Annotated in this window: 48 protein-coding genes and 5 tRNA genes (2 of these 53 cut by a window edge); 17 read left to right on the top strand and 36 right to left on the bottom strand. The window is 71.4% G+C overall.

Annotated elements, in window-relative coordinates:
- Positions 1-71, bottom strand: the 5' end (the start) of a protein-coding gene (locus EV562_RS27185) for a lysophospholipid acyltransferase family protein (protein ID WP_133889499.1). It extends 718 nt beyond the left edge of the window; the window shows 71 of its 789 coding nt (coding positions 1-71); it begins with the start codon at positions 69-71; the stop codon falls past the left edge of the window.
- A gap of 143 nt (positions 72-214) precedes the next feature.
- On the opposite strand from EV562_RS27185, the gene cofC reads away from it, so the two are divergent.
- Together cofC and EV562_RS27195 are read left to right on the top strand one after the other, a co-directional pair.
- Complete coding sequence (gene cofC, locus EV562_RS27190) at positions 215-853, top strand: 2-phospho-L-lactate guanylyltransferase (protein WP_133889500.1); 639 nt, start codon at positions 215-217, stop codon at positions 851-853.
- 9 nt (positions 854-862) lie between these two features.
- The gene (locus EV562_RS27195) at positions 863-1084 is read left to right on the top strand and encodes a hypothetical protein (RefSeq protein WP_133889501.1); all 222 of its coding nucleotides are present in this window, start codon (positions 863-865) and stop codon (positions 1082-1084) included.
- A gap of 111 nt (positions 1085-1195) precedes the next feature.
- Here EV562_RS27195 and EV562_RS27200 read toward each other — a convergent pair whose 3' ends face one another.
- From EV562_RS27200 to leuC, 4 genes are all read right to left on the bottom strand, one after another.
- Entirely contained in the window at positions 1196-1852 is a 657-nt protein-coding gene (locus EV562_RS27200) for an HU family DNA-binding protein (RefSeq protein WP_133889502.1), read from the bottom strand.
- A 137-nt stretch (positions 1853-1989) separates the two neighbouring features.
- Complete coding sequence (locus tag EV562_RS27205) at positions 1990-2220, bottom strand: hypothetical protein (protein ID WP_133889503.1); 231 nt, start codon at positions 2218-2220, stop codon at positions 1990-1992.
- 286 nt (positions 2221-2506) lie between these two features.
- On the bottom strand, positions 2507-3100 hold the full coding sequence (leuD, locus tag EV562_RS27210; protein ID WP_133889504.1) for a 3-isopropylmalate dehydratase small subunit: 594 nt from the start codon (positions 3098-3100) through the stop codon (positions 2507-2509).
- Between the two features lie 5 nt (positions 3101-3105).
- Positions 3106-4536 (bottom strand): 3-isopropylmalate dehydratase large subunit, encoded by a 1431-nt coding sequence (gene leuC / locus EV562_RS27215; protein ID WP_133889505.1) that lies wholly within the window; start codon positions 4534-4536, stop codon positions 3106-3108.
- 197 nt (positions 4537-4733) lie between these two features.
- On the opposite strand from leuC, the gene ndgR reads away from it, so the two are divergent.
- Entirely contained in the window at positions 4734-5450 is a 717-nt protein-coding gene (gene ndgR / locus EV562_RS27220) for an IclR family transcriptional regulator NdgR (protein ID WP_011030305.1), read from the top strand.
- 270 nt (positions 5451-5720) lie between these two features.
- On the opposite strand, the gene EV562_RS27225 is transcribed toward ndgR, so the two are convergent.
- The 9 genes from EV562_RS27225 to EV562_RS27265 form a co-directional block, all read right to left on the bottom strand.
- Positions 5721-5793, bottom strand: a tRNA-Glu gene (locus EV562_RS27225).
- Between the two features lie 44 nt (positions 5794-5837).
- A tRNA-Gln gene (locus tag EV562_RS27230) sits at positions 5838-5909 on the bottom strand.
- 20 nt (positions 5910-5929) lie between these two features.
- Positions 5930-6002 (bottom strand) — tRNA-Glu (locus tag EV562_RS27235).
- A 62-nt stretch (positions 6003-6064) separates the two neighbouring features.
- Positions 6065-6137: transfer RNA gene (locus EV562_RS27240), tRNA-Glu, on the bottom strand.
- A gap of 21 nt (positions 6138-6158) precedes the next feature.
- Positions 6159-6230 (bottom strand) — tRNA-Gln (locus EV562_RS27245).
- Positions 6231-6321: 91 nt separating this feature from the next.
- On the bottom strand, positions 6322-7056 hold the full coding sequence (locus EV562_RS27250; protein WP_133889506.1) for an HAD family hydrolase: 735 nt from the start codon (positions 7054-7056) through the stop codon (positions 6322-6324).
- Positions 7057-7156: 100 nt separating this feature from the next.
- On the bottom strand, positions 7157-8641 hold the full coding sequence (gene gltX, locus EV562_RS27255) for a glutamate--tRNA ligase (protein WP_133889507.1): 1485 nt from the start codon (positions 8639-8641) through the stop codon (positions 7157-7159).
- Positions 8634-9419 carry a fumarylacetoacetate hydrolase family protein gene (locus EV562_RS27260; protein ID WP_133889508.1) on the bottom strand — a complete coding sequence of 262 codons (786 nt, stop codon included), beginning with the start codon at positions 9417-9419 and terminating at the stop codon, positions 8634-8636. The genes gltX and EV562_RS27260 overlap by 8 nt, the downstream gene beginning before the upstream one ends.
- A 104-nt stretch (positions 9420-9523) precedes the next feature.
- Positions 9524-9712 (bottom strand): hypothetical protein, encoded by a 189-nt coding sequence (locus tag EV562_RS27265; RefSeq protein ID WP_166662004.1) that lies wholly within the window; start codon positions 9710-9712, stop codon positions 9524-9526.
- A gap of 602 nt (positions 9713-10314) precedes the next feature.
- Here EV562_RS27265 and EV562_RS27270 point away from each other — a divergent pair.
- The 8 genes from EV562_RS27270 to EV562_RS27305 all read left to right on the top strand — a co-directional run bounded on the left by EV562_RS27270 (position 10315) and on the right by EV562_RS27305 (position 21132).
- Positions 10315-14274 carry a nitrate- and nitrite sensing domain-containing protein gene (locus tag EV562_RS27270; RefSeq protein WP_133889509.1) on the top strand — a complete coding sequence of 1320 codons (3960 nt, stop codon included), beginning with the start codon at positions 10315-10317 and terminating at the stop codon, positions 14272-14274.
- 9 nt (positions 14275-14283) lie between these two features.
- Positions 14284-14697, top strand: coding sequence for a roadblock/LC7 domain-containing protein (locus EV562_RS27275; RefSeq protein ID WP_003973453.1), 414 nt, complete (start codon positions 14284-14286; stop codon positions 14695-14697).
- Positions 14698-14808: 111 nt separating this feature from the next.
- Positions 14809-15207 carry a DUF742 domain-containing protein gene (locus EV562_RS27280; RefSeq protein WP_003973454.1) on the top strand — a complete coding sequence of 133 codons (399 nt, stop codon included), beginning with the start codon at positions 14809-14811 and terminating at the stop codon, positions 15205-15207.
- Entirely contained in the window at positions 15188-15763 is a 576-nt protein-coding gene (locus EV562_RS27285; RefSeq protein ID WP_003973455.1) for an ATP/GTP-binding protein, read from the top strand. The genes EV562_RS27280 and EV562_RS27285 overlap by 20 nt, the downstream gene beginning before the upstream one ends.
- A 401-nt stretch (positions 15764-16164) precedes the next feature.
- Positions 16165-19479, top strand: a complete 3315-nt coding sequence (locus tag EV562_RS27290; RefSeq protein WP_133889510.1) for a nitrate- and nitrite sensing domain-containing protein — start codon at positions 16165-16167, stop codon at positions 19477-19479.
- A 10-nt stretch (positions 19480-19489) separates the two neighbouring features.
- A complete protein-coding gene (locus EV562_RS27295; RefSeq protein WP_004983065.1) occupies positions 19490-19903 on the top strand; it encodes a roadblock/LC7 domain-containing protein in 414 nt (137 codons plus the stop codon).
- A 94-nt stretch (positions 19904-19997) separates the two neighbouring features.
- Complete coding sequence (locus tag EV562_RS27300) at positions 19998-20570, top strand: DUF742 domain-containing protein (protein WP_076976478.1); 573 nt, start codon at positions 19998-20000, stop codon at positions 20568-20570.
- Positions 20551-21132, top strand: a complete 582-nt coding sequence (locus EV562_RS27305) for an ATP/GTP-binding protein (RefSeq protein WP_009314218.1) — start codon at positions 20551-20553, stop codon at positions 21130-21132. Before EV562_RS27300 ends, EV562_RS27305 begins: the two co-directional genes overlap by 20 nt.
- A 246-nt stretch (positions 21133-21378) precedes the next feature.
- Here EV562_RS27305 and EV562_RS27310 read toward each other — a convergent pair whose 3' ends face one another.
- The 3 genes from EV562_RS27310 to EV562_RS27320 all read right to left on the bottom strand — a co-directional run bounded on the left by EV562_RS27310 (position 21379) and on the right by EV562_RS27320 (position 25662).
- Entirely contained in the window at positions 21379-21576 is a 198-nt protein-coding gene (locus EV562_RS27310; protein ID WP_133889511.1) for an acyl-CoA carboxylase epsilon subunit, read from the bottom strand.
- A 17-nt stretch (positions 21577-21593) separates the two neighbouring features.
- Positions 21594-23177, bottom strand: coding sequence for an acyl-CoA carboxylase subunit beta (locus EV562_RS27315; protein WP_133889512.1), 1584 nt, complete (start codon positions 23175-23177; stop codon positions 21594-21596).
- A gap of 154 nt (positions 23178-23331) precedes the next feature.
- On the bottom strand, positions 23332-25662 hold the full coding sequence (locus tag EV562_RS27320; protein WP_133889608.1) for a polysaccharide lyase 8 family protein: 2331 nt from the start codon (positions 25660-25662) through the stop codon (positions 23332-23334).
- Positions 25663-25812: 150 nt separating this feature from the next.
- Here EV562_RS27320 and EV562_RS27325 point away from each other — a divergent pair, with 150 nt between their 5' ends.
- A complete protein-coding gene (locus EV562_RS27325; RefSeq protein ID WP_133889513.1) occupies positions 25813-26370 on the top strand; it encodes a YceI family protein in 558 nt (185 codons plus the stop codon).
- A 263-nt stretch (positions 26371-26633) separates the two neighbouring features.
- Here the strand turns inward: EV562_RS27325 and EV562_RS27330 are convergent, their stop codons facing one another.
- A complete protein-coding gene (locus EV562_RS27330; protein ID WP_133889514.1) occupies positions 26634-27221 on the bottom strand; it encodes a TetR/AcrR family transcriptional regulator in 588 nt (195 codons plus the stop codon).
- A gap of 97 nt (positions 27222-27318) precedes the next feature.
- Between EV562_RS27330 and EV562_RS27335 the strand changes: the two genes are divergently transcribed.
- On the top strand, positions 27319-28263 hold the full coding sequence (locus tag EV562_RS27335) for a DMT family transporter (RefSeq protein WP_243860185.1): 945 nt from the start codon (positions 27319-27321) through the stop codon (positions 28261-28263).
- Between the two features lie 38 nt (positions 28264-28301).
- Here the strand turns inward: EV562_RS27335 and EV562_RS27340 are convergent, their stop codons facing one another.
- From EV562_RS27340 to ureA, 6 genes are all read right to left on the bottom strand, one after another.
- The gene (locus EV562_RS27340) at positions 28302-29657 is read right to left on the bottom strand and encodes a hypothetical protein (RefSeq protein WP_133889515.1); all 1356 of its coding nucleotides are present in this window, start codon (positions 29655-29657) and stop codon (positions 28302-28304) included.
- A 69-nt stretch (positions 29658-29726) separates the two neighbouring features.
- Positions 29727-31331: a citramalate synthase gene (gene cimA / locus EV562_RS27345; protein WP_133889516.1), complete on the bottom strand. Its 1605-nt coding sequence runs from the start codon at positions 31329-31331 to the stop codon at positions 29727-29729.
- A gap of 309 nt (positions 31332-31640) precedes the next feature.
- Complete coding sequence (locus EV562_RS27350) at positions 31641-32243, bottom strand: TetR/AcrR family transcriptional regulator (protein ID WP_133889517.1); 603 nt, start codon at positions 32241-32243, stop codon at positions 31641-31643.
- A 9-nt stretch (positions 32244-32252) separates the two neighbouring features.
- Complete coding sequence (locus EV562_RS27355) at positions 32253-33272, bottom strand: agmatine deiminase family protein (RefSeq protein WP_133889518.1); 1020 nt, start codon at positions 33270-33272, stop codon at positions 32253-32255.
- 18 nt (positions 33273-33290) lie between these two features.
- Complete coding sequence (locus EV562_RS27360; RefSeq protein ID WP_133889519.1) at positions 33291-35000, bottom strand: urease subunit alpha; 1710 nt, start codon at positions 34998-35000, stop codon at positions 33291-33293.
- A complete protein-coding gene (gene ureA, locus EV562_RS27365; RefSeq protein ID WP_133889520.1) occupies positions 34997-35695 on the bottom strand; it encodes an urease subunit gamma in 699 nt (232 codons plus the stop codon). Before ureA ends, EV562_RS27360 begins: the two co-directional genes overlap by 4 nt.
- Positions 35696-35857: 162 nt before the next feature.
- Between ureA and EV562_RS27370 the strand changes: the two genes are divergently transcribed.
- Positions 35858-37312 carry a cytosine permease gene (locus EV562_RS27370; protein ID WP_133889521.1) on the top strand — a complete coding sequence of 485 codons (1455 nt, stop codon included), beginning with the start codon at positions 35858-35860 and terminating at the stop codon, positions 37310-37312.
- Between the two features lie 79 nt (positions 37313-37391).
- Here EV562_RS27370 and EV562_RS27375 read toward each other — a convergent pair whose 3' ends face one another.
- The 5 genes from EV562_RS27375 to EV562_RS27395 form a co-directional block, all read right to left on the bottom strand.
- The gene (locus tag EV562_RS27375) at positions 37392-38480 is read right to left on the bottom strand and encodes a branched-chain amino acid aminotransferase (protein ID WP_133889522.1); all 1089 of its coding nucleotides are present in this window, start codon (positions 38478-38480) and stop codon (positions 37392-37394) included.
- Positions 38481-38742: 262 nt separating this feature from the next.
- The gene (locus tag EV562_RS27380) at positions 38743-39795 is read right to left on the bottom strand and encodes a 3-isopropylmalate dehydrogenase (protein WP_133889523.1); all 1053 of its coding nucleotides are present in this window, start codon (positions 39793-39795) and stop codon (positions 38743-38745) included.
- A gap of 70 nt (positions 39796-39865) precedes the next feature.
- Positions 39866-39997 carry a hypothetical protein gene (locus tag EV562_RS35910; RefSeq protein ID WP_133889524.1) on the bottom strand — a complete coding sequence of 44 codons (132 nt, stop codon included), beginning with the start codon at positions 39995-39997 and terminating at the stop codon, positions 39866-39868.
- Between the two features lie 307 nt (positions 39998-40304).
- Positions 40305-41945, bottom strand: a complete 1641-nt coding sequence (pruA, locus tag EV562_RS27390) for an L-glutamate gamma-semialdehyde dehydrogenase (RefSeq protein ID WP_133889525.1) — start codon at positions 41943-41945, stop codon at positions 40305-40307.
- 46 nt (positions 41946-41991) lie between these two features.
- Positions 41992-42918, bottom strand: coding sequence for a proline dehydrogenase family protein (locus EV562_RS27395; RefSeq protein ID WP_133889526.1), 927 nt, complete (start codon positions 42916-42918; stop codon positions 41992-41994).
- Between the two features lie 183 nt (positions 42919-43101).
- Here EV562_RS27395 and EV562_RS27400 point away from each other — a divergent pair, with 183 nt between their 5' ends.
- On the top strand, positions 43102-44322 hold the full coding sequence (locus EV562_RS27400) for a helix-turn-helix domain-containing protein (RefSeq protein WP_243860186.1): 1221 nt from the start codon (positions 43102-43104) through the stop codon (positions 44320-44322).
- Here the strand turns inward: EV562_RS27400 and EV562_RS27405 are convergent.
- On the bottom strand, positions 44303-44893 hold the full coding sequence (locus EV562_RS27405; RefSeq protein ID WP_133889528.1) for a TetR/AcrR family transcriptional regulator: 591 nt from the start codon (positions 44891-44893) through the stop codon (positions 44303-44305). The genes EV562_RS27400 and EV562_RS27405 overlap by 20 nt on opposite strands.
- 83 nt (positions 44894-44976) lie before the next feature.
- On the opposite strand from EV562_RS27405, the gene EV562_RS27410 reads away from it, so the two are divergent.
- Entirely contained in the window at positions 44977-46524 is a 1548-nt protein-coding gene (locus EV562_RS27410) for an MFS transporter (RefSeq protein ID WP_208298433.1), read from the top strand.
- A gap of 12 nt (positions 46525-46536) precedes the next feature.
- Here the strand turns inward: EV562_RS27410 and serA are convergent, their stop codons facing one another.
- The 6 genes from serA to EV562_RS27445 form a co-directional block, all read right to left on the bottom strand.
- Positions 46537-48126: a phosphoglycerate dehydrogenase gene (serA, locus tag EV562_RS27415; protein WP_133889530.1), complete on the bottom strand. Its 1590-nt coding sequence runs from the start codon at positions 48124-48126 to the stop codon at positions 46537-46539.
- A gap of 262 nt (positions 48127-48388) precedes the next feature.
- Positions 48389-49387 (bottom strand): ketol-acid reductoisomerase, encoded by a 999-nt coding sequence (gene ilvC, locus EV562_RS27420; RefSeq protein WP_133889531.1) that lies wholly within the window; start codon positions 49385-49387, stop codon positions 48389-48391.
- 118 nt (positions 49388-49505) lie between these two features.
- Positions 49506-50030, bottom strand: a complete 525-nt coding sequence (gene ilvN, locus EV562_RS27425; RefSeq protein ID WP_133889532.1) for an acetolactate synthase small subunit — start codon at positions 50028-50030, stop codon at positions 49506-49508.
- Between the two features lie 21 nt (positions 50031-50051).
- Positions 50052-51908, bottom strand: coding sequence for an acetolactate synthase large subunit (locus EV562_RS27430; protein WP_208298434.1), 1857 nt, complete (start codon positions 51906-51908; stop codon positions 50052-50054).
- 241 nt (positions 51909-52149) lie between these two features.
- Positions 52150-55272: an EAL domain-containing protein gene (locus EV562_RS27435; RefSeq protein WP_166662016.1), complete on the bottom strand. Its 3123-nt coding sequence runs from the start codon at positions 55270-55272 to the stop codon at positions 52150-52152.
- Between the two features lie 411 nt (positions 55273-55683).
- Entirely contained in the window at positions 55684-56625 is a 942-nt protein-coding gene (locus EV562_RS27445) for a 2-hydroxyacid dehydrogenase (RefSeq protein ID WP_133889535.1), read from the bottom strand.
- Positions 56626-56700: 75 nt separating this feature from the next.
- On the opposite strand from EV562_RS27445, the gene EV562_RS27450 reads away from it, so the two are divergent.
- Positions 56701-57671, top strand: partial view of an aldo/keto reductase gene (locus EV562_RS27450; RefSeq protein ID WP_133889536.1) — the 5' portion only. The gene runs 28 nt beyond the window's last position; only the first 971 of its 999 coding nucleotides appear in the window; the start codon lies at positions 56701-56703; its stop codon lies beyond the right edge, outside the window.

Here is a 57671-nt window from a genome sequence, read left to right on the forward strand (position 1 = left end):
AGAACCACCAGCGGCGGTTTGCAGATCACCGCGGCCAAGCGGTACCAGAAGCCGATTCTGCGGCGGGGCACACTGACACCTTTCCTCCAGGGCCTGGGGCCGGACAAGTGTCGCCCCGGGCCGCCCGTCTGTCGAGAACACCGTACGCCCCGAAGAGTGAACCGCCAGGTGTCACGGGTGACAATGACGGCGACGAGAGAAGGACGGAACGCTCGTGCAGTGGACCTTGGTCGTACCCGTGAAGACCCTCGCCCGGGCCAAGAGCAGGCTGGCTGACACCGCGCACGACGGGGTGCGGCCGGGGCTCGCGCTCGCGTTCGCACAGGACACCGTGGCAGCGGCGCTGGCCTGCCCGGCGGTCGCGGATGTGGCAGTCGTCACGGGCGACGCGCGGGCCGCGCGGGAGCTGGCGGCGCTCGGCGCGGGCATCGTCGCGGACGAACCCGACGGCGGCCTGAACGCCGCGCTGGCGCACGGAGCGTCCGTGGTACGGGCGCGCCGGCCCGACAGTCCGGTGGCCGCGCTCAACGCGGATCTCCCGGCACTGCGGCCGTCGGAATTGGCACGGGTGCTCGCCGCGGCCGGGCAATTCCCGCGCTCTTTCCTCCCGGACGCCGCCGGAATCGGCACCACCTTGCTGGCCGTGGCACCGGGGCGCGAATTGGCCCCGGCATTCGGTACGGATTCACGTTCCAGGCACCGGGCGTCCGGCGCGGTGGAACTGTGTCCGGAAGCGGTGGACTCCGTACGCCAGGACGTGGACACCGGCGGTGATCTGCGCTCCGCGCTGTCACTCGGGGTGGGGCCCCGTACGGCCGCGGTGGCGGCGCGGCTGCTGATCGCCGGGCAGTAGGCTTCCGGCATGCAGGCGACCGCGTACACGTACGACCCCGAAAGCCGCAGCGGGCAGGTGCTGCTCGACGACGGTACGCCCGTGCCCTTCGACGCGGCGGCGTTCGACGCGGGCGGTCTGAGGCTGCTGCGGCCCGGGCAGCGGGTGCGCATCGAGACCGAGGACGCGGGCGAGGCCGCGGGCGCCGGCGCGGGCCGCCGGATCACGCTGGTGACGCTGCAGACGTTCTGATCCACGGGGCGCGCCGCCCCGCACACGCCGCGGGCCGGACTCCGAGAGGGAGTCCGGCCCGGCGCGTGAGTGCCCTGTGCCCGTTCGCCTGCTGCTGCTCGTCGCTGCCTGCTACTTCTTGCGGGCGGTGGCCTTCTTGGCGGTGGTCTTGCGGGCCGTCGACTTCTTGGCCGGGGCCTTCTTGGCGGTCGCCTTCTTCGCGGGCGCCTTCTTGGCGGCGGTCTTCTTCGCCGCCGCCGTGGTGCTCTTGGCCGCGGACTTCTTGGCGGTGGTCTTCTTCGCCGTCGTCTTCGCCGCCCCGGTGGTCTTCTTCGCGGTGGTCTTCTTCGCCGCGGAGGCCGTCTTCTTGGCCGCGCCCGTGGCCTTCTTCGCGGCCCCCGTGGCCTTCTTCGCGGCGGCCTTCTTGCCCGCGGCCTTGGAGATGGTGGGCGGCGGGCCGGACAGGCTGCCCTTGGGGGCCTTCTTGACCGCGATGTCGTTCTTCGGGAGCTTCTTCGAGCCGCTCACCAGGTCCTTGAAGCCCTGGCCCGCGCGGAAGCGCGGCACCGAGGTCTTCTTGACCCGAACCCGCTCGCCCGTCTGGGGGTTGCGGGCGTAGCGGGCGGGACGGTCGACCTTCTCGAAAGAACCGAAGCCGGTGACCGAGACCCGGTCGCCCGCGACGACGGCACGGACGAGGGCGTCCAGGACCGCGTCGACAGCGTCGGCGGCCTGCTGCCGGCCGCCCAGCTTGTCGGCAATCGCTTCTACGAGCTGCGCCTTGTTCACGTCTTCCCCTTCGGAGACATCGCCAGAACGTATGTGTTCAAGCTTTTTCGCACGTTAGGCAGATATATACCGCAAATCAAACACGAAACGGGCTTATCACCCTTGTGCCGCAACGGATTCGGGCTCTCCCGGCCGGTTCAGCCTTCCTCTTCGGGGAATCGACCCGCGTCGAGGTCGTCGGTGAACCGATCCAGGCGCCGTGCCGCACCGGCGAGATCGTGTTTGGCCGCGGCCGTAATGACCAGCAGCTTCCGGGTCAGCGCCATCCGTACGCCCTCCGGGACTTGCAGTGCGCGCACTCTTGTGTGCGCTTCCTTGAGCCGGACCGCGACCGCCGTATAGAGCTCGAGTTGGCCGTCGTGTTCCATGCACAGATTGTGCCATCTGGGGCGAGTTGTCGCCTGCGCAGGGGGCAACTGCCGCCTCGAACGGCCTTCCCGGTGCACTCGGAAGTCGGTCCTCAGGACTGGGAGTACCCCGGCAACAACGCCTCTAACGTGGGAAGTTGTCCGTCGCGCCCGCCACGGGCGGCGTCGGGCGGATCCGGAAACGGCCGTACCCCCGATCGGGCTGATCGGGGGTACGGCGGGGATGTCGGGTGGCCGAAACTCGACCTTGCGGGAGCCCCGGAGAGACGCGCCGGGGGTCCGGGGGTCAGACCTGGAGGGTCTGCGGCTTGTGGGACGGACGCTTCGCCTCGTAGGCGGCGATGTCCGCCTCGTTCCGGAGGGTGATCGAGATGTCGTCCAGCCCGTTCAGCAGGCGCCAGCGGGAGTTCTCGTCCAGCTCGAAGGGCGCGGTGACGCCCTCGGCGCGGACCTCGCGGGCCTCCAGGTCGACGGTGATCTCGGCCTGCGGGTCCTTCTCCACCAGTTCCCACAGCGTGTCCACGGTCTTCTGGTCGAGGACCACCGTGAGCAGGCCGTTCTTCAGCGAGTTGCCCCGGAAGATGTCGGCGAAGCGGGAGGAGATCACGGTCTTGAAGCCGTAGTTCTGCAGCGCCCAGACGGCGTGCTCGCGGGAGGAGCCGGTGCCGAAGTCGGGGCCCGCGACCAGGACGGTGGCGCCCTCGCGCTCGGGCCGGTTGAGCACGAACTCGGGGTCCTTGCGCCAGGCCTCGAACAGCCCGTCCTCGAACCCGTCCCGGGTCACCTTCTTGAGCCAGTGGGCGGGGATGATCTGGTCGGTGTCGACGTTGCTGCGGCGCAGCGGGACGGCCCGGCCGGTGTGCTTGGTGAACGCTTCCATGACTCTCAGACTCCAGCGGGCGTGGGGACGTCGGCGTCGGACAGGTCGGCCGGGGAGGCCAGGTGACCCAGGACCGCCGTCGCGGCCGCGACCTGCGGCGACACCAGGTGGGTGCGGCCGCCCTTGCCCTGGCGTCCCTCGAAGTTGCGGTTGGAGGTGGACGCGGAGCGCTCACCCGGGGCCAGCTGGTCCGGGTTCATGCCCAGGCACATCGAGCAGCCCGCGTGCCGCCATTCGGCGCCAGCCTCCTTGAAGACCACGTCCAGACCCTCGGAGACGGCCTGCAGACCCACCCGCGCCGAACCCGGGACGACCAGCATGCGTACGCCGTCGGCGACTTTGCGGTCCCGGACGATCTCGGCGGCGGCGCGCAGGTCCTCGATGCGGCCGTTGGTGCAGGAGCCTACGAAGACGGTGTCCACCCTGATGGAGCGCAGCGGCTGACCGGCCTCCAACCCCATGTACTCCAGCGCCTTTTCGGCGGCGAAGCGCTCCGAGGCGTCTTCGTACGAAGCCGGGTCGGGGACGGCGGCGGAGAGCGGCGCGCCCTGGCCCGGGTTGGTGCCCCAGGTGACGAAGGGAGCCAGCTCGGCGGCCTCGATGACCACCTCGGCGTCGAACTCCGCGTCGTCGTCCGTGCGCAGCGTCCTCCAGTACGCGACCGCCGCGTCCCAGTCGGCGCCCTCGGGGGCGTGCGGGCGGCCCTGGAGGTAGGCGAAGGTGGTCTCGTCGGGGGCGATCATGCCCGCGCGGGCGCCGGCCTCGATCGACATGTTGCAGATGGTCATGCGGGCCTCCATCGAGAGCTTCTCGATGGCCTCGCCGCGGTACTCCAGGATGTAGCCCTGGCCGCCGCCGGTGCCGATCCGCGCGATGATCGCCAGGATCAGGTCCTTGGCCGTGACGCCGTCGGGCAGTTCGCCGTTGACGGTGATCGCCATGGTCTTCGGACGGGCCATCGGCAGCGTCTGGGTGGCCAGCACGTGCTCGACCTGGGAGGTGCCGATGCCGAACGCCAGCGCGCCGAAGGCGCCGTGCGTCGAGGTGTGCGAGTCGCCGCAGACCACGGTGGTGCCGGGCTGGGTCAGGCCCAGCTGGGGGCCGACGACGTGCACGACGCCCTGCTCGACGTCGCCCAGCGGGTGCAGCCGGACACCGAACTCCGCGCAGTTCTTGCGCAGCGTCTCCAGCTGGGCCCGGGAGACCGGGTCCGCGATGGGCTTGTCGATGTCGAGCGTCGGGGTGTTGTGGTCCTCGGTGGCGATGGTCAGGTCGAGCCGCCGCACCGGGCGGCCGCTCTTGCGGAGGCCGTCGAAGGCCTGCGGGCTGGTCACCTCGTGCAGCAGGTGCAGATCGATGAAGAGGAGGTCGGGCTCGCCCTCGGCGCGCCGGACGACGTGGTCGTCCCAGACCTTCTCCGCGAGTGTCCTACCCATCGCTTTCCCTTCGGTCGGCGACGAGGCGCCGACCCAACTAGAGATCTTGGGGAAGCGGTGCCCGCACCCCTGTGCTTCCGGGCAGCCGCCACCAGGCCCTCTCGTCACGGGCCGTTGTGACTTCCTGTCGTCCAGGGTGGCGCGTTCCATGGAAAATTGAACTTGCGTTTCACAGAGTGAGACGGGAGTATCGTGTCATGGACAACAGTAGCGGCGTCGGCGTTCTGGACAAGGCGGCCCTCGTCCTGAGCGCTCTGGAGTCCGGCCCGGCCACCCTCGCGGGGTTGGTCGGTGCGACCGGACTGGCACGACCCACGGCCCACCGCCTGGCCGTGGCGCTGGAACACCACCGCATGGTGGCGCGCGACATGCAGGGACGTTTCATTCTCGGCCCGCGCCTGGCCGAGCTGGCCGCTGCGGCCGGCGAGGACCGCCTGCTCGCCACGGCGGGCCCGGTCCTCACGCACCTGCGCGACGTCACCGGCGAGAGCGCGCAGCTCTACCGCCGCCAGGGCGACATGCGCATCTGCGTGGCCGCGGCCGAGCGCCTGTCGGGCCTGCGGGACACGGTCCCGGTCGGCTCCACGCTCACGATGAAGGCCGGTTCCTCGGCGCAGATCCTGATGGCCTGGGAGGAGCCCGAGCGTCTCCACCGCGGCCTCCAGGGGGCGCGCTTCACCGCCACGGCCCTCTCCGGTGTGCGGCGCCGCGGCTGGGCCCAGTCCATCGGCGAGCGCGAGCCGGGCGTCGCGTCCGTCTCCGCGCCGGTGCGCGGCCCGTCCAACCGCGTGGTGGCCGCCGTGTCCGTCTCCGGGCCCATCGAGCGCCTCACCCGGCACCCCGGCCGTATGCACGCGCAGGCGATCATCGACGCCGCCGGACGCCTCTCCGAGGCGCTGCGCCGCAACGGCTGACCGTCCCCGGACACTTCCGACCGACCGGTCACGGGCCCGCCTCAACGCCGCGGCGGGCCCGGCGCCGTTCTCGGACCCGCCGGGGGCCGCCGGGGGCCTCAGGGCGACCTCGACCTGCTCCGCCCCTCTCCTTGCACGGAGTTGACGACTCGCGCGGAGTCGACGACTCTCGCAGATTTGATCACGGAGGCGGGCCGGCGGGTCCCGGACTTCGTCGCGTGAACGCCGAAGGGGGCTCCCGCCTCAGCGGAAGCCCCCTCGGGACTCGTGTACCCCCGACCGGATTCGAACCGGCGCTACCGCCTTGAGAGGGCGGCGTGCTAGGCCGCTACACAACGGGGGCGTGGATCTTGCAGGCGTTCCGTACTGCATCGCCGCAGATCCGAGCTGGTCTACCAGGACTCGAACCTAGACTAACTGAACCAGAATCAGTCGTGCTGCCAATTACACCATAGACCAATGTGGTTTAGACCAGTTCGTACCCCCGACCGGATTCGAACCGGCGCTACCGCCTTGAGAGGGCGGCGTGCTAGGCCGCTACACAACGGGGGCCCTAGCGATCCTGCATCGAGAACAGTGGGAGCTACCCGAGCTGTCCTCGCGGGAAGGATCTGTACCCCCGACCGGATTCGAACCGGCGCTACCGCCTTGAGAGGGCGGCGTGCTAGGCCGCTACACAACGGGGGCTTTGCAGATAAGCTCTGCGAGCTGGCCTACCAGGACTCGAACCTAGACTAACTGAACCAGAATCAGTCGTGCTGCCAATTACACCATAGGCCACTGGAACGCAAGCCCCGGAGGGTTCTTGTTCTAGCGTTGCGCTTCCGGTTCCCGGCCCTCGGGCCCGCTCTCCGGCGGCGCAGGAAGAACATTACCCGAAGGTGGACGGGGCTCCAAAACGGGTATCGGCGCCGAGCAGCGCGGGAAGTTCGGAGAGCGAGGCGATACGGCGCGGTCCGGCCGGCGGGTCGACGGCCGCGTAGGAGCCGCCGCGGTCGATCCAGACGGAGAGCAGCCCCGCGTCGGCGGCGCCGCGCCCGTCGATCTCCGGGTGGTCGCCGACGTACGCGACCTCTGCCGGGGTGAGCCCGAGGGCGTCGCAGGCCGCGAGGAAGGCCCCGGCCTCCGGCTTGGAGACGCCCAGCTCGGCGGCGCACAGGATGGCCTCGAAGCGGTCGTGCACGCCGAGGACGCGCAGCTTGCGGTCCTGGACGGTGAGGCTGGAGTTGGAGAGCACGGCGTGCCGGTGGCTGTCGGCCAGGGCGTCCAGGACGGGCATCACGTCCGGGAAGAGGGACCAGGCGGCCTCGTAGTGCGTGACGTAGCGCTGGAACCACGCGTCGGCCTCGGCGTCCGTCAGCTCCGGGCGGCCCAGGAAGACCCGGGTGCGGTCGCGCCGCTGTGTGAGGAAGTCCACCTCGCCCGCCGCGAAGCGCGCCCATTGCCGGTCGGTGATCTCCCGCCAGCGCCCGAGGGCCTCCTCGGCCGACCCGTACCCGGCCAGCAGCCCCTCGGCGGCCAGGTGGGCGTGCATGCCCTCGCGGTCGGCGGTGGTGTAGTCGAAGAGGGTGTCGTCGACGTCCCAGACCACGGCGCGGATGCTCATGATCCGACGGTAACGCCGGGACGCCGGCCGTGTCCGCCGTACGCCCGAGGGGCGGCCCCGGGAAGTCCGGGAGCCGCCCCTCGGGCGCGGGTGCGGGCGGTTACGCCGCCAGCCGGGCCAGCGCCGCGTCGATCCGGGCCAGCGCCTTCTCCTTGCCCAGGACCTCGAGGGACTCGAAGAGGGGCAGGCCGACCGTGCGGCCGGTGACGGCGACGCGGACGGGGGCCTGGGCCTTGCCGAGCTTGAGGCCGTGGGCCTCGCCGGCGGCCAGGACGGCCTCCTTGAGCGACTCGGGGGACGACCAGTCGGCCGCGTCGAGCTTCTCGCGGGCCGTGGCCAGGAGGGCGTCCGAGCCCTCCTTCATCGCCTTGGCCCAGCTCGCCTCGTCGAGGACCGGCTCCGGCAGGAACAGGAAGTCGACGTTGTCGGTGATCTCGGAGAGAACCTTCAGGCGGGTCTGCGCGTGCGGCGCGATCGCCTGCCACTTGGCCTCGTCGAAGTCCTCGGGCGCCCAGGGGGCGGCGGGGGCCTTCAGCCAGGGGCGGCAACGCTCGGTGAAGTCCTTGGTCTCCAGCAGGCGGATGTGGTCGCCGTTGATCGCCTCGCACTTCTTCAGGTCGAAGCGCGCCGGGTTGGGCTGCACGTCGGAGACGTCGAAGGCGGCGACCATCTCCTCGATCGTGAAGATGTCCTGGTCCGCGGAGAGCGACCAGCCGAGGAGGGAGAGGTAGTTCAGCAGGCCCTCGGGGAGGAAGCCGCGCTCGCGGTAGAGGTTGAGGCTCGACTGCGGGTCGCGCTTGGAAAGCTTCTTGTTGCCCTCGCCCATGACGTACGGCAGGTGGCCGAAGGCGGGGATCTCCTTGGCGACGCCCAGCTCGATCAGCGCCTTGTACAGGGCGATCTGTCGCGGGGTGGAGGAGAGCAGGTCCTCGCCGCGCAGGACGTGGGTGATCTCCATCAGGGCGTCGTCGACCGGGTTCACCAGCGTGTAGAGCGGGGCGCCGTTGGCACGGACGATGCCGTAGTCCGGGACGTTCTCCGGGAGGTAGGTGATCTCGCCGCGGACCAGGTCCGTGAAGGTGATCGCCTCGTCGGGCATCCGGAAGCGGACGATCGGCTCGCGGCCCTGGGCCCGGTACTCCTCGACCCGCGCGGCGCTCAGGTCGCGGCAGTGGCCGTCGTAGCCGGACGGCTTGCCGGCGGCACGGGCGGCCTCGCGACGGCTGTCCAGCTCCTCCTGGGAGCAGTAGCAGTGGTAGGCGTGTCCGGCGTCGAGCAGCTTGCGGGCGACGTCCTTGTAGAGGTCCATGCGCTGCGACTGGCGGTACGGCGCGTGCGGGCCGCCGACCTCGGGGCCCTCGTCCCAGTCGAAGCCCAGCCAGCGCATCGAGTCGAGGAGCTGGTCGTACGACTCCTCGGAGTCGCGGGCCGCGTCGGTGTCCTCGATGCGGAAGACCAGCGTGCCCTGGTGGTGGCGCGCGAAGGCCCAGTTGAACAGGGCGGTGCGGACCAGGCCCACGTGGGGGTTGCCGGTGGGGGACGGACAGAATCGGACGCGTACGGGGGAGCCGGATGCGCTAGCCACGCTTGACAACCTTGTTGGTGAGAGTGCCGATGCCTTCGATGGTGACGGCGACCTCGTCGCCGACGTTGAGGGGGCCGACGCCGGCCGGGGTGCCCGTGAGGATCACGTCACCGGGAAGCAGCGTCATCGCCTCGGAGATGTTGACGATCAGATCCTCGATGGAGTGGATCATCTCGCTGGTACGGCCGAGCTGGCGCTGGCCGCCGTTGACCGTGAGCTGGATCGTCAGGTCGGACGCGGCCGCGATGTCGAGGTCCGTCTCCACCCAGGGGCCCAGCGGGCACGAGGAGTCGAAGCCCTTGGCCCTGGCCCACTGCTTCTCGCGGCGCTGCACGTCGCGGGCGGTGACGTCGTTGGCGCAGGTGTAGCCGAAGATCACGTCCTGGACGCGGTCGCGCGGGACCTCGCGGCACATGCGGCCGATGACGACGGCGAGTTCGGCCTCGTGGTGCAGTTCCTCGGAGAAGGAGGGGTACTGGATGGCGTCGCCGGGGCCGATCACCGAGGTGGACGGCTTGAAGAAGGCGAACGGGGCGTCGGGCACCTCGTTGCCGAGTTCACGGGCGTGCTCGGCGTAGTTGCGCCCGAAGGCGACGACCTTGTTGGGGAGTACCGGCGGCAGGAGCCGCACCTTGCTCAGGGGCACCTTGGTGCCGGAGAGCTCGAAGTCCGCGAACGGGATGCCCTTGATGATGTCGAGGACGAGCTGGTCCGGCTGGTCGCCCTCGACCGCGCCGAAGGCGACGTTGCCGTCGATGGAGAACCTGGCGATGCGCACGGGTTGCTTGGCCCCTTGACTGAGCTGGCTGGAGTCTGACGCTCCAGGCTAACGCGGGGGAAGAGGCCGAGGGGCCGCCGGGAGAAGGGCGGCCCTGTGTCGTACTACTCTGCGACCGACGCGGCGACCGGGGCTTCCATGAGGATCGTGCGGCGGGGGTTGGCGGTCTGGGTGGGGAGCTCGACGGCGTGCTCCGGCTGCTCCGGCGTCTGCAGGTCGCCGGTGCCCTCGAGGTGAGCCAGCGTGGTGCGGCGCGGGTTGGCGATCTTGTGGAACATCATCGTCGTCTTCACGGTTGAACGAGGCCCTGTCGTGTCCGGGCGCCCGAGGGCGTGGAAAAGCCCCTGCGAGGGCGCGGGTTGTCGGTTTTGCCTTCTCTGTAAAGCGTCAGGCTAAACATGTGATTCCCCGCCGACCGCGGGGGAGCCGGTCCCCAGCGTGTGAGTTTGCTCACTTATCAAGGGGCAAACAGGTCAATTGCGACGCCCTGGCGACTCCGACCAATCCGACATTGCCCACCCGAAGCCATCATTCCGCTGCTGATCATGTCGACTGGGACACCTCTTCCACCTCGGCGACTCGACCGCTTTCGTCCGGTTTGCGGGTGATCATCTTCTACGTCTGGTGACTCGGCCCTCACGTGGTGTCACGTATCTCACGGCCTGCCCCACGGGCCTTGTTGGAGATCCTGCACTGTGCTGGAATTCCACGGACCGCCGCAGGATCGAGCCGGCGCGCAGGGGGCGCACACCAGCGCCGAGCGGCGGCGAGAAGGGGGAACCAGCGCCGGTCACTCACGACCAACACAGGGGCGTATTCAGGGCGCCCCGATGACGCCGACACCGTGTCCGACCGTTCACGCGGAAGGGCGCCTGGTCCAGAGGTTGCGACGCTAGTGCAGGGACGTTTCAAGAGGGATGGCAGCGCTTCGGCGGAGCCGGAGCCGCAGGGCGGGACTGGCCCCAAGGCCGTCAGCTCCTCGCCCCAGCACGCCCAGAACCCGGGCCAGACCCAGCCCGGCGACGGCGGGGAGCGCGCCGGTCAGGCGGCGGGCTCGTCCGCTCCCGGCCAGCAGCCGCCCGCCCGGCCGACCGCCGGTTCGACCGGCCCCGGCCCGCGAATAGCCCTGCGCAACTGGCGGATCTCCACGCGTCTGGTCTCGCTGCTGGCGCTTCCGGTGGTCGCGGCCACCTCGCTGGGCGCCCTGCGTATCAACCAGTCGGTCGACGACATCCAGCAGCTCGAGAACATGAAGCTGCTGACCGAGATGACCAAGCAGGCCACCGAGCTGGCGCACGCCCTCCAGGAGGAGCGCGACCAGTCCGCCGGCCCCCTGGCCCACGGCTCGAAGTCCAGCGCCATCGCCGTCAAGGGCGACCGTGAGCAGACCGACCGGGCCCTGAAGAACTTCCTCGACAAGTCCGAGCAGATCGACGCGGCGAGCAAGGACGGCAAGCTCGTCGGCGTCCGGGACAGCCTCGTCGGCATCGCGAGCGACCTGAACGACCTGACCAAGATCCGCAGCACGGCGTACACGGCGAAGGACAACTCGACCCAGACGGTCGAGTCCTACCACCGCCTGATCACCCACCTGCTCGACCTCTCGCAGGACATGGCGGAGGCGACCAGCAACTCGGACATGATCCAGCGCACGCGCGCCCTGTCGGCCTTCTCCTCGGCCAAGGAGTACGCGTCCATCCAGCGCGCGGTCCTCGCCGCGGCGCTCCCCGCGAACACCACGGACAAGGGCGACCTCGCCGAGAACGACCGGCTGTACGCCCAGTCCGCGCTGCAGAGCCAGACGTCCGAGATCCGCAGCTTCAGCAGCATCTACGGCGACGGCGCGGAGGACCTGCTCAAGCCGATCACCGAGGGCAACCCGGTGATCGAGGCGTCCGACCAGTACGCGGGCCGCGCCCTCAGCAAGACCAACGGTCTGGGGAGCCTGAAGGTCCGGTCCTACCAGGACTGGCTGGACGACAGCTCCACCAAGATCCAGCAGATGAAGAACATCGAGCTGAAGCTGCTGGAGGACATGGAGCAGCAGGCCCGAGAGCTGCGCAACGAGTCCGAGCAAGAGGCCATCATCTCCGGTGTCCTCATCCTGCTCGTGCTCGGCGTCTCCCTGGTCGGCGCGTTCGTCGTGGCCCGGTCCATGATCCGCTCGCTGCGCCGCCTGGAGGACACCGCGACCAAGGTCGCCCAGGACCGCCTGCCCGAGCTGGTCAAGCAGCTCTCCGAGACCGACCCGCAGGACGTCGACACGTCGGTGGAGTCCGTCGGTGTGCACTCCCGGGACGAGATCGGCCGAGTGGCCGCGGCCTTCGACGACGTGCACCGCGAGGCGGTCCGCCTCGCCGCCGAGCAGGCCCTGCTGCGGGGCAACGTCAACGCGATGTTCACCAACCTCTCGCGCCGTTCCCAGGGCCTCATCCAGCGTCAGCTCTCGCTCATCTCCGAACTGGAGTCCCGCGAGGCCGACCCGGACCAGCTGTCCTCGCTGTTCAAGCTCGACCACCTCGCCACGCGCATGCGCCGTAACGGTGAGAACCTCCTCGTCCTCGCCGGTGAGGAGCCCGGCCGCCGCTGGACGCGTCCGGTGCCGCTGGTCGACGTGCTCCGTGCCGCCGCCTCCGAGGTGGAGCAGTACGAGCGCATCGAGCTGGCCTCGGTGCCGAGCACCGAGGTCGCCGGCCGTGTGGTCAACGACCTCGTGCACCTGCTCGCCGAGCTGCTCGAGAACGCGACCTCGTTCTCCTCGCCGCAGACCAAGGTCAAGGTCACCGGTCACGCGCTGCCCGACGGCCGCGTGCTGATCGAGATCCACGACACCGGCATCGGCCTGTCGCCCGAGGACCTGGCCGCGATCAACGAGCGGCTCGCCTCGCCGCCCACCGTGGACGTCTCCGTCTCCCGCCGCATGGGTCTGTTCGTGGTCGGCCGCCTCTCGCAGCGTCACGGCATCCGCATCCAGCTGCGTCCGTCCGACTCCGGCGGTACGACCGCGCTGGTCATGCTGCCCGTCGACGTCGCACAGGGCGGCCGCAAGCCGCAGCCCAAGCCGGGTCAGCCCGCCTCGGGCAACGGCGGTCCGGCCGCCGCCCAGGCCGCCGCCGGTGTCGCCGCGGCCCGCCGTGGCGGTCAGGGCGGCGGTGCCCTCGGTGGCGGTGGCGCCTTCGGCGGGGGCGGTGGCGGTGCCCTCGGCGCCGGCTCCCCCGGGGGACGGCTCGGTACCGGTCAGGGACCGCGGGCCGCACTCCCCGGACGCGACGCGGGCGGCCGTCCGGGTGCGCCGGGTGGCCCGCGCGGGCCCCAGGCCCCGGCGGCCCCGGGTCAGCAGAACCGCCCGGCTCCCGCCGGAGCCGGTGCCGGCGCCGGCGCCGGTCAGGCGCCCGGTGCCCCGCAGGGCCTGCAGGCCGCGGGCATGAACGCGCCGCAGGGCAACGCACCGGCGAACAACGCCCCGCAGGGCCAGGACATGTTCGGCGGCCCGCGCACCCCCGCGGCGCCCCCGCAGCGCGGCAGGCGCGGGACCAACGGCGACGCCGAGCAGGGCCGTCGTCCGCAGCTGCCGCCGCGCGGCGGTCCGCGGGCCGAGCTGCCCGGCGGCAACCCGCAGCCGCGGGTGCCCAGCTGGAGCGACGAGAACGCGCAGCCGCCCGTGTCGCGGGCCTCGCTGGACGCCCCGCGCGGACACGACGAGCCGGACAGCTCCCGCACCGACCGGACCCCGCGCCCCGACGACCGGCAGGGCCCGGGCTCGACCGCGGAGATGCCCGCGGTGCCCCGGTTCGGCGAGCCCCAGTCCCCCGCCGCCACGGCCGAGTTCGCCCGCCCCGACTTCGACGCCCCGGCACCCCGGCGCGGCGAGCCGCAGGAGACGGGCCGGTTCGCCCAGCCCGGCCAGAACCGGTTCGAGGGCCAGGCCCCGTACGAGAACCAGTACGGGCAGGGTCAGTACGACCAGGGTCAGGGCCAGTACGACCAGGGCCAGTACGACCAGGGCCGGTTCGGTGCGGACGCCCCGCACGACGACCGGTTCGCGCGGCCCGAGCCCGCCGCCCCGCAGCAGGGCGGCGGCCCCTTCGTCCGCTCGGACGTCTTCGGCGGGCAGCCCGCCCCGGCGGCGCCGAACGGCCCGTCCCCGGCCGACCGGTTCGCCGGTACCCAGGGCCACGACAACGGCTCGGCCGGGCAGCAGGACCTGCCGGCCCGTCAGAACCCGGCGGTCACCGGGCAGTTCGAGCGGCCCCACGTGGGCGGTGCGCAGGGCGGCAACGACTTCGGCGCTCCGCGTCCACCGGCCCCGCAGCGGCCGGCCGCGCAGGAGCCGGCGGGCCGGAACACGGGCGGCACTCCCCCGCAGCGACCCGAAGACGGTTGGGCCCTGCCCCCGGCCTCCGGTCCCGGTGACGGACGTACGCCGCTGTACGACACGCTGGAGACCAACTGGTTCCACGGGGACCGCGAGACGAGGGCGCCCCAGGCCGCCCCGGCCGCGACCCCGGAGCCGCAGGCCGCCCAGCCCCAGACCCCGGCGGCCCCCCAGCGGCCGGCCACCTCGGCCTGGCGCAGCTCGCCGAACGACGACCTCGTCCGGCAGGCGGAGCGCGTCAGGCAGCCGGCCGCGGGCGGGGTCACCACCTCCGGCCTCCCGCGCCGGGTCCCCCGGGCCAACCTCGTCCCGGGGACGGCTCAGCAGCAGTCGCACCAGAGCGGTCCGGCGGTTTCGCGTGCGCCCGACGACGTGCGCGGCCGGCTGACCAATCTCCGTCGGGGAATCGCACAGGGCCGTCAGGCCGGTACCAACCAGACCGGCAGCTACCCGCGGCCCACTCACCAGCAGGAGCGTTAGTTGAGCCCGATGAGCCAGGCGGCACAGAACCTCAACTGGTTGATCACGAATTTCGTGGACAACACCCCGGGGGTGTCCCACACCGTCGTCGTGTCCGCCGACGGACTCCTCCTGGCGATGTCGGAGGGCTTCCCTCGCGACCGCGCCGACCAGCTCGCGGCCGTGGCCTCGGGGCTGACCTCGCTGACCGCCGGGGCGTCCCGGATCTTCGAGGGCGGCAATGTGGCGCAGACGGTCGTGGAGATGGAGCGGGGATTCCTCTTCCTCATGTCCGTCTCGGACGGCTCGTCCCTGGCCGTTCTCGCGCACCCTGAGTGCGACATCGGCCTCGTCGGCTACGAGATGGCGCTCCTGGTCGACCGCGCGGGCGCGGTGCTCACACCGGACCTGCGCGCCGAACTACAAGGCAGTCTGCTCCACTGATCGGCCCCGGCACCACCCGTGTTACCAAATCACCGTCCGGCCGCCACAATCCCCCCACCGGCCTCGTCAGACGGCTTGACTGACCGACTTGCTGTCCCGCCCGGAGGATTCATGACCCCGCCCACCGCCTCTCATGATCCGTACGCGGAGCCGTACGAGGACGAGGGCGACCAGCCGCTGGTACGTCCTTATGCGATGACCGGCGGCCGGACCAGGCCGCGCTACCAGCTCGCCATCGAGGCGCTGATCAGCACGACGGCCGACCCGGCAGCGCTCATGGGACTGCTCCCCGAGCACCAGCGGATCTGCCATCTGTGCCGCGAGGTGAAATCGGTGGCCGAGGTGTCGGCCCTGCTGGCGATGCCGCTCGGTGTGGCCCGGATCCTGGTCGCGGACCTCGCGGAGGCCGGACTCGTCGCCATCCACCAGCCCGGCGGCGACGAGAACAACGGCGGTGCGCCTGACGTGACACTGCTCGAAAGGGTGCTCAGTGGACTTCGAAAGCTCTGACGGAGGGCGGGCGACCACCTCCGCGAAGATCGTGGTCGCCGGCGGCTTCGGCGTCGGCAAGACCACGTTCGTGGGAGCCGTCTCCGAGATCAACCCCCTGCGCACCGAGGCCGTGATGACCTCGGCGAGCGCCGGGATCGACGACCTCACGCACGCCGGGGACAAGACGACCACGACGGTCGCCATGGACTTCGGCCGCATCACGCTCGACCAGGACCTGATCCTGTACCTGTTCGGTACGCCGGGCCAGGACCGGTTCTGGTTCATGTGGGACGACCTGGTGCGCGGCGCCATCGGCGCGGTCGTGCTGTGCGACACCCGCCGGCTGGCCGACTGCTTCCCCGCGGTGGACTACTTCGAGAACAGCGGCCTGCCGTTCGTCGTCGCCCTCAACGGCTTCGACGGTCAGCAGCCGTACTCTCCGGACGAGGTACGCGAGGCGCTGCAGATCGGCCCGGACACTCCGATCATCACGACCGACGCCCGGCACCGCGCCGACGCCAAGTCCGCACTGATCACGCTGGTCGAGCACGCGCTGATGGCCCGCCTGCGGTAGGCCCGCCGACCGTCGCAGCCAAGTCGGCGGGTTTCTACGTCACTTGTAGTAGACGGATCGGAGCCGACTGTGTCCTTTGACACGGTCGGCTCCGCTGTTCATAACGTTTCGGCAGAGGAATCGGGTGGTGCCGACACGCGACGCGGTCAGCTGGTCTCACTGCGCGCACGAACGCCCCGTCTTTTGACGGGCCTCGCTCTTTATGACCGTTTTACGTGGGGCTTACATCACGTGTAACCCCCGCGTTCCACTGTTTGGAAGAGCGCTGGTCGCCGTGCTGGAATGCCAGAACTGCCCAATGGTCAAAGACGTACTCAGCAGTAGCGCGTACTTGATGACGACGGGGTTCTGAGACACAGCGGCACGACACAGGTGCCGACCGCCGAGAGGTTGTTGGTCGAGTGAGGCGAAGCAAGAGCAGTCCCGAGCCATCGGCCCGGGGCAACTTCACCCCGCCGCCGCGTGCAGCGGCGCCCGCCCCCACGCCCGCTGCGGAACCCAAGGCCGAGCCCGCGCCGAGCGGTGGCCGGTTCACGCCGCGCAACTGGCGGGTGCCCACCCGGCTGAACGCGATCCTGCTGATCCCCGTGCTGGTCGGCCTGGTCATGGGCGGCTTCCAGGTGAAGAGCTCGATCGACACCTGGCAGGACGCCCAGGACGCCGAGAACACCGCGCGCCTGGTGCGCGCCTCCCTCGGCTACGCCCACGCCCTCTACAACGAGCGCGACCTCACCGCGGCCCCGCTGCTGCAGGGCAAGGGCGACAAGGACGCCACCGTCATCCGGGCCCGCCAGGCCACCGACGAGGCGGCCGACGCCTTCGACCAGGCAGCCCAGAACATGCCCGCCAAGCCGGGCCTCGAACGCCGGCTGAAGGTGTTCCGCGAGCAGGAGCCCAAGCTCCAGACGCTGCGGGCGGCCGCGTACACCTCCAAGCTCAAGGGCGTGGAGACCGAGGAGGCCTACACCGGCGTCGCCCACCCCCTGATGGAGTTCGCCAACGAACTCGGTCTGGGCACCGGCAACATCACCTCCTACGGCCGTACCGTCTACGCGATCTCGCTGACGAAGGCCGCGCTCTCCCTGGAGCGCTCGATCGGCATGCACATGCTGGTCAAGCCGGGCCCTGAGCCCAGCCACCTGGCCAGCCAGCGCGTGGCGCTCTCCTCGTACGCCTACCTGGAGCGCATCGCGATCGAGGAGTACATCGGCGGCGGTACCGAGGCGGACGCGCAGAAGCTCGAGGACTCCGAGGCGAAGCTCAAGGAGGACGGCGCGGCCATGGCCAAGGAGGCCAAGGCCAAGGACCCGGACTACGTGGCGCCGCCGTCCAACCCGACGACGATGATCTCCGAGCTGGCCGGGCTGCAGTCCACGGACACCAGCGCGCGGGCCGAGCTGGCCCGGCAGGGCATCACGCCGGAGAACTGGTGGGCGGTCAACACCCTCAAGTTCGACGCGTACCAGAAGATCGAGTCGGACCTGGCCGACAAGGCGGTGTCCGAGGCCTCGGCGATCGCCGACGACGCCGAGCGCGACGCCTACATCACGGGTGCCGCGGTCGTGATCGCGCTGCTCGCCGCGTTCATCCTGGCCGGCATGGTGGCCCGCCAGATGAGCCGCTCGATGCGCCAGCTGCGCAACGCCGCCTTCGGCATCGCCGAGCAGCGACTGCCGATGCTGGTCGACCAGCTCTCCCGCACCGACCCGGGCCGGGTCGACACCCGGGTGCAGCCGATCCCGATCTCCTCGACCGACGAGATCGGCGAGGTCGCCCGCGCCTTCGACCAGGTGCACCGCGAGGCGGTGCGGCTCGCCTCCGAGCAGGCGCTGCTGCGGGGCAACATCAACGCGATCTTCACCAACCTGTCGCGCCGCAACCAGTCGCTGATCGAGGGCCAGCTGAGCCTGATCACCGACCTGGAGAACAACGAGGCCGACCCCGACCAGCTGGAGAACCTCTTCCGCCTGGACCACCTGGCCACCCGTATGCGCCGCAACGGCGAGAACCTCCTGGTCCTCGCCGGCGAGGAGCCCGGCCGCCGCTGGGACCAGCCGGTTCCGCTGGTCGACGTGCTGCGCGCCGCCTCCTCCGAGGTGGAGCAGTACGAGCGCATCGAGCTGTCCGGTGTGCCGGAGGCCGAGATCCACGGCCGCGCCGTGACCGACCTCGTGCACCTGCTCGCCGAGCTGCTCGAGAACGCCACCACGTTCTCCTCCCCGCAGACCAAGGTCCGGGTCACCGCGACCCGGCTGCCCGACGGCCGCGTGATGGTCGAGATCCACGACAAGGGCATCGGCCTGACCGCCGAGGACTTCGCGGACATCAACCACAAGCTGGCCAACCCGCCGACCGTGGACGCCGCGATCTCGCAGCGCATGGGCCTGTTCGTGGTCGGCCGGCTGTCCGACCGGCACGGCATCCGCGTCCAGCTGCGTCCCTCGGGCGAGCAGGCGGGCACCACCTCGCTGGTCATGCTCCCGGACGCCATCACCCACGGTGGCGGTGGCGAGCAGCAGCCGCGTGACGAGTTCACCGTGTCGCAGATCATCCCGGAGCAGAACTTCGGCGGCGAGAGCTTCGCGCAGGTCGGTCAGCCGATGCGGACCGCCGCCGAACTGGGCTTCGACGACAGCCGGTACGCCGAGATCCCCGACGACATACGCGAGCTGGACCCGGTCGGCCGTTCGCTGATGCGCGAGGAGCGCCGTGCGGCCCTGGAGGCCCAGTCGCACCCCGAGCTGCCGGGTCCGGCGGACCGCGGGGGCGAGGGGAACACCGAGGCCACCGGCTTCCAGGACCGGTTCGCCGGTCAGCAGCCCGGGTACGACCAGGCCCACGACGGCTACCGGCAGCAGCCGAACGGCGGGTACCAGGAGCCGTCCAACGGCACGTACCAGGAGCAGTCGAACGGCGCCTACGACCAGCGGTCGGCGAACGGCGGCTACGACCAGCAGTCCGCCAACGGCATGTACGACCAGCAGTCGGCGAACGGCACCTACGACCAGCAGTCGGCGTACGTCGACCAGCAGCAGGCCTACCGGGAACCGCAGCAGGCGTCGTACGACGAGCAGTACTACGCGCCGAACGGCACCGCGCCGGAGTCCGGGAACTACTCGCCCTTCGAACAGCGGCGCCACCAGGACGACTGGCCCCAGCAGGACGGATACCAGAACGGATATCCGGACCAGTACCCCTCGGGTGCCCCGCAGGCGCAATCCGCGCAGGCCGCTGACGTGAACGAGGCGGACCGCGTAGGCTTCGACCGTCCGGGGCCGGCCCCCTCCGCCCCCCACGACCTGACCGACGCCGGTCTCCCCCGCCGCGGATCCACCGCGGGCGGCGCGGGCGAGGCGGGGCCCGTGGGCCAGGAGACGCCGGCCGCCGCACCGGGGGCGGGCGGCGAGGACTCCTGGCGGTCGGCCAACGACGACCGCTGGCAGCAGGCTTCGGCGCTGCGCAAGCCCAAGGCGGGCGGGGTGACCTCCTCGGGTCTGCCGCGGCGGGTGCCGAAGGCCAACCTGGTCGAAGGCGCCGCCGAGACCACTCCCCAGGGAGGCCCCCAGGTCTCCCGCGCTCCGGAGGACGTCCGGGGCAGGCTGAGCAACCTGAGGCGCGGCGTCGAGCGAGGCCGCAACGCAGGCAGTGAAACGAACGGCCAGGACACAAGGAATGAACACCGTGGTCCTGACAGCACCTACAACCAGGAGCGTTAGTGTGAGCCCGATGAGCCAGGCGGCGCAGAACCTGAACTGGTTGATCACCAACTTCGTGGACAACACCCCGGGGGTGTCCCACACGGTGGTGGTCTCCGCCGACGGACTCCTTCTGGCGATGTCCGAAGGGTTCCCTCGCGACCGAGCCGATCAGCTCGCGGCCGTCGCCTCCGGCCTGACCTCGCTGACCGCCGGTGCCTCGCGCATCTTCGAGGGCGGCAGCGTGAACCAGACGGTTGTGGAGATGGAGCGTGGATTCCTCTTCATCATGTCCATTTCCGACGGCTCGTCCCTCGCGGTTCTCGCACACCCCGAGGCGGACATCGGTCTCATTGGGTACGAGATGGCCCTTCTGGTGGACCGTGCCGGCACGGTCCTGACGCCCGATCTGCGGGCGGAGCTCCAAGGGAGCCTTCTCAACTAAAGGACAGACGGTGCGTTTTGGCGTCCCGTGGCCGTAAAGTTTCGGGACGCGGCTCCACAGCGATGGGTGCCAGGCACAGTCGGAGGAGGAACACGTGGCAACACCCCCAGGCGGTCCGTCATCGGGCAACTGGTCGTACGGCCCTGGACAGGGCCAAGGCGACGGCTCGGCGAACGGGTACGGCTACCCCTCCGTACCGAGTCACCGGCAGCCGTACGCGCCGCAGGGCCCCGGCCCTTCGCCGTACGACCAGCCGCAGGCTCCGCGCATCCAGCCGGTGCAGCCGCAGCGCCGCACCCCTGAGCCGGCGCCCGCCGGGGCGTCGAACAACCCCCTGGTGCGCCCGTACGCCATGACGGGTGGCCGCACCAGGCCCCGGTACCAGCTCGCCATCGAGGCACTGGTGCACACCACCGCGCAGCCGCACCAGATGCAGGGCCAGCTGCCCGAGCATCAGCGGATCTGCAACCTCTGCCGGGAGATCAAGTCGGTGGCCGAGGTCTCGGCCCTCCTGACGATCCCTCTCGGCGTGGCCAGGATCCTCGTCGCCGACTTGGCGGAGGCGGGACTGGTCGCCATCCATCAGCCCGGCGGCGACGAGAGCGCCGGCGGCCAGCCAGACGTGACACTGCTCGAAAGGGTGCTCAGTGGACTTCGCAAGCTCTAGCGGCGGTCCTTCCCGCTCCACCACTTCCGCGAAGATCGTGGTGGCGGGCGGCTTCGGCGTGGGCAAGACCACGTTCGTCGGCGCTGTCTCGGAGATCAACCCGCTGCGCACAGAGGCCGTGATGACATCCGCTTCGGCGGGTATCGACGACCTCACCCACACGGGGGACAAGACGACCACCACGGTCGCCATGGACTTCGGCCGCATCACGCTCGACCAGGACCTGATCCTGTACCTGTTCGGTACGCCGGGCCAGGACCGGTTCTGGTTCATGTGGGACGACCTGGTGCGCGGCGCCATCGGTGCGATCGTGCTGGTCGACACGAGGCGGCTCGCCGACTGCTTCCCCGCCGTCGACTACTTCGAGAACAGCGGCCTGCCGTTCGTCATCGCGCTGAACGGCTTCGACGGTCAGCAGCCGTACAACCCGGACGAGGTCCGGGAGGCGCTGCAGATCGGCCCGGACACCCCGATCATCACGACGGACGCGCGGCATCGGGCCGACGCCAAGTCGGCGCTGATCACTCTCGTGGAGCACGCGCTGATGGCCCGCCTGCGCTGAGGACTGCGTCCAGCCTGCGGGCGTCGTGCCGGGGCCTCGAGGCTCCGCTGTGCCGGGTTGCGACACGCCCCCTGCGGCCACTGGGCTGCCGGGGGCGGTTTCGTCGCCGGGTGCGGGTGGTTCGTGGCTGGTCGCGCCCGCGCGGCGGAGCCGTATCGACACGGCCCCGCGCCCCTGGGGCGTTCACCGAGCCCGGCGCGACAAGAGAGGCCCCTCCGAGTGGAGGGGCCTTTCTTGTTGCTCGGGTCAGCGCCAGCTGTGCGGGGCGCGGAAGCCGGGCTCGCGCTCCAGGCGGCGCCAGCCCGCGCGGGCCCGGCCGCCGCCGTGGGCCGGGGCGATCTCGACGGGGCGGGCGGCGGCACGGGCCAGGAGGAGGGCCGTGATGGCGGCGACTTCCTCGGGCTCGGCGTGGCCCTTCTCGACGCGGATGTCGGGAGTGGACATGAAGGTGGCTCCTCGGGTCACTGCGGCGGGTTGCCGTGCTTGCGGGAGGGCAGGTCGGCGTGCTTGGTGTGGAGCATCGCCAGGGACTTGATCAGCACCTCACGGGTCTCGGCGGGGTCGATGACGTCGTCGACCAGGCCGCGCTCGGCCGCGTAGTAGGGGTGCATCAGCTCGGACTTGTACTCCTTGACCATGCGCGCCCGCATCGCCTCGGGGTCCTCGGCGTCGGCGATCTGCCGGCGGAAGATGACGTTGGCGGCGCCCTCGGCGCCCATGACGGCGATCTCGTTGGTCGGCCAGGCGTAGGTGAGGTCGGCGCCGATGGACTGGCTGTCCATCACGATGTAAGCACCGCCGTACGCCTTCCGCAGGATGAGCGAGATCCGCGGCACGGTCGCGTTGCAGTACGCGTACAGCAGTTTGGCGCCGTGGCGGATGATGCCGCCGTGTTCCTGGTCGACGCCGGGCAGGAAGCCGGGTACGTCCAGAAGGGTGACGATCGGGATGTTGAAGGCGTCGCACATCTGCACGAAGCGCGCCGCCTTCTCGGACGCCTCGATGTCCAGGACGCCGGCCAGGGCCTGCGGCTGGTTGGCGACGATGCCGACGACCTGACCGTCCAGGCGGGCGAGGGCGCAGATGATGTTGCGGGCCCAGCGCTCGTGGACCTCCAGGTACTCGCCCTCGTCGACGAGTTCCTCGATGACCTTGGCCATGTCGTACGGGCGGTTGCCGTCCGCCGGGACCAGGTCGAGGAGCACGTCGCTGCGGCGGTCGGCGGGGTCCGAGGACTCGTGGCGGGGCGGGTTCTCCCGGTTGTTCTGCGGGAGGAGGGAGAGGAGGTAGCGGACCTCGGCGAGGCAGGTCTCCTCGTCGTCGTAGGCGAAGTGGCACACGCCGGAGGTCTCGGCGTGCACGTCCGCGCCGCCCAGGCCGTTCTGGGTGATCTCCTCGCCGGTGACCGCCTTGACCACGTCCGGGCCCGTGATGAACATCTGCGAGGTCTCACGGACCATGAAGACGAAGTCGGTGAGGGCGGGGCTGTAGGCCGCGCCGCCCGCGCACGGGCCGAGCATCACGCTGATCTGCGGGATGACCCCGGACGCCTTGGTGTTGCGCTGGAAGATGCCGCCGTACCCGGCGAGCGCGGACACGCCCTCCTGGATACGGGCGCCGGCGCCGTCGTTCAGCGACACCAGCGGGGCGCCGGCCGCGATGGCCATGTCCATGATCTTGTGGATCTTCGTGGCGTGCGCCTCGCCGAGCGCACCGCCGAAGATCCGGAAGTCGTGGGCGTAGACGAAGACCGTACGGCCCTCGACCGTGCCCCAGCCGGTGATGACGCCGTCGGTGTGCGGCTTCTTGGCCTCCAGGCCGAAACCGGTGGCACGGTGCCGCCGCAACTGCTCGACCTCGCGGAAGGAGCCCGCGTCCAGCAGCAGCTCGATCCGCTCACGCGCCGTCAGCTTGCCCTTGGCGTGCTGCGCCGCCGTCGCCTTCTCGCTCGGTCCGGCCAGCGCCTGCGCACGGATCTCGTGCAGCTCGGCCACTCGCCCGCGCGCGTCCGTCGGCTCACCCGGCGCCTCATCCAAAACGGTCATGTAGCGACTCTACGAAGCGGACCCGGGAATGCGAGCCGTCGACTCCGTACAGTCTCCGGCCCGTTTTCCTGGTAGCACCGAACAGAATCCCCACCGCATGCAGCCTTTTCGACTGCTCAGGGGGTCTCTGCCTTGTAGGGGTCGCACAAAGCCGTCAGCTGAGAGTCACCTCACATTCGTGCGTGGTACATACCACCCCTGGAGTGACGCGGAGGTGCAGCCGGCGGCCCGTCCGGAGGATCTCGACCGTCTCGTCGGCCCGTAGCACCGCTCCCGCCGGGTGCTCCCAGATGATCTCCAGGGGCTCCCCCGTGCGCGGCGGTTCGCTCACGCAGAGCGTAGCGGTACGGCCCCGGCGGCGGACCAGCACGCTCGCCCCGGCCGTCGCGGTGAGCGGGCCCGCGGTGCCGGCCTGCCAGAAGTTGGCGGCCGTGAACCCGAGGGAGGGCACGGCCACCGCCTGGCACCGACCGTCGTTGGCGAGGATCCCCAGCCAGCGGCGGTCGGCCGCCCGACGCGCGACCGTCCCCCGGGGGGCGCCCGGCATCACGGTGTAGACGTAGTCGGCGCCGGCCGGGTCCGTGCCGTGGTCGAGCCAGAGGGTCTGCCGGCGCCGGGTGCGGCGCTCGGTGGTACTGGTGCTGTTGATGTCGGACCAGGCACCGGTGCGGTCCTCGCGCAGCGTCCGCAGGCCGCGCTCGGGCACGATCCAGCCGCCGTGGCCCTCCAGGTGGGCCCAGTCCCGGCCGCGTACGAGGGCCTGGGTGCCGCCCTCCCCCAGGTTGCGGTCGTCCACCACCGTCTCCACCGGGACGCCGTCCGAGCACGTGATGCCGGCGCCCAGGCAGACCACGGCGTCGTGCAGGAAGAACCAGGACTTGCGGGCCTCCAGGGTCGAGCCGAGGCCCTTCAGGTGCTGTCCCACGGCGGCGTACTCGCCGTCGGTCGTGCCGCCCACCCAGCGCACGTCGGGTTTGGGCGCACCCCATTCGCCGCCCGCCCGGTCGGCGAGGCGCTTGGTGGAGACGGTGGTCCCGGGCAGCCGGTACCAGTCGGCGGTCGGCCAGAACCAGTCCGTGTACTGATCGGACGGGGTCCCGTTCGCCCACCAGGTGAGCATCCCCGCGCCGGTGTGCCAGCCGCGCGGGTTCTCGCCGTTGCCGCACTCGTAGTGGGCGATGCGGTCGCTGGCCATGGCGAGGGCCGCCGTGAAGGCGGGGCGGCGGTGGACGGCGCGGTCCATGGCGGCGAAGAGGTGGTGCCCCGTGGGGTCGGGCGCGGCCTCGCCGGGGGCGTCGGCGATCGCGTGCAGCCGGGCCAGGTCGGCGACCGGGAACTGGGGCGCGGTGAGCAGCGGCGTGACGGTGTCGCGCGCGATCCAGCCCTTGATCCGGGCGTACCAGCGTTCGCGCTCGGCGTCGCTCGCGCCGCCCGCGAGGACCGCCATGGCGGCGATGAGCTGCTGTCCGTGGAAGTGGTCGCTGCGCATGACGTGCAGGTCGTCGCTTGCCAGGTAACCCCGGCTGATCGCGCGGCCGTTGACCACGTCCATGACCAGGCCGTCGTGGATCAGGGGCGCGTAGGCGCGCTCGACGCTGTCCAGGACGGTCTGCCTGCCCGGGTCCGTCACCTCCCACGGAGAGCCGGCCAGCAGGGTGAAGAGCCTGCCCAGTCCGTCGAGCATGACCTGGCCGTACGTCCCCGAGTAGGCGACCCAGGTGTGCTGGACGAACGAGCCGTCGGCGTAGAGCCCGTCGCCCTCGGTGACGTACGGGAAGACCGGCGAGAGGGCGTCGCGGGCCAGGGCGAGCTTGGCGGGGGCCCGGCCCAGGACGCCGCGCAGGGCGACGGAGCGGCACAGGTCGACGCGGTTGGCGCCGGTGGAGGTGCCGGAGTAGTCGCCGAGCATCGCGTCGGGGACGAAGTGGTCGACGGCGGCGCAGGCGGCGGCGACGCGTTCGGCCCCGAGGTGGTCGTGGAGGGCGGCCGTGATGTCCATCAGGAGGCGGGGACTGCCGATCTGCCACTCCCACCAGTTGCCGTAGCGGGTGGTGCCGGGGTGGTAGACGGTCGCCGAGAGGTGGTCCAGGCCGCGCAGGATGTCGGCAAGGAGGGCAGGGTCGCCGGTGCAGCCGGTGCCCTCCTGGACGTACGCCTCGGTCATCGTCCACAGGCGGCCGTAGGCGAAGGTGATGCCGGCGGGCGGGTCGAAGGGGTGGCCGGGCCACAGGGAGGTGGGGGTGGGCGCCATGGTGGCGCGGTGGACGCGGGCGCGTTCGCCGGTCTCGGCGAGGCGGGAGGCGTACGGCTCGGCGGCCGGGTCGTACCCGCTGCCGAGGGCGATGCCGAGCCAGCGCAGGCGGAGGGCGTCGTAGGGGTCGGCCGCGGCGGCCGCGGCCCGGGGCACGGCCGAGAGGGCGGCGGCGGCCGCGGTGGCGAGCAGGACCGCGCGGCGGCTGGGAGCGGTGGGGCGCTGTGGGGTCATGCTCATGCCGTCTATCACGCCCGGGGCCGCGGGGGAACGGCACCGCGACACGTTCGAGCGAAGTGGTTGATGGTTTGACGGAATAGCCCTAGAGTCGTGCTCGTTGAACTGGTTGAACATTCAACATCAATACCTTCTCCGGAGGACACCATGACCGCGACCGCCGACCTCTCCACGCTCACCGGCGACTACACCGTCGACCCCGCCCACACGACGATCGGCTTCACGGCCCGCCACGCCATGGTCACGAACGTCAAGGGCAAGTTCCTGGACTTCACCGGCACGCTGCACCTGGACGGCGCCGACCCGTCCCGCTCCACCGCGTCCCTGGACATCACCATGGACAGCATCGACACGGGCTCCCCCGACCGCGACGGGCACCTCAGGAGCGCGGACTTCTTCAACACGGGCGAACACCCGACGATGACCTTCCGCTCCACCAAGGCGGAGTCCCTGGGCGGCGACGACTACCGCATCACCGGTGACCTGTCGATCCTCGGCACGACCAGGCCGCTCACCATCGACCTGGAGTACTACGGCGCGGCCAAGGACCCGTTCGGCAACGAGCGCGTCGGCTTCGAGGGCAAGGCGGAGATCAAGCGCTCGGAGTGGGGCCTCACCTGGAACGCGGCCCTGGAGACGGGCGGCGTGCTGGTCTCCGACAAGATCAAGCTGAACTTCGACATCTCGGCGATCCGGCAGGCCTGACGCTCCGCACCCCTCGGCGGCGAACTCGATCTCGGCAGCGGCCCGGACCCGGATACGGCGTCCGGGCCGGCCCATTCGCGCAAGACGGCGCTGCGCGAGGCTATCGAGCGGTCCGCCGGGACGAGGTCACCGTCCGCCTCGGTCCGCACGGCGCCCGGTGGGCCATGGCGACCGCGCCGTTTCCGCATGCCGGTGACGAGGAGCGCGGAGTTCGGGGACGCGGGCTCACCGCAGCGGCGCACCCCTGGTGACCGCCGCCCGTCTCACCCGCCCAGCAGCTCCCGCGCCCGGTCCAGAGCCTGGCCGAAGGGGTCGGGCAGGACGCCCAGCCCGTACGAGACCAGGGCGCCCTCGTGCAGCAGCATCAGCGCGCCCCCGAGGCGCTGCGCACCGGCCGGGTCCAGCTCCCCGGCGAGCCGGGTGAACAGGCCGAGCATCCACCGCTTCTGCCCCGTGATGACCGGGTAGGCCGGGTGGGCCGGGTCGCTGATCTCCGCGTGCGCGTTGATCATGCTGCACCCCCTGCGCCCGTGGTCCTCCGCCCATACGCGCGAGGCCTCGAACACCTCGAGGATCCGGGCGGCCGGCCCCTGCTCCGCGACCGCGTCGAGCCGGTCCGCGAGCAGCGCGCGCCAGCGCTCGTCCCGTCCGGCCAGGTACTCCACGACGATCTGCTCCTTGGAGCCGAACCGGTCGTACAGCGTCTTCTTGGTCACCCCCGCCTCGGCGGCGACGAGGTCGACGCCCACGGCGTGGATGCCGTGCTCGTAGAACAGCCGCTCTGCGGCCTCCAGCACCCGCCGGGCGCCGGGCGTCATCCGGACGCGGTGCGGTGTCTCTTCTGGACCCATGCCAGCAAGTATACCGGTCTGTATAGTGGGTACTCCGCACGAGTAAACCGATCTGTCTACTTCGACTTACGGACTACGGACTCTGGATGTGGTCGACATGAACGCCTTGCTCTCGGTCTCCTTCGTGCTCTGCTGGAGCTCCGGCTTCATCGGCGCCAAGCTGGGCGCGGGGACCGCCGACGCGAGCACGCTGCTGATGTGGCGCTTCCTGCCGCTCGCCGTGCTCCTGGTGGCCGCCGCGGCCTTCTCCCGGTCGGCGTGGCGCGGCCTGACGCCCCGGGCCGCCGGCCGTCAGATCGCCGTCGGGGCGCTGTCGCAGAGCGGCTACCTGCTCAGCGTCTACTACGCCATCCAGCTCGGCGTCTCCAGTGGCACCACCGCCCTGATCGACGGCGTCCAGCCCCTCGTGGCCGGCGCGCTCGCCGGGCCGCTGCTGCGGCAGTACGTCTCGCGCCGGCAGTGGCTGGGACTCTGGCTGGGCCTGGCCGGCGTCGCCACGGTCACCGTGGCCGATGCCGGGGCGGCGGGGGCGGACGTGCCCTGGTGGGCGTACTTCGTGCCCTTCCTCGGCATGCTGTCGCTGGTGGCGGCCACCTTCCTGGAGGGCCGCTCACGCGCGCCGGTGCCGCCCCGGGTGTCGCTGACGATCCACTGCGCGACCAGCGCGGTCCTCTTCTCGGCCCTGGCGGCCGGTACCGGGGCCGCGGCGCCGCCCGCCGACTCCTCGTTCTGGCTGGCGACCGCCTGGCTGGTGGTGCTGCCCACCTTCGGCGGCTACGGGCTGTACTGGCTGATCCTGCGCCGCTCCGGCATCACCGAGGTCAACACCCTCATGTTCCTCATGGCGCCGGTCACGGCCGTGTGGGGCGCCCTGATGTTCGGCGAGCCCTTCGGCCCCCAGACCGCCGCCGGCCTCGCGGTCGGCCTCGCCGCCGTGGTCGTCGTCCGGCACCGGGGCGGAGCGGGCCGGACGCGGCGGTGGCACGCGCGCTCCGGGGTCCGGCCTGCTGCTGCCGCGCGGCCGACTGAGGTCAGGCGTTGACGCCCGACGCGAGCACGCCCGCCGCGAGCGCGAGCGCCTCAGAAGCCGCCGCCGAAGTCGCCGCCGCCCCCGCCGAAACCGCCTCCACCGCCGAAGTCACCGCCGCCGAAGCCGCCGCCGAAGTCGCCGGGGTCGAAGTCGCCGCCCGAGACGTCACCGCCCTCGTAGCCGCCGAAGTCGCCGTACCCGGTGCCGTAGCCCGCTCCGTAGGCGGGGCCCGCCATCATGCCGCCCAGCATGGTGCCGACCAGCAGGCCGGGCAGGATGCCGCCGCCGAAGTAGCCGCCCGCCCAGGGGCCGTAGGCCGGGCCCGCGTCCCAGTAGGGGCGGCGGCCGTACTCGGTGTCCACCTCGCGGATCATCGGGTCCCGCCCGTCGGCCAGCCGGGCCCGGTCGGCCGCGCAGACCGGGACCTCACGGGTGACTCCGCCCGGCGGCGTCCAGGTGGCGTCGGCGACCGACGGGCCGTGGCGCGGGTCGAAGAAGCAGGGTGGCCGGCGTTCGGGCAGCGGCCTGCCCTCGCGCCGGGCGGCGAGTTGGGTGAGCGAGAAGCGGCCGTCCTCCACCGCCTGGGTGACGGCCCGCACGTCCTCGGGTCTGCGGGCGTTCGCCATGTACGTCTTCGCCTGCTCGTAGGCGTCCAGGGCACGTTCGTAGTCCGCCCGCATCGCGTCGTCGGCACCCGGTTCCGCCGGGTGGAAGTCCAGGCGGTCCAGCTCTTCGCCGAACGCCGTGATGTCCTCGTCGACCACCACCCGCAGCCGCTCCAGTGCCTCCCGCTGCTCCGCCTCGCGGCGGTGCCGGTTGCGCCGGGTGAGCGCGTAGACGCCCGCGCCGCCGACGACCACCACCGCACCGGCGGTGATCAGGGCGCCGGTGGGCGCGGAGGCACCGCCGGAGTCCCAGGACGAGGGGGCGGAGCCGCGCACGCTGCGCAGCGCGTCGTCGACGAAGTCGTTGAGCTGGGCCTTGGGATCGCCCGCGCCCTGCACGGCGGTGACCAGGTTCTGCACGCCCTGGCGGCTCAGCACGCTGCTGTCGGCGCGGGCGTCGAAGCGGTCGCCCAGGCGGACGCCGTACAGACCGGTGATGCCGGTCTCGGTGCGGAGGTTCTGGAAGAGGTTCCCGGTCGGGTAGCCCTCCGGGAGGACCGCGACGAAGACGGGTTCGCCCGCGTCCTCGATCTTGTCGGCGAGCGCGTCCGCGTCCGACCGCGACAGCAGGTCGGAGGCGGCCGGGTCGACGTACACGGGACTCTCGCGCAGGGCCGCGCCGATCTCGGAGACGTCGGTCTGCGCCTGGGCGCCCGGCGCACCGGTCATCAGCAGCGCGAGCGCGGCGACGACCGGCGCGATCAGGAGGCGTATGAGGACTTGCGGTCGGACGTCCTTCATACGTGTGGCGTACCCGAATGGGCATCGATCAGACATAAAGCGCAGAGATATCGACCGGGCCGCGGCCGCTCACTCGGCCGGAGTGACCCCCGCCCGCAGCAGCCCGTACGTGTAGGCGTCCTCCAGGGCCTGCCACGAGGCGGCGATGACGTTCTCCGCGACGCCCACCGTGGCCCACTCCCCCGTGCCGTCCGACGTGGAGATGAGGACCCTGGTCGTGGACTGGGTGCCGTGCACGCCCTCCAGGATGCGGACCTTGTAGTCGACCAGGTCGAGCTTGGCCAGCTCCGGGTAGATCTTCTCCAGGGCGACGCGCAGGGACCGGTCCAGGGCGTTGACCGGGCCGTTGCCCTCGGCGGTGGCGACGATGCGCTCGCCCTTGGCCCAGAGCTTGACCGTGGCCTCGTTGGCGTGGCTGCCGTCGGGGCGGTCCTCGGTGATCGCGCGCCAGGACTCGACCTCGAAGTACTTCAGCGGCCTGCCCTCGGCCTCGGCGCGCAGCAGCAGCTCGAAGCTGGCGTCGGCGGCCTCGTAGCTGTAGCCCGCCAGCTCGCGCTCCTTGACCCGCTCCACGACCCGGCCGACCAGTTCCCGGTCGCCGCCGAGGTCGATGCCGAGTTCCTTGCCCTTCAGCTCGATGGAGGCCCGGCCGGCCATGTCGGAGACCAGCATCCGCATGGTGTTGCCGACCAGTTCCGGGTCGATGTGCTGGTAGAGGTCCGGGTCGACCTTGATCGCGGAGGCGTGCAGGCCGGCCTTGTGGGCGAAGGCGGAGACGCCGACGTAGGGCTGGTGGGTGGAGGGGGTGAGGTTGACGACCTCGGCGACGGCGTGCGAGATGCGGGTCATCTCCCGCAGCCGGCCCTCGGGCAGGACCCGCATGCCGTACTTCAGCTCCAGCGCGGCCACGACCGGGAACAGGTTGGCGTTGCCCACCCGCTCGCCGTACCCGTTGGCCGTGCACTGGACGTGGGTCGCGCCCGCGTCCACGGCGGCGAGGGTGTTGGCGACCGCGCAGCCGGTGTCGTCCTGGGCGTGGATGCCGAGCCGGGCACCGGTGTCGGCGAGCACCGTGGCGACCACGGCCTGCACCTGCGCCGGGAGCATGCCGCCGTTGGTGTCGCACAGGATGACGACGTCGGCGCCGGCCTCCGAGGCGGTGCGCACGACGGACTTCGCGTACTCGGGGTTGGCGCGGTAGCCGTCGAAGAAGTGCTCGCAGTCGACGAAGACCCGGCGGCCCTGCGCCTTGAGGTGGGAGACCGTGTCGGCGACCATCGCGAGGTTCTCGTCCAGCGTGGTGCGCAGCGCCAGCTCGACGTGCCGGTCGTGCGACTTGGCGACCAGGGTGATCACCTCGGCGCCGGAGTCGAGCAGCGCCTTGACCTGGTGGTCCTCGGCGGCGGTCGCGCCGGCGCGGCGGGTGGAGCCGAAGGCGACCAGCTGGGCGTGGCGGAAGTCGATCTCCTGCCGGGCGCGGGCGAAGAACTCGGTGTCCCGCGGGTTGGCGCCGGGCCAGCCGCCCTCGATGAAGCCCACACCGAAGTCGTCCAGGTGCCGTGCGATGGCCAGCTTGTCCGCGACCGTGAGGTTGATGCCCTCGCGCTGCGCGCCGTCGCGCAGGGTGGTGTCGAAGACGTGGAACGAATCGTCGAGTTCGCTGGGTGCGGTCATGATCTGAAGGCTCCTGTTGGGGATCTCGGTCTACCGGAATGACCGGTTCCACCGTCCGTCTATGATCCCTCGCGCTCTCTTCCCGGCTCGGGGTGGGTCCAGGAAAACGAAAAACCCCTCGCGGGTGCGAGAGGTCTGCGCGCGGGTCGAGGACGACGGTGTCCACCCGTACCTGGTCGTACGTGGTGGTCACTGCGGACCGGCGCGCCTGCTGCCAATAATCATGGCGAACGAGAGCACGCGGGAAGTCTGGCACATCCCTCCCGCCGTCCACAGCCCGTCTCAGGATGCGGGCGACGGGCGTCCGGATCAGGACGGTGCGAGGAGCCCGTCGGCGAGGAACTCCCGTACGTGGCCGAGCACCTGCTCGCGGTCCGTGCCGCGCAGGCCGATCGCCACGTGGATGGCGAAGCCGTCGAGGAGGGCCCGCAGCCGGGACGCGAAGCGGTCGGGGTCGACGGGACGGAACTCGCCGCGGGAGATGCCCTCGGCCAGCAGGGCGACCAGGTCGCGGTGCCAGGCGCCCTCGATGGCCGCCTGCCGGTCGCGGGCCTCGTCCGGGGCGTTCTGCGACCGGTTCCAGACCTCCAGCCACAGCGTCCAGTGCGGGTCGCGGTGACCGTCGGGGACGTACAGCTCGACATAGGCGCCGAGGCGTGCCGCGGCGGTGCCGGGCCGGGTGAGCAGCCGGCCGCGTTCGGCGCCGAGGCGGCCCTCGCTCCACTCCAGGGTGCGCAGCAGCAGCTCGTCCTTGGAGCCGAAGTAGTACAGGAGGTGGCCGCTGCTCATGCCGACCTCGCGGCCGAGCGCCGCCATGGTGAGCTTCTCCAGGCCGCGCTCGGCGATCATCTCCATGGCGGCGGCCAGCACGTCCTCCCGCGGCGGGGCCTGCCTGCGCCCACCACCGGCCATCTGCTGCTCCTACGTCCTCGGCTGCTGCTGCGTGATGCAGTGGATGCCCCCGCCACCCGCGAAGATCGTACGCGCGTCCACCAGGGTCACCGTGCGGCCCGGGTGGAGGCGGCGGAAGATGCCCGCCGCGAGTTCGTCGTTCGGGTCGCCGAAGGCGCACAGCACGACGCCGTTGTTGCACAGGTAGTGGTTGATGTACGAGTAGTCGACCCAGTCGCCCTCCTCGTCCTTGAGGACCGTCGGGGCGGGCACCTCGACGACCTCCAGGCGGCGGCCCCTGGCGTCGGTCTCGCCGCGCAGGATCTCCAGGTACGTCCGGGAGCGGGCGTGGTCGGGGTGGCGCGGGTCGCGCTGGCTGTGCACGACGACGGTGCCCGGCCGCGCGAACGCCGCGACGATGTCGACGTGGCCCTGGGTGCCGTACCTGCCGTAGTCGCCGCTGAGGCCGTGCGGGAGCCAGATCGCCTTGGTGGTGCCGAGCTTGGCGTGGATCTCCGTCTCGACCTGCTCGCGGGTCCAGCCGGGGTTGCGGCCGGAGCCGAGCTGGACGGTGTCGGTCAGCAGGACCGTGCCCTCGCCGTCGACGTGGATCGCGCCGCCCTCGTTGACGAGCGTGCTGCTCAGTACGGAGGCGGTGGCGAGGTCGGCGACATGGCGGGCGATCTTGGAGTCGTGCTCCCAGCGGGCCCAGTCCTGGGCGCCCCAGCCGTTGAACACCCAGTCCACGGCGGCGAGCCCGCCCCGCCCGTCCGTCACGAAGGTCGGACCGATGTCCCGCATCCAGGCGTCGTCCAGCTCGCGCTCCACCAGCTCGACGTCCGGGCCGAGCAGCTCGCGCGCGCTGTCGCCCTGGCCGGGCCCGTGCACCATCGTCACCGGCTCGAAGCGGCGCACCGCGCGGGCGACGGATGCCCAGGCCGCACGGGCCCCGGCCAGCTCCTCGTCGTCGGTGAACGTCGCGTTGGGGCCGGGCCAGGCCATCCAGGTGCGTTCGTGCGGGGCCCACTCGGGGGGCATGCGGAAGGTCATGGAGGCGTCCCAGGGGGGTCAGAGGAAGTAGAGGCGGTTGAGGGAGACCGACTCGGCGGGGTCGGAGCGCAGCGGGTCGCCGTCGAGGGTGACCAGGCCGGTCCGCTGGTCGACGTCGACCGCGCCGGTACGGGAGTTCAGCCGCAGGTCGGCCGGGCCGATGCCGCGGGTGCCGCGCACGGCGACCCGGCGGCGTCGGGTCGGCATGGTGTCGCCGCCCTGGTCGAGGGCGGCCTGTGCGACGAAGGCCACCGATATCTCGGCGGGCGTGGCACCGTGCGCGCCGAACTGGGGGCCGAGGACGAGGGGTTCGCAGGTGTCGGTGGCCGCGTTCGGGTCGCCGACCACGCCGTACGCCGGGAAGCCCGACTTGAGGACGAGCTGCGGCTTGGCGCCGAAGTGGTCCGGGCGCCACAGCACGATGTCGGCGAGCTTGCCGACCTCGATGGAGCCGACCTCGTGGGCGAGACCGTGGGCGATGGCGGGGTTGATGGTCAGCTTCGCCATGTAGCGCAGGACGCGGTCGTTGTCGTCGTCCCCGTCCGCGCCGAACTGGGCCTTCATCTTGCCGGCCATGGCGAAGGTGCGGCGGACGGTCTCCCCGGCGCGGCCCATGCCCTGCGCGTCGGAGGAGGTGATGCCGATGGCGCCCAGGTCGTGCAGCACGTCCTCGGCACCCATGGTCCCGGCGCGGATGCGGTCGCGGGCCATGGCGGCGTCGCCCGGCAGGTCGGTCTTGAGGTCGTGGACGGAGACGATCATGCCGTAGTGCTCGGCGACCGCGTCCCGGCCGAAGGGCAGCGTGGGGTTGGTGGAGGAGCCGATGACGTTGGGGACGCCGGCCATCTTCAGCACGTTGGGGACGTGTCCCCCGCCGCAGCCCTCGATGTGGAAGGCGTGGATGGTGCGGCCCTCCAGGACGCGGAGGGTGTCCTCCACGGAGAGGCACTCGTTCAGGCCGTCGCTGTGCAGGGCGACCTGGACGTCGTGCTCCTCGGCGACGCGCAGCGCGGTGTCCAGGGCGCGGGTGTGGGCGCCCATGTCCTCGTGCACCTTGAACCCGGATGCCCCGCCCTCGGCCAGCGCCTCGATCAGCGGGGCCTCGTGGGACGAGGAGCCCCGGCCCAGGAAGCCGATGTTGACCGGCCAGGCGTCGAAGGCACCGAAGGCGTGCTTCAGCGCCCAGGGGGAGTTGACGCCGACGCCCCAGACCGGGCCGAACTCCTGCCCGATGACCGTCGTCACGCCGGAGGCCAGCGACGCCTCCATGATGCGCGGGGAGAGCAGGTGGACGTGGGTGTCCACGGCTCCGGCGGTGGCGATGAGCCCCTCGCCGGACACGATCGAGGTGCCCGTGCCGACCACGACGTCGACACCGTCGAGGGTGTCGGGGTTCCCGGCCCGGCCTATGGCGTGGATACGCCCCTCGCGGATGCCGATCGACACCTTGCGGATGCCCTGGGCCGCGTCGATGACGACGACGTTGCTGATGACGACGTCGCAGGTCTCGCGGACGGCGGCGGCCTTGAGGTGCAGCCCGTCGCGGGCGGTCTTGCCGAACCCGGCGAGGAACTCGTCGCCGTGGCGCTGCGCGTCGGACTCGACGCGGATCACCAGCCCCGAGTCGCCGAGGCGGAGCCGGTCTCCGGCGCGGGGGCCGTGGGTGGCGGCGTATTCGTACGGGGTGAGGCGGCGGGCCTCGGCGGGGTGCCCTCCGGGGCGGCTCATCGCGGTCCCTCCTCTGAGGTGACTCCGAGGTATCCGCAGGCGGCGGCCCGGCGCAGTGCCTCCTGTTTCGCGCCCGGCGCGTCCAGCGGTCCGTCCACCAGCCCCGCGAACCCGATGGCGACGCGCGCACCGCCGATCGGCAGGAGCCCCACCTCGACGTGTTCGCCGGGGCCGAAGCGGACCGAGGACCCGGCCGGGACGGCGAGACGCATGCCGTAGGCCCGCTCGCGGTCGAAGTCCAGCCGCGGGTTGGCCTCGAAGAAGTGGAAGTGCGAGGTCACGGAGACGGGCACGGTCGCGGTGTTGACGACCGGGAGCCGCAGGGCCGCCTCGGGTTCGGCGTGGTCCTCGCCCGGCAGCAGGACACCGGGGGCGTCGGCGCCGAGGCCGCCGCCCCCGACGGGGTCGGAGACGACGGCCAGCCGCGAGCCGTCGTCGAAGACGGCCTCCACGTGCACCTCGGTGACCACGTCGGCGACGCCGGGCAGGACGTCGTCCGGGCCGAGCACGGACCGGGCGCGCTCGACGGCCTCGGCGAGCCGCGCTCCGTCGCGGGCCGCCTCGCACACGGTGTCCGCGATCAGCGCGGTCGCCTCCGGCACGTTCAGCCTCAGCCCGCGGGCCCGGCGGGCCCGGGCCAGCTCGGCCGCCCCGAAGAGCAGCAGCCGGTCACGTTCCGTGGGGGTCAGTCTCACGACGCGGCACCTCCTTGCCTTCCCGAGATTAGAGCACCACTCTAAGCGTGAACCTCACACTAAACACGGAATACAAGCAAGGGAACCGTTGACGAGCAGCCGGGACAACCGTCACATTGAACGTCGCTCTAATTCTCAGGCGGCCGTCGAAGGAGACCAGCCATGCCGATAGAACAGCGCGGAGTCGACACCATCCCCGAGGAGGAACGCACCAGCGGGCCCCGGGACCTGGTGTCGATCCTGCTGGGGTCCAACCTCTGCCTGGGCGTGATCGTCTTCGGCTGGCTGCCGCCGTCCTTCGGCCTCGGCTGGTGGGCGTCGGTGAGCGCGGTGGTCGCGGGAACGGTCGTCGGCACGCTGTTCACCGCCCCGCTGGCCCTGATCTCCCTGCGCACCGGCACCAACCTGTCGACGTCCTCGGGTGCCCAGTTCGGCGTGCGCGGACGGCTGGTCGGCTCGGTGGTCGGCCTGCTGCTGGCCCTCGGCTACACCGCGCTGACCGTGTGGATCGGCGGGGACGTGATGGCGGGCGTCCTCGGGCGCCTCGTCGGCCTCCCGCAGGGCGGCACGACCTACGCCGTCGTCTACGGCCTGCTGGCCGCCGCGACCGTCGCGGGCGCGGTCTACGGCTACCGGGTGCTGCTCGCCATGTCCCGGGTGCTGGCCTACGGCATGACCGCGCTGCTGGTCCTCGGCGTGATCGCCTACGCCCCCGACTTCACCACCGCCGCGCTGCCGGAGGCGGGCGGGTATCTGCTGGACGGGTTCTGGCCGACGTGGCTGCTGGCCGTCGTGGCCGCCGGACTGTCCGGGCCGATCGCCTTCATCACCCTGCTCGGCGACTACACCCGCTACATCTCACCGGCCCGCTTCACCTCCCGCCGGGTGCTGCACGCGACCTGGCTCGGGCTGGTCCTCGGCCTGCTGGTCCCGCAGCTCTTCGGCACCTTCACGGCGTACGCCGCCCGCGCCGCGCTGGACTACGCGGGCCCGCTGGTCGGCGCCTCCCCCACCTGGTACCTGGTCCCGCTGCTGCTGGCCGCCACGGCCGGCTCGGTCGGCAACGCCGGCCTGATGCTGTACTCGATGGGCCTGGACCTGGACGCCATCCTGCCGCGCGCCTCCCGCGCCCGCGCCACCTGTGCGGTCGCCGTCGTCGCCACGGCCTGCGTCTTCGCGGGGCACTACGCCTGGGAGGCGCAGTCGGCGATGACGTCCTTCGTGCTGCTGCTGACGGCGATCGGCACCCCGTGGGCGGTCATCACGATGATCGGCTCGGTGCGCTGCCGCGGGATCTACGACGCGGACGCCCTCCAGGTCTTCAACCGCCGGGCGCGGGGCGGGATCTACTGGTACCGGTCCGGCTGGAACCTCCCGGCGACGGCCGCCTGGGCGGTGGGCGCGGCGGTCGGCGTGCTGGCGGTCTCCCTGCCCTCGTACGAGGGCCCGCTGCTGTCCCTCACCGGCGGGGTGGACTGCAGCTTCCTGCTGTCGGGGCTGGTGGGCGGGGTGGTCTACGTGATCGCCGCGCCGGGCGCCGTCGTGCCCGCGGCACCCGGGGCCCCGGTGGCCGCGCCCGCCGCCGGTCCGGCCGAGTCGGGCGGCGGGCGAGCCTAGGCCGGGGATGCCGGAGCGGGCCCGGGGCCGGAGGCCGGGGGCGTGGCCCCCGGCGCGGCCCGCCCCCGCCCTGGGTACGTCAGGCCAGGGTGTGCATCCACCCGTGCGTGTCCTCGGCCGTGCCGCGCTGGATGTCCAGCAGTGCGTCCCGCAGCCGCTGCGTCACCTCGCCCGTCTCGCCCCCGCTCTGCTGCCACTGGGCGCCCGTCCGCTTGACCGTGCCGACCGGCGTGATCACGGCCGCGGTCCCGCAGGCGAACACCTCGGTCAGGGTGCCGTTCTCCGAGTCGCGCTGCCACTGGTCGACCGAGACGCGGCCCTCCTCGGCCTCGTAGCCGAGGTCACGGGCGACGGTGAGCAGGGAGTCACGGGTGACGCCCTCCAGGATGGAACCGGTGAGGGTGGGGGTGACGATCTTGTTCCCGTAGACGAAGTACAGGTTCATGCCGCCCAGTTCCTCGACCCACTTGCGCTCGATCGCGTCGAGGTAGCAGACCTGGTCGCAGCCCTTGGCGGCGGCCTCGGCCTGGGCGAGCAGGGAGGCCGCGTAGTTGCCGCCGGTCTTGGCGTCGCCCATGCCGCCGGGGACGGCGCGGACCCGGTCCTCGGAGACCCAGATGGAGACCGGCTTGACGCCGCCCGGGAAGTAGGCGCCGGCCGGGGAGGCGATGACGAGGAAGAGGTACTCGTTGGCCGGCTTGACGCCCAGGCCGACCTCGGTGGCGATCATGAAGGGGCGCAGGTAGAGCGACTCCTCACCGCCGTGCACCGGGACCCACTTCTCGTCCTGCCGGACCAGGGCGTCGCAGGCCTCGATGAAGGTGTCGACCGGAAGCTCGGGCATGCCGAGACGGCGGGACGAGGCCTGGAAACGGGCGCCGTTCTTCTCCGGACGGAAGGTGGCCACGGAGCCGTCGGGCCGCCGGTAGGCCTTCAGACCCTCGAAGATCTCCTGCGCGTAGTGCAGCACCATGGTGGCCGGGTCGAGGGAGAGCGGGGCGTACGGAACGAGCTGGCCGTCGTGCCAGCCGCGGCCCTCCGTCCACTTGATCGTCACCATGTGGTCGGTGAAGTGGCGGCCGAACCCGGGGTTGGCCAGGATCGCCGCGCGCTCGGAGTCCGAGAGCGGGGTGGCGGAGGGCTTGAGCTCGATCGTGGGCGTCGTCATGGGTGGCTGTCCTTCACCGGTATTGGTTGTGACGGTCCGCGGTCACGCCCGTACGGCCGGTGGCCGGTGCTAGGACGTCCGAGCATTCCCTCATATCGCGGCTTCGCGTTCGATTATCGCGCGCGGTCCGCGACGGGTGAAACGGGGTGAATGCGGCCCAGGAGTCGATGGTCGCACCTGGCGGACGCAGGAGAAAGCCGCCGGGTGCCTTGTTTCTCGGACCCGGCGGCTTCGAAAGGGTTGGATTTCGAGTGTGCCGGGGTCAGCCGGCTACTCGTCCGGCGAGCGCGTCACCGATCTCGGAGGTGCTCCGGGCGGGCAGGCCGCCGCGCTCGCCGAGGTCGGCGGAGACGGCTTCCTCGATCCGGACGGCCTCGTCCTCGTAGCCGAGGTGGCGCAGCAGCAGGGCGACGGACAGGACCGTGGCGGTGGGGTCGGCCTTGCCCTGGCCTGCGATGTCGGGCGCGGAGCCGTGCACCGGCTCGAACATCGAGGGGAAGTCGCCGGACGGGTTGATATTCCCGCTGGCGGCGACGCCGATGCCGCCGGAGACGGCCGCGGCGAGGTCGGTGATGATGTCGCCGAACAGGTTGTCGGTGACGATCACGTCGAAGCGGGCCGGGTCGGTGACCAGGTAGATGGTCGCGGCGTCGACGTGGATGTAGTCGGTGGTGACCTCGGGGAACTCCGCGGCGACCTTGTCGAAGACGTTGGTCCACAGGTGGCCCGCGAAGGTCAGCACGTTGTTCTTGTGGACCAGCGTGAGCTTCTTGCGGGGGCGGGCCTGGGCCCGGGCGAAGGCGTCGCGGACGACGCGCTCGACGCCGTAGGCCGTGTTGACGGAGACCTCGGTGGCGACCTCGTGCTCGGTGCCCTTGCGGATGGTGCCGCCGTTGCCCGTGTACGGGCCCTCGGTGCCCTCCCGGACGACGACGAAGTCGATCTCGGGCTGTCCGGCGAGCGGGGTGGCGACGCCGGGCAGGAGCTTGCTCGGCCGCAGGTTGACGTGGTGGTCGAAGGCGAAGCGGAGCTTGAGCAGGAAGCCGCGCTCCAGCACTCCGGACGGCACCGACGGGTCGCCGATCGCGCCGAGCAGGATGGCGTCGTGCGCCTTGAGGGCGTCGAGGTCGGCGTCGGTGAGGGTCTCACCGGTGGCGCGGTAGCGCCGGGCGCCGAAGTCGAACTCCTTGGTCTCCAGCTTCACATCCTGCGGAAGGACGGCGGAGAGGACCTTGAGACCTTCGGCCACGACCTCCTGGCCGATGCCGTCACCGGGGATCACTGCGAGATTGAGGCTGCGAGAACTTGCCGACATGAGCGGCACCCTACCTCTCGTCCCACGGGATGACACGCGGCGTCCGGCATGCGGACGCCGCCCGTCGGCCTCAGTGCCCGGTGGAACCGCCGTTGTCCCGGCGGTCGAGGGCGCGCTGGAGGGCGGCCGCGGCGTTCTTGCGGTCGGAGTCGCTCGTACGGGAGAGGTGACGGACTCGGCGGCGGGCGGTCGTCTCGGCCATGGGAATCGACTCCTTCGGCACAAGGGGAGCACGGGAAACGAGGGTGGTGAGAGACGCCGGAAGGGGCGGGAAGCACGGTGCCGCAGGGGTTGCCTGCACGGGGCACGGGCTCACGACCGCCATTCGCTCGATCGAGCGGTACGTTCGGCTCCTACAAAGCTAAGGGAGCGGGCCGCGTCTGTCTCCACAATTACTCGGACTTCCTACTATCTGAGACGGCACCTTCGCTCACACCGCCCCGGCCTGCGAAAACGCCCGGCGGGCCAGGTCGGTCGACCTGGCCCGCCGGGCGTTTCGCGCGCGGGTGTCAGCCCATGTGCGGGTAGGTGTAGTCGGTCGGCGCGACCAGCGTCTCCTTGATGGCGCGGGTCAGCGTCCAGCGCATCAGGTTCTGCGGAGCGCCCGCCTTGTCGTTGGTGCCGGAGGCACGGCCGCCGCCGAAGGGCTGCTGGCCGACGACGGCACCGGTCGACTTGTCGTTGATGTAGAAGTTGCCGGCCGCGTAGCGCAGCTTCTCCATCGTGTACGCCGCCGCCGCGCGGTCGTTGGAGATGACGGAGCCGGTGAGCGCGTAGTCCGACACCGACTCCATCTGGGTCAGCATCTCGTCGTACGCGTCGGCCTTGCTGTCGTCGTACACGTGAACCGCGAGGAACGGGCCGAAGTACTCGGTGCGGAAGACCTCGTTCTCCGGGTCGGTGCACTCCACGACGGTCGGGCGCACGAAGTAGCCGACCGAGTCGTCGTAGGAGCCGCCCGCGACGATCGTGCAGGTGTCGTCCGCCTTGGCACGGTCGATGGCGGCCTTGTTCTTGGCGAAGGAGCGCTCGTCGATGACGGCGCCGAGGAAGTTCGACAGGTCGGTGACGTCACCCATGGTGAGGTAGTCGACCTCGGCGGCGAACTCCTCCTTGAACCCGTCGTTCCAGATGGACGCCGGGATGTAGGCGCGGGAGGTGGCGCTGCACTTCTGGCCCTGGTACTCGAAGGCACCGCGGGTCAGGGCGGTCTTCAGCACGGCGCGGTCGGCCGACGGGTGGGCGACCAGGAAGTCCTTGCCGCCGGTCTCGCCGACCAGGCGCGGGTAGGTGCGGTACTTCTCGATGTTGTTGCCGACCGTCTTCCACAGGTGCTGGAAGGTCTTGGTCGAGCCGGTGAAGTGGATGCCGGCCAGGTCCCGGTGCTCCAGGGCGACCTCGGAGACCGCGATGCCGTCGCCGGTGACCAGGTTGATGACGCCCTTGGGCAGCCCGGCCTCCTCCAGGAGCTGCATGAGCAGCACGGCGGCGTGGGTCTGCGTCGGGGACGGCTTCCAGACCACCACGTTGCCCATCAGGGCGGGGGCGGTGGGCAGATTGGCCGCGATCGCGCTGAAGTTGAAGGGCGTGATCGCGTAGACGAAGCCCTCCAGCGGGCGGTGGTCCATGCGGTTCCACACACCCGGGGAGTTGGCCGGGGGCTGCTCGGCCAGGATGTTGCGGGCGTAGTGGACGTTGAAGCGCCAGAAGTCGATCAGCTCGCACGGGCTGTCGATCTCGGCCTGCTGGGCGGTCTTGGACTGGCCGAGCATGGTGGAGGCGGCGATGGTCTCGCGCCACGGACCCGACAGCAGCTCGGCGGCGCGCAGGATGATCGCGGCGCGGTCGTCGAAGGACATCGCGCGCCAGGCGGGGGCGGCGGCCAGGGCGGCGTCGATCGCGTCCTGGGCGTCCTGCTGGGTGGCGTTCGCGTACGTGCCCAGGCGGGACTTGTGGTTGTGCGGCTGCACGACGTCGAAGCGCTCACCGCCGCCCATCCGCTTGACACCGCCGATGGTGCAGGGCAGGTCGACCGGGTTGTCGGCCAGCTCCTTGAGCTTGACCTCCAGACGGGCGCGCTCGGGCGAGCCGGGGGCGTAGCCGTGCACCGGCTCGTTGACGGGGGTGGGGACCTGGGTCACAGCGTCCATGGGTTCCGTAACTCCTTTAACTGAGCGGTCTTGCGAGCGGGTGGGCTCAGCCCTTGCTGACCATCGAGCGGGCGAAGAACCGGAGGTTGGCCGGCTTCTCCGCCAGACGGCGCATGAAGTAGCCGTACCAGTCGGTGCCGTAGGCGGTGTACACGCGCATGCGGTGGCCCTCGGCGGCGAGCCGGAGGTGCTCGTCGCCGCGGATGCCGTACAGCATCTGGAACTCGTACTCGTCGAGCTTGCGCCCGGCGGTGCGGGCCAGCTCCTGGCCGATGGCGATCAGGCGCGGGTCGTGCGACCCGATCATCGGGTAGCCCTCGCCCTCCATCAGCGTGCGCAGGATGCGGACGTACGCCTTGTCGATCTCGTGGCGCTGCTGGTACGCGACCTCTGCGGGCTCCTTGTAGGCGCCCTTCACCAACCGTACGCGAGAGCCGCTGTCGGCGAGGCGGCGCGCGTCGGCCTCGGTGCGGAAGAGGTAGGCCTGGATCACACAGCCGGTCTGCGGGAAGTCCTTCCGCAGCTCCTCGTGGATGGCGAACATCGAGTCGAGGGTGGTGTGGTCCTCGGCGTCGAGCGTGACCGTGGTGCCGATCTCGGCGGCGGCCTCGACGACCGGGCGGACGTTCTTGAGGGCCAGCTCGTGGCCGCCCTCCAGCGCTTGGCCGAACATCGAGAGCTTCACGGACATCTCGGCGCGGGTGCCGAGGTCGAGCGGCTTGAGCCGGTCGATCAGCTCCAGGTACGCGTCGCGGGCGGCCTCGGCCTGCGCGGGGGTGGTGATGTCCTCGCCGACGACGTCCATCGTCAGTTCCAGGCCCTGATCGGTGAGCTCCCGGATGATCGGCACGATCTGGTCGACCGTCTCGCCGGGGATGAACCGGTCGACGACCGGCTTCGTCACGGGCGCTGCCGAGACGAGACGACGCATCCGGTCGCTGCGCGACGCGGCGAGAATCACGGGACCCAGCACGGGGCACCTCCACTTACCAACCAACACAGGGGCCGCGGCCCCGGGAACGGGGAACGGCACGGAGAACCACCGTGAAATCTAAGGATGCTCCCGATCGTCGGCCATCGACAGCTGTCACGCATCCGTGCGCCGGATCTCAGACATATGTATGAAGGGCGCCCGCTCATGCGGCAGAATGTCCGGATGGCGTCCGATTCCCGAGGTCCCACAGGTTCCGGTGGTGCCCGTGGTGACTACCAGGAGCTGGTCGACGAGCTCTCCGAGCTGCTGGGCGCGCCGGCGACCCTGGAGAACCGCGACTTCGAGCTGATCGTCTTCGGCGCGTACGACAGCGAGGGCGACCTGGACCCGTCCGTCCTGGACCCGGTGCGCACCCGCTCGATCCTCACCCGGCGCTCCACGGCCGCGGTCCGCGCGTGGTTCGAGAGCTTCGGCATCACCCGTGCGACCGGGCCGGTCCGCATCCCGCCCACCCCCGAGGCCGGGGTGTACCGGGGGCGCACCTGTCTGCCGGTACGCCATCGGGGTGTGGTCCTCGGTTACGTGTGGCTCCTGGACACCGATCCGGAGCCGTCCGAGCGGCAGCTGGCGGCGGCCATGGAGGTCACGGCGCGGATCGGCGCGCTGCTCGCCGACGAGGCGCAGCACGGCGCGGACCTGAGCCGGGAGCTGCGGGCGGTGCTGACCGCCGAGCGGGAGTGGCAGCGGGACATGGCGGTGGCGGAACTGCGCAGCGCGCTGGGCTCCCGGGCGGACACCCCGCACGCGGTGGTCTGTGTGGCGCCCTGGCCCTCGGCCGACCCGGACGACGCGCCCTCGGTGCGTACGGTGCCGGGGGCGACGGCCCTGTGCACGGTGCCGTGGGGGGCCTCGGCCGTGTCACTGGCGCTCCTGGTCAGGCTGCGCTCGGCGCATGTGCCGACCCCGGCGACGACGGCGGCGGGGCGACTCCTGGAGCGGGCGGGGACCCCGGCCGGCGCGGGCGGGCACCCCGGCGCCGCGGCCGGTGTGTCCGCGCCCCGCACGGGTCTCGCGGACCTGGGCACGGCCTGGGAGGAGGCCTCGGCGGCCGCCCGGGCGGCGCGCGCGGAGTCGCGGTTCGGACCGGTCGCGCAGTGGACGTCGATCGGGGCGTTCCGCCTGCTGACCTCGCTGCCCCCGCACTCCTGTGACGATCCCGCGGTGCGCGCGCTGCTGGCCCCCGCCCACCGCGAACTCGCCCGCACCGCCGAGGTGTACCTGGACTGCGCGGGCCAGGCCGGCCGGACCGCCGCCGAGCTGGGCGTCCACCGCCAGACGCTGTACTACCGCCTGTCCCGTGTCGAACAGCTCACCGGCCTGGACCTCGACGACGGCGAGGACCGGCTGCTGCTGCACATGGCGCTCAAGGCGCAGCGCCTGTAGCGGCCTCGATCACCCTGCGCAGGCCCTCGGTCAGCACGTCGGCGTCGGGTGCGCTCTTCGGGTCGAAGGTCCACTGGGCGATGAGGCCGGTCATCAGGGTGACGTAGAACGCGCCCAGGGTGTCCGTCGTCTCGTCCGTGACGTCCTCCTCCCTGCCGCCCATGAGCAGGGGGACGATGCCGCGTCCGGCCTCGCGCTGGGCGCGGCCGAGGTGGTCGCGCAGCTCGGGCATCCGCTCGCCCATGACCAGCACCTCCATGCTGAGGCGCCAGACGGAGCCGGGCTCCCGCATGGTGCCGATGATGTTGGACCACACCTGCCGGAACCGTTCGACCGAGCCCGGTTCGGTGTCGCCCAGAGCGGGGCCCTCCCCCTCGAAGGCGCCCCCCATCCCCTCGATCAGCTCGATGTACGCCTGGGCGAGCAAGACGTCCTTGGAGCCGTAGTGGTAGCCGATGGACGCCAGGTTGGTCCCCGACTCCTTGACGATGTCGCGCGCGGTCGTGCGCGCGAACCCTTTCTCGAGCAGGCAGCGCTTGGCGCCTTCGAGCAGATCCTCGCGATGTCCCATGGCGTCACCTTACCGCCGTTCCATACAGACGTATTACACACACGTCCTAGACAGTCGTATAAGACGTGCGTACAGTCGCCGCCATGACAACGAACCCGCCCCGCGCCGGGCGCCGTGAGTGGACGGCGCTGGCCGTCCTGATGCTCCCGCTCCTGCTGGTCTCGATGGACGTCTCCGTCCTGTACTTCGCGATCCCCTCGATCAGCGCCGATCTGGAACCGAGCGGCACGCAGCAGCTGTGGATCTTCGACATCTACGGCTTCGTCCTGGCGGGCCTGCTGATGACCATGGGGTCGCTGGGCGACCGCATCGGGCGGCGCAGGCTGCTGCTGATCGGCGCGGCGGCCTTCGGGGCGGCCTCTGTGGTGGCCGCATACGCGCACAGCGCCGAGACCCTCATCGCCGCCCGTGCCGTCCTCGGCATCGGCGGCGCGACCCTGATGCCCTCGACGATGGCGCTGATCCGCACGATGTTCTCCGACCCCTCGCAGCGGGCGAAGGCGGTCGGGCTGTGGTCCGGGGTGATGACCGCGGGCATCGCGCTCGGCTCGGTGATGAGCGGCGTGCTGGTCGAGTATTTCTGGTGGGGCTCGGTCTTCCTGGTCAACCTGCCCGCGATGGTGCTGCTCCTGGTACTGGGCCCGGTGCTGCTGCCGGAGTCGCGCAGCCCCCGCGCCGGCCGCTTCGACCTGCTGAGCGTGCCGCTGTCGATGGCCGCGATCCTGCCCGTGATCTACGGCCTGAAGGAGATCCCGACCGAAGGCTGGCACGTGGAGTACGTGCTGTCGGTGACCGTCGGCCTGCTCTTCGCGGCACTGTTCGTGCACCGCCAGCGCACTGCCGGGTCTCCGCTGATCTCACCGCGGTTGTTCCGCACGCGCGGCTTCACCCCGGCCGTCGTCCTCAACCTGGTGTCGGCCTTCGGGCTGATGGGCTCTTCCTACTACACCACCCAGTACCTCCAGTCGGTGCTGGACAAGAGCGCGCTGGAGGCCGCCCTGTGGGCCCTGCTGCCGTCGGTGCCGATCGGTCTCGCCGCGCCCCTCGCGATGCGGCTGGTGCAGCGGGGCGTGGAACGGGCCTACGTCGTCGCGGGCGGATTCGTGGTCGCGGCGGCCGGATACGGTCTGCTGGCCCTCTCCGGCACCGATTCCCTGTGGCTGCTGCTGGGTGCGTGCGCGGTCATGGCGAGCGGCATCGTTGCGGTGATGTCCCAGCTCGCCGACCTGGCGCTCAGCGCCGCACCGGTCGAGAAGGCAGGGGCGGCGTCCTCCCTGATGGAGACCGGCACCGAGTTCGGCGGCGCCCTGAGCCTGGCCGTCCTCGGCTCGGTCGGCACGGCCGTGTACCACCGCGAGATGCCGGCGGCGGCACCGGACGCGGCCCGGGAGACTCTGGGCGGTGCGCTGAGCGTCGCGCGTGACCTTCCCGGGACCGCGGGAGAGGTACTGGCGACGGCGGCGCGGGAGGCCTTCACCCACGGTATGCAGGGCGCGGCCGTGGCGGGCGCGGTGCTGCTGCTGGTGGCGGCCGTCCCGGCGGCGCGAGCACTGCGCGGGATCCGGGTGCGCGAGGAGACGGTCACGGCAAACGCCGAACAGGCTGACTCACTCAGCCCGTCCGGCGTTTGAGGACGCGGTCGCTCAGACCAGGTTCACCGACCGGGCGGACGTCGCCCCGATCTCCGCCGAGACCTCCGCCAGCACCCCGGCGGGCACCGTGTCGTCGACGGTCAGCACGGCGAGCGCCTCGCCGCCGACCGTCGCCCGGGCGACCTGCATGCCGGCGATGTTGATGCCGGCCTCGCCGATGATGCGGCCGACGGTGCCGACGACGCCGGGACGGTCCTCGTAGCGCAGGACGACCATGTGGTCGGCGAGGGCGAGGTCCACGTCGTACTCACCGACGGCGACGATCTTCTGCAGGTGCTTCGGGCCGGCCAGCGTGCCGGAGACCGACACCTCCTCGCCGTCGGCGAGGGTGCCGCGCACGATCACCACGTTGCGGTGCTCCGGGGACTCCGAGCTGGTGGTCAGCCGGACCTCCACGCCGCGCTCCTGGGCGAACAGCGGGGCGTTGACGTAGGAGACGGTCTCGTCGACGACGTCCTCGAAGACGCCCTTGAGGGCGGAGAGTTCCAGCACCTTCACGTCGTGCTGGGTGATCTCGCCGTAGACCTCGACGTCGAGGCGGACGGCGACCTCGCCGGCGAGGGCGGTGAAGATGCGGCCGAGGCGCTCGGCGAGCGGCAGACCGGGCTTGACGTCCTCGGCGATGACACCGCCCTGGACGTTGACCGCGTCCGGGACCAGCTCGCCGGCGAGGGCGAGGCGCACCGACTTGGCGACGGCGATGCCGGCCTTCTCCTGCGCCTCGTCGGTGGAGGCGCCCAGGTGCGGGGTGCAGACCACCTGGTCGAACTCGAACAGCGGCGAGTCGGTGCAGGGCTCCTTGGCGTACACGTCGAGGCCCGCGCCGGCCACGCGGCCCTCCTTGAGCGCCGAGTACAGCGCCTCCTCGTCGACGATGCCGCCGCGCGCGGCGTTGACGATGCGGACGCTCGGCTTGACCTTGCGCAGCGCCTCGTCGCCGATCAGGCCGAGGGTCTCGGGGGTCTTGGGCAGGTGCACCGTGATGAAGTCGGAGACCTCGAGCAGCTCGTCCAGGGACAGCACCTTGACGCCCATCTGCGCGGCCCGCGCGGGCTGGACGTAGGGGTCGTAGGCGACGACCTTCATGCCGAAGGCCGACATGCGCTGCGCGACCAGGGCGCCGATGCGGCCGAGGCCGACGACGCCGAGGGTCTTCTCGGCCAGCTCGACGCCGGTGTACTTGCTGCGCTTCCACTCGCCGTTCTTCAGCGCGGCGTTGGCCTGCGGGATGTTGCGGGCGGTGGCGATCAGGAGGCCGCAGGCCAGCTCGGCGGCGGTGACGATGTTGGAGGTCGGGGCGTTGACCACCATCACGCCGGCCTTGGTGGCGGCGGAGACGTCCACGTTGTCCAGGCCGACGCCGGCGCGGGCGACGACCTTGAGCTTCTTGGCGGCGGCGACGGCCTCCGCGTCGACCTTGGTCGCGGAGCGGACCAGGATCGCGTCCACGTCGGCGATGGCGGGGAGCAGTTCGGCCCGGTCCGCGCCGTTGCAGTGGCGGATCTCGAAGTCGGGGCCGAGCGCGTCCACGGTCGCGGGCGACAGCTCTTCGGCGATGAGTACGACGGGTTTCGAGCTCACGTGAGTCCTCACAAGTCCAATGCGGACGGCCGTCCCGACGGCCGCATTCGGTGTCGCTGAGCCGCGTGGAAGACGCACGACGCTGTGGGCCTGACGCGTATGTTGTGCTGCAGTCTAGTGGCGGGACGCGGGTCGTCCTGTGCCTCTGCGGAAGGATCACCCGTCCGTGGCCGGACGGAATGGACAACGCCGCGGGTCCGACGTTACCCCGGGTTCGCCGAAGGGGCCGGAGCGGCATCGCCCCGGCCCCCGGCGGTGAGGCTTACGCCTCCTCGTCGACCCAGCTCATGAGCTTGCGCAGCTCCTTGCCGGTGGTCTCGAGCAGGTGCTCGGAGTCCTGCTTCTTGTACTCGTTGTACTTCTTCAGACCGCCGTGGTACTCGTCCATCCAGTTCTTGGCGAAGGTGCCGTCCTGGATCTCGGCGAGGACCTTCTTCATCTCGGCCTTGGTGGCGTCGGTGATGATCCGCGGGCCGGTGACGTAGTCGCCCCACTCGGCGGTCTCGGAGATCGACCAGCGCATCTTCTCCAGGCCGCCCTCGTACATGAGGTCCACGATCAGCTTCAGCTCGTGCAGGCACTCGAAGTAGGCGATCTCCGGCTGGTAACCGGCCTCGGTCAGCGTCTCGAAGCCCGCCTTGACCAGTGCCGCGGTGCCACCGCACAGCACGGCCTGCTCACCGAAGAGGTCGGTCTCGGTCTCCTCGGTGAAGGTGGTCTTGATGACGCCGGCGCGGGTGCCGCCGATGCCCTTGGCGTAGGACAGGGCCAGCGCGAAGGCGTTGCCCGTGGCGTCCTGCTCGACGGCGGCGATGCAGGGAACGCCGCGGCCCTCCTCGTACTGACGGCGCACCAGGTGGCCCGGGCCCTTGGGGGCGACCATGCAGACGTCCACGCCGGCCGGCGGCTTGATGAAGCCGTAGCGGATGTTCAGGCCGTGGCCGAAGAACAGCGCGTCGCCGTCCTTCAGGTTGTCCTTGATGTCCTTCTCGTAGACCTCGGCCTGGATGGGGTCCGGGACCAGGATCATGATGACGTCGGCCTCGGCGGCGGCCTCGGACGGGCTCACCACGCGCAGGCCCTGCTCCTCGGCCTTGGCCTTGGACTTGGATCCCTCGTGCAGACCGACGCGCACGTCGACACCGGAGTCGCGCAGCGACAGGGCGTGGGCGTGACCCTGGCTGCCGTACCCGATGACCGCGACCTTGCGGCCCTGGATGATGGACAGGTCGGCGTCGGCGTCGTAGAACAGCTCGGCCACTGGGTTCTCTCCTTGTGTGCAGGTGTTGCGTCCCACCGTATGCCGGTGGGCGGAAGGGAAGTTTCGGGGTCTCGGCATACGGGCGGCCGTCGGTGTCCGCGGCCGCCCGTTTCCGTCGTTATGCGGACCGGTCGAGTGCGCGCAGCGAGCGGTCCGTGATCGAACGTGCGCCACGACCGATGGCGATCGTGCCGGACTGCACGAGTTCCTTGATGCCGTACGGTTCCAGCATCCTGAGCATGGCGGTCAGCTTGTCGCTGCTGCCGGTGGCCTCGATGGTGACGGCCTCCGGGGAGACGTCGACGGTCTTGGCGCGGAACAGCTGGACGATCTCGACGATCTGGGAGCGCGTCTCGTTGTCGGAGCGCACCTTCACCAGAACGAGTTCGCGCTGGACGGCCTGGGCGGGCTCCAACTCGACGATCTTGAGCACGTTGACCAGCTTGTTGAGCTGCTTGGTCACCTGCTCCAGCGGGAAGTCCTCGACGCTCACGACGATGGTGATGCGGGAGATGTCGGGGTGCTCGGTGACGCCGACGGCGAGCGAGTCGATGTTGAAGCCGCGGCGGGAGAAGAGGGCGGTGATCCGCGCCAGGACGCCGGGGGTGTTCTCCACCAGGACGGAGAGCGTGTGCTTGGACATGGTCTCTTCGGTCTCTCTCGCTCAGTCGTCTTCGTTGTCGCCGAAGTCGGGGCGGACGTCCCGGGCGGCCATGATCTCGTCGTTGGAGGTGCCGGCGGCCACCATCGGCCAGACCATCGCGTCCTCGTGGACGATGAAGTCGACGACGACGGGGCGGTCGTTGATGGAGTTGGCCTCCTCGATCACCTTGTCGAGGTCGGCGGGGTCCTCGCAGCGGATGGCGTAGCAGCCCATGGCCTCCGACAGCTTCACGAAGTCGGGGACCCGGGTGCCGCGGGCGTCCGGGTTGACGTCCTCGGGACCGGAGTGCAGCACCGTGTTGGAGTAGCGCTGGTTGTAGAACAGGGTCTGCCACTGGCGGACCATGCCGAGGGCGCCGTTGTTGATGATGGCGACCTTGATCGGGATGTTGTTCAGGGCGCAGGTGGTCAGTTCCTGATTGGTCATCTGGAAGCAGCCGTCGCCGTCGATCGCCCAGACGGCCCGGTCGGGCACCCCGGCCTTGGCACCCATGGCGGCCGGGACCGCGTACCCCATGGTTCCGGCGCCGCCCGAGTTCAGCCAGGTGGCGGGCTTGTCGTACTGGACGAAGTGGGCGGCCCACATCTGGTGCTGGCCGACACCGGCCGCGAAGACCGTGCCCTCGGGCGCCAGCTGCCCGATGCGCTCGATGACCTGCTGCGGGGAGAGCGAACCGTCCTGCGGCTGGTCGTAGCCGAGCGGGTAGGTGTCGCGCCAGCGGCTCAGGTCCTTCCACCAGGCCGCGTACTTCGACGCGGCGGCCTCGCCCCTGTTGCCGTCGTCGTGCTCCTTCTGGACGGCCTGCACGAGGTCGGCGATGACCTCGCGGGCGTCGCCGACGATCGGGACGTCCGCGGCACGGTTCTTGCCGATCTCGGCCGGGTCGATGTCGGCGTGCACGATCTTGGCGAACGGGGCGAAGCTGTCCAGCTTGCCGGTGACGCGGTCGTCGAAGCGGGCTCCGAGGGCGACGATCAGGTCGGCCTTCTGCAGCGCGGTGACGGCGGTGACCGCACCGTGCATGCCCGGCATTCCCACGTGCAGCGGGTGGCTGTCGGGGAACGCGCCGAGCGCCATCAGGGTGGTGGTGACGGGCGCTCCGGTGAGCTCGGCGAGGACCTTCAGCTCGGCGGTGGCCCGCGCCTTGAGGACGCCGCCGCCGACGTAGAGCACGGGGCGCTTGGCGGCGGTGATGAGCTTGGCCGCCTCGCGGATCTGCTTGGCGTGCGGCTTGGTGACCGGGCGGTAGCCGGGCAGGTCCATCACCGGCGGCCAGGAGAAGGTGGTCTTCTTCTGGAGGATGTCCTTGGGGATATCGACCAGGACGGGGCCGGGGCGGCCGGTGGAGGCGATGTGGAAGGCCTCCGCGATCACCCGGGGGATGTCCTCGGCCTTCGTGACCAGGAAGCTGTGCTTGGTGATGGGCATGGTGATGCCGACGATGTCCGCCTCCTGGAAGGCGTCCGTGCCGATCGCGGAGGAGACCACCTGCCCGGTGATCGCGACCAGCGGCACGGAGTCCAGGTTGGCGTCGGCGATCGGGGTGACCAGGTTGGTGGCACCGGGACCCGAGGTCGCCATGCAGACGCCGACCTTGCCGGTGGCCTGCGCGTAACCGGTGGCCGCGTGGCCGGCGCCCTGCTCGTGGCGGACCAGGACGTGGCGCACCCGGGTGGAGTCCATCAGCGGGTCGTAGGCCGGCAGGATCGTGCCACCGGGGATGCCGAATACGGTGTCGGCGCCGACCTCCTCGAGAGAGCGAATGAGGGACTGCGCACCCGTGACGTGCTCGGGGGCGGACTGTCCTCCGGATCGGGGCCGGGGCTGCGGGTGAGCCCCGGTGGCCTGCTCGGTCATCGGCATTCTCTTCTCGATGCTGAGGGTTTTTGCGAAGGTTGTGCGGTCTGTGCTGCTGCTCGGCAGGTGCCTGTGCAACAAAAAACCCCTCGTGCCGTAAGGCAAGCGAGGGGAGCGCGTCGGTGTGGGTCGCGGGGAGTCCGGGTCGGTCCGGACGTCACCAGCTTCAGCCGACGCGCTTTCCAAGTACGAGAATTCGGGTGCGCATGGCACTGACCCTCCCTCCGGCGCCCACTCACTGTCAAGTGGGTGGGACGGGAGTCTCATTATGTGAGCGCAGGGCCGTGCCACCACCCAGGACGGCCGGCAGCCCGGCGGCCACACCGCTGGTGAGCTGCCCGGGAGCGGTGCTGCCGACACCCGCGGTGTACACCCCGGTGCCGCCCCCGCCCGCGAAGGCCGGTTCGGCCGGTCCGTGCGGCACCGGGTAGTGGCCGGTGCCGAGCGCTCTGCGCAGCCGGTACTCGTCCAGCGCCCCGGAGAACGCCATGCCCTGGCCGTGCGTGCAGCCCATCGCGCGCAGCGCGACGATCTGCTCGGGCAGGTCGACGCCGTCGGCCACGGACTTCAGTCCGAGGTCGGTGGCGATGCGCAGCAGACCGCTGGTGATCTTGTGCAGCCGCGCGGACTCCACCACGCCCTCGATCAGGCCGCGGTCCAGCTTGAGGACGTCCACGGGCAGGCGCCGCAGCGCGGTGATCGCCGCGTACCCGCTGCCGAAGCCGTCCAGGGCGATCCGGACACCGACTCTGCGCAGGGCGTTGAGCCGGCGGTCCAGCTCGTCCAGGCCGACCCGTGGGTCGATGTCCGACAGCTCGATCACCAGGGAGCCGGGAGGCAGTCCGTGCCGGGTCAGCAGGGCCTCCACGGAGCCCAGCGGCATGGAGCGGTCCAGCAGGCGGCGCGCGCCGATCCGTACGGCCACGGACACGGACAGTCCGGCCGCGGCACGCTCGGCGGCCTGCTCGACGGCCTCGCGGAGCACCCAGCGGTCCAGCTCGGCGGTTCTGTCGCCGTCCTCGGACACCCGGAGGAACTCCGCGGGGGTGAACAGCACGCCCTGCGAGGAGCGCCAGCGCGGCTGGGCGCAGACCGACGTGATCCGGCCGTCCGTCAGGGCGACCACCGGCTGGTGCAGCAGGGCGAACTCCCCGTCGTGCAGCGCGGCCCGCAGCCGGGTGGCCAGCTCGGCCTTGCGGACGACGTCCTGCTGCATCTGCGGCCGGTACAGCTCGACGCGTCCCTTGCCGCCCGCCTTGGCCCGGTACATGGCGAGGTCGGCGTTGCGCAGCAACTCGCCCGCGCCGAGCCCCGGTTCGGCGAACGCGACGCCGATGGAGGCGTTGACCCGGACTTCGTTGCCGTCGATGAGGTAGGGCTGGGAGAGGGTCAGCCTGAGCCGGTCGGCCAGCTCCAGGATGTGGCCCTCGCGGGCGGTCCGGTCCCGGGCGCCGTCCCCGACGATCAGGGCCGCGAACTCGTCACCGCCGAGCCGGGAGGCGGTGTCCCCCTTGCGTACGGCCTCGTGGAGTCTGCGGGCGGCCTGGACGAGCAGCTCGTCCCCGGCCTGGTGCCCGATGGTGTCGTTGACTCCCTTGAAGCCGTCGAGGTCGATGAAGAGCACCGCCGTGCCGCGCAGGGCCGCGCCCCGGTCGGAGGCGCGGCGGCCGGAGAGGGCCTGTTGGACACGCCGGGTGAACAGGGCGCGGTTGGGCAGGTCGGTGAGCGGGTCGTGTTCGGCGTTGTGCTGGAGCTGGGCCTGCAGGCGCACTCTCTCGGTGACGTCCCGGCTGTTGAAGATGAGTCCGCCGTGGTGGCGGTTGACGGTGGACTCGACGTTGAGCCAGCCGCCCTCGCCGGAGCGGAAGCGGCACTCGATGCGGGTGGTGGGTTCCTCGGCCGGACTGGCGGCCAGGAACCGGCGCACCTCGTGCACCACGCAGCCCAGGTCCTCGGGGTGGATGAGCCCGGCCAGTTCGCTGCCCACCAGCTCTTCGGCGGGGCGTCCGTAGACCCCGGCGGCGGCCGGGGAGACGTAGCGCAGGATGCCGTTGGGTGCGGCGATCATGATGACGTCGCTGGAGCCCTGGACGAGGGAGCGGAAGTGGTTCTCCTTCTGCGCCAGCTCCTGGGTGAGAACGATGTTGTCGAGCAGCATGATGCCCTGCCGGACGACGAGCGCCAGGACCACGGTGCCGCCGGTCAGCAGCACCACGCGGTCGACGCTGCGGCCGTTGAGCACGTTGTAGAGGATGCCCAGGGTGCACACGGCGGCCGCGAGGTACGGGGTGAGCGCGGCCAGGGACCCGGCGATGGGCCGGGCCGCCGGGTAGCGGCCCCGCTCGCCGCCCTGTCCGGCCCCGGGCAGGGCGGGGAGCGGGGCGGTGGGCGCGGCGGCCGGCGGAGCGGTCGGCGCGGCGGGGCGGGTGGGCCGGTGGCCGGTGCCGCGCTGTCCGGGCAGGTGCTCGCGCACCACGCGGCTGTGCCCGCCCGGGCCCTGTTCGTCCGGGGCCGTCCGCCCGCGCCGGGACGCGGCCCAGGGGGCGTACGCGAGCAGCAGGGAGCCGGCGAACCAGCCCGCGTCGAGCAACTGACCGGAGCGGTAGCTGTTGTGCAGCAGCGGCGAGGTGAACAGGGCGTCGCACATCACCGTCAGGGCGAGGGCACCGATGGCCGTGTTGACCGCGGACCTGCAGACGGGCGAGCGCCGGAAGTGCAGCGCGAGCACCATGCTGACCAGGGCGATGTCGAGCAGCGGGTACGCCACCGAGAGCGCGGCGTGCGCGACGCTCGACCCGCCCTCGGCCTTCGCCGCCTGGGCGAGCGCGAGGCTCCAGGCCAGGGTCAGCAGCGAGCCGCCGATCAGCCAGGCGTCCAGACCCAGGCAGATCCAGCCGGCCTTCGTCACCGGCCGCTTGGCCAGCACGAGGAGCCCCACGATGGCGGGCGGGGCGAAGCAGAGGAAGAACAGGTCCGCGTAGCTGGGGGTGGGCACCGGCACGCGGAGCACGACCTCGTACCATCCCCAGACCAGGTTCCCCAGGGACGCCATCGCCGAGGAGAGCGCGAAGAGCAGCCAGGCCGGTCGAAAGCGGACGCGGCGCCCGCGGGCGTAGAGGAAGCAGGAGACGGCTGCGGCACCCGCTGCGGCGCTCAGCCCGAAGTCGCCCATGATCTTGGCGACATACGGCGATCCCCAGCCCAGTGCGGCGCCGACGGCGTAGCCCGCGCAGACCAGGGCCAGCACGAGCTGGCGGACGAGAGGGGTCGCGCCGGCGGCGCCCGAGGGCCTGGGCAGCAGCGGCCCGGGCGAGGCCTGGCCGCGCACGGCTCCGTCCAGCGTGGGCACGGCGGGCGGGCTCACCGGGGCCTCCCGGTCCACACCGCTCCCGCGCCCCACGGGGACCGGTGGGACGGCCGGTTCCGCCTCCTGCGGCCGTCCGGCAGGGACGGGTGGGGGAAGCGCCGGACGGGCCGGTCGTCGCGGCCGCTCGGCCGGCCCCGCTCCCGCGCGGTCGAGGCGGTCGTGCGCCAGGGTCGCCGGCGGCGGCTCCGCCGCGTCGGATCGTTGGTCCACAGGCCGTGCATCGCCCGTCGCCCCCCTCACAGTCTGAGATGTCCATCCCCGGCGCCGTGACGGTGCGCGGCGCATCCCCTGTCGGACGATACACCAGGATCGTCACTCAGGGACATAGGTTCTCTACGCTCCGTGACGACCAGCGGATATGCGCGCACCCACCGCGTCCGAGGGGTTGCGGAGGGTGCCTGAAACGGATTACACGCCCGTCGTCAGGATCACGTTGCGCAACGGCTCCCGGTTCACGAAACGGTTCAACTGGTCCACCAGCAGCCGCTTCGCGCGCGGCAGGAAGGCGGAGGTCGGGCCCCCTGCGTGCGGGCTGACGACTATGCCGGGAGCATGCCACAACGGATGGCCCGGCGGCAGCGGTTCGGGGTCGGTCACGTCGAGGGCCGCGGTGAGGCGTCCGCTCTCCAGTTCGGCGAGCAACGCCTTCGTGTCCACGACCGGTCCGCGGGCCACGTTGACGAGCAGGGCGCCGTCCTTCATCCGGGCCAGGAACTCGGCGTCGACCAGGCCGCGGGTGGCCTCGGTGAGCGGTGTGGACAGGACGACGACGTCGGCCCGCGGCAGCAGGGCGGGCAGTTCGGTGAGCGGATGCACGGGACCGCGCTCCGTGGTGCGGGCGGAGCGCGCGACGCGCACCACCGGCGCGACCTCGAACGGCACGAGCCGGTCCTCGATCGCGGCGCCGATCGATCCGTACCCCACGATGAGGACCGTGCGGTCCGCGAGCGCGGGCCGGAACCCGCCGAGCCACTCGCCGCGGTCCTGCGCCCGCACGAAGTCCGGGATGCCGCGCAGCGACGCCAGGATGAGCGCCAGTGTCAGCTCCGCGGTGCTGGCCTCGTGCACGCCGCGCGCGTTGCACAGCCGTACGCCCGCCGGCAGGTGCCGCAGCCCGGGCTCGACGTGGTCGATGCCCGCGGAGAGGGTCTGGACGACCCGCACGGAACGCATCCCGGGCAGCGGACGTACGCCGACCCCGCTGGGCTTCATGTAGGGGACGACGTAGTACGCGCAGTCGGCCGGGTCGGCGGGGAAGGTCTCCTCGCCGTTCCAGAAGCGGTAGGCGGGGCCTGCGGGGAGGCCCTCGATGTCCTCCGGCGGGATGGGCAGCCACACGTCAGATGTCATGGTCAGGAGGCTATGTCAGGGGCGCGAAACCCCAGAGGTTAGGTTGGGTGGCCTGACGAGGGAGGGTCACGACCGGTGGAGCGCAGGACGATCGGCGCGACGGCACTCGCGGTGGGGGCCGTCGGACTGGGGTGCATGCCGATGAGCTGGGCGTACAGCGCCTCGCGGCAGCGGGGCGACGAGTCGCTCAGGGCGGTGCACCGGGCCCTCGACCTCGGGGTCTCCCTGCTGGACACGGCGGACATGTACGGCCCGTTCACCAACGAGCTGCTGCTGGGCCGGGTGCTGAAGGAGCGGCGGTCGGACGCCTTCGTGTCGACCAAGGTCGGTCTGCTGGTGGGCGAGCAGCACATCGTGGCCAACGGCCGCCCCGGCTATGTGCGGCGCGCCTGCGACGCGTCCCTGCGCCGGCTCCAGACGGACGTCATCGACCTGTACCAACTGCATCGCGCCGACCCGGAGATACCCGTCGAGGAGACCTGGGGGGCGATGGCCGAGCTGGTCCGGGCCGGGAAGGTGCGGGCGCTCGGGCTCTGCGCGGTCGGGGCGCGGTCCGCCCGGCGGCCGGGGGCACGGCTGCACGACGGGACGGTCCGCCAACTGGAGCGGGTGCAGCAGGTCTTCCCGGTGAGCGCGGTCGAGGCCGAGCTGTCGGTGTGGTCGCCGGAGGCACTGCGCACGCTGCTGCCGTGGTGCGTCTCGCGCGGGGTCGGCTTCCTGGCCGCGATGCCGCTGGGCAACGGCTTCCTGACCGGCACCCTGACGCCGGGCCAGGGCTTCGAGCCGGAGGATCTGCGGGCCCGCCACCCCCGCTTCACCGCCGAGATGATGGCCGCCAACCAGCCGATCGTGGCCACGCTGCGCCGGGTCGCGGCCCGGCACGGCGACGGGGTCACCGCGGCGCAGGTGGCGCTGGCCTGGGTGCTGGCGCAGGGGCGGCACGTGGTGCCGGTGCCGGGCACCAAGCAGGAGCGCTGGGTGACGCAGAACGCGGGCGCGGTCCGGGTGCGGCTGACCGGGCGGGATCTGGCGGAGCTGGCGGCTCT

Origin of the sequence: Streptomyces sp. BK208, assembly GCF_004364245.1 — a bacterium.
Classification (GTDB): Bacteria; Actinomycetota; Actinomycetes; order Streptomycetales; family Streptomycetaceae; genus Streptomyces.

Coding starts and splice junctions, on each gene's coding strand:
- EV562_RS27195 (WP_133889501.1), top strand. CDS start 863: ATGCAGGCGACCGCGTACACGTACGACCCCGAAAGCCGCAGCGGGCAG.
- EV562_RS27205 (WP_133889503.1), bottom strand. CDS start 2,220: ATGGAACACGACGGCCAACTCGAGCTCTATACGGCGGTCGCGGTCCGG.
- leuD (WP_133889504.1), bottom strand. CDS start 3,100: ATGGAAGCGTTCACCAAGCACACCGGCCGGGCCGTCCCGCTGCGCCGC.
- leuC (WP_133889505.1), bottom strand. CDS start 4,536: ATGGGTAGGACACTCGCGGAGAAGGTCTGGGACGACCACGTCGTCCGG.
- ndgR (WP_011030305.1), top strand. CDS start 4,734: ATGGACAACAGTAGCGGCGTCGGCGTTCTGGACAAGGCGGCCCTCGTC.
- EV562_RS27250 (WP_133889506.1), bottom strand. CDS start 7,056: ATGAGCATCCGCGCCGTGGTCTGGGACGTCGACGACACCCTCTTCGAC.
- EV562_RS27275 (WP_003973453.1), top strand. CDS start 14,284: ATGAGCCAGGCGGCACAGAACCTCAACTGGTTGATCACGAATTTCGTG.
- EV562_RS27280 (WP_003973454.1), top strand. CDS start 14,809: ATGACCCCGCCCACCGCCTCTCATGATCCGTACGCGGAGCCGTACGAG.
- EV562_RS27295 (WP_004983065.1), top strand. CDS start 19,490: ATGAGCCAGGCGGCGCAGAACCTGAACTGGTTGATCACCAACTTCGTG.
- EV562_RS27310 (WP_133889511.1), bottom strand. CDS start 21,576: ATGTCCACTCCCGACATCCGCGTCGAGAAGGGCCACGCCGAGCCCGAG.
- EV562_RS27315 (WP_133889512.1), bottom strand. CDS start 23,177: ATGACCGTTTTGGATGAGGCGCCGGGTGAGCCGACGGACGCGCGCGGG.
- EV562_RS27320 (WP_133889608.1), bottom strand. CDS start 25,662: ATGACCCCACAGCGCCCCACCGCTCCCAGCCGCCGCGCGGTCCTGCTC.
- EV562_RS27325 (WP_133889513.1), top strand. CDS start 25,813: ATGACCGCGACCGCCGACCTCTCCACGCTCACCGGCGACTACACCGTC.
- EV562_RS27330 (WP_133889514.1), bottom strand. CDS start 27,221: ATGGGTCCAGAAGAGACACCGCACCGCGTCCGGATGACGCCCGGCGCC.
- EV562_RS27335 (WP_243860185.1), top strand. CDS start 27,319: ATGAACGCCTTGCTCTCGGTCTCCTTCGTGCTCTGCTGGAGCTCCGGC.
- EV562_RS27340 (WP_133889515.1), bottom strand. CDS start 29,657: ATGAAGGACGTCCGACCGCAAGTCCTCATACGCCTCCTGATCGCGCCG.
- cimA (WP_133889516.1), bottom strand. CDS start 31,331: ATGACCGCACCCAGCGAACTCGACGATTCGTTCCACGTCTTCGACACC.
- EV562_RS27350 (WP_133889517.1), bottom strand. CDS start 32,243: ATGGCCGGTGGTGGGCGCAGGCAGGCCCCGCCGCGGGAGGACGTGCTG.
- EV562_RS27355 (WP_133889518.1), bottom strand. CDS start 33,272: ATGACCTTCCGCATGCCCCCCGAGTGGGCCCCGCACGAACGCACCTGG.
- EV562_RS27360 (WP_133889519.1), bottom strand. CDS start 35,000: ATGAGCCGCCCCGGAGGGCACCCCGCCGAGGCCCGCCGCCTCACCCCG.
- EV562_RS27370 (WP_133889521.1), top strand. CDS start 35,858: ATGCCGATAGAACAGCGCGGAGTCGACACCATCCCCGAGGAGGAACGC.
- EV562_RS27375 (WP_133889522.1), bottom strand. CDS start 38,480: ATGACGACGCCCACGATCGAGCTCAAGCCCTCCGCCACCCCGCTCTCG.
- EV562_RS27380 (WP_133889523.1), bottom strand. CDS start 39,795: ATGTCGGCAAGTTCTCGCAGCCTCAATCTCGCAGTGATCCCCGGTGAC.
- EV562_RS35910 (WP_133889524.1), bottom strand. CDS start 39,997: ATGGCCGAGACGACCGCCCGCCGCCGAGTCCGTCACCTCTCCCGTACG.
- pruA (WP_133889525.1), bottom strand. CDS start 41,945: ATGGACGCTGTGACCCAGGTCCCCACCCCCGTCAACGAGCCGGTGCAC.
- EV562_RS27400 (WP_243860186.1), top strand. CDS start 43,102: ATGGCGTCCGATTCCCGAGGTCCCACAGGTTCCGGTGGTGCCCGTGGT.
- EV562_RS27405 (WP_133889528.1), bottom strand. CDS start 44,893: ATGGGACATCGCGAGGATCTGCTCGAAGGCGCCAAGCGCTGCCTGCTC.
- EV562_RS27410 (WP_208298433.1), top strand. CDS start 44,977: ATGACAACGAACCCGCCCCGCGCCGGGCGCCGTGAGTGGACGGCGCTG.
- ilvN (WP_133889532.1), bottom strand. CDS start 50,030: ATGTCCAAGCACACGCTCTCCGTCCTGGTGGAGAACACCCCCGGCGTC.
- EV562_RS27430 (WP_208298434.1), bottom strand. CDS start 51,908: ATGACCGAGCAGGCCACCGGGGCTCACCCGCAGCCCCGGCCCCGATCC.
- EV562_RS27445 (WP_133889535.1), bottom strand. CDS start 56,625: ATGACATCTGACGTGTGGCTGCCCATCCCGCCGGAGGACATCGAGGGC.